Annotated in this window: 34 protein-coding genes (1 of these 34 cut by a window edge); 31 read left to right on the forward strand and 3 right to left on the reverse strand. The window is 45.1% G+C overall.

The annotated features are described in order from the left end of the window. The 12 genes from OCV65_RS08305 to OCV65_RS08360 all read left to right on the forward strand — a co-directional run. Window positions 1-1065, forward strand: partial view of a peptidoglycan D,D-transpeptidase FtsI family protein gene (locus OCV65_RS08305; RefSeq protein ID WP_262581672.1) — the 3' portion only. The gene continues 654 nt to the left of window position 1, outside the view; the window shows 1065 of its 1719 coding nt (coding positions 655-1719); the start codon falls outside the window, past its left edge; it ends in the stop codon at window positions 1063-1065. Window positions 1066-1122: 57 nt separating this feature from the next. Beyond that, the gene (mraY, locus tag OCV65_RS08310; protein ID WP_262581673.1) at window positions 1123-2079 is read left to right on the forward strand and encodes a phospho-N-acetylmuramoyl-pentapeptide-transferase; all 957 of its coding nucleotides are present in this window, start codon (window positions 1123-1125) and stop codon (window positions 2077-2079) included. Window positions 2080-2096: 17 nt separating this feature from the next. After that, a complete protein-coding gene (gene murD / locus OCV65_RS08315; RefSeq protein ID WP_262581674.1) occupies window positions 2097-3449 on the forward strand; it encodes a UDP-N-acetylmuramoyl-L-alanine--D-glutamate ligase in 1353 nt (450 codons plus the stop codon). Between the two features lie 16 nt (window positions 3450-3465). After that, entirely contained in the window at window positions 3466-4542 is a 1077-nt protein-coding gene (locus tag OCV65_RS08320) for an FtsW/RodA/SpoVE family cell cycle protein (RefSeq protein WP_118383304.1), read from the forward strand. A 38-nt stretch (window positions 4543-4580) separates the two neighbouring features. Beyond that, the gene (locus OCV65_RS08325) at window positions 4581-5444 is read left to right on the forward strand and encodes a cell division protein FtsQ/DivIB (protein ID WP_262581675.1); all 864 of its coding nucleotides are present in this window, start codon (window positions 4581-4583) and stop codon (window positions 5442-5444) included. Between the two features lie 162 nt (window positions 5445-5606). Beyond that, window positions 5607-6842 carry a cell division protein FtsZ gene (gene ftsZ / locus OCV65_RS08330; RefSeq protein ID WP_118383306.1) on the forward strand — a complete coding sequence of 412 codons (1236 nt, stop codon included), beginning with the start codon at window positions 5607-5609 and terminating at the stop codon, window positions 6840-6842. Window positions 6843-7103: 261 nt separating this feature from the next. Further along, window positions 7104-7877, forward strand: a complete 774-nt coding sequence (locus OCV65_RS08335) for a sigma-E processing peptidase SpoIIGA (protein WP_262581676.1) — start codon at window positions 7104-7106, stop codon at window positions 7875-7877. 12 nt (window positions 7878-7889) lie between these two features. After that, a complete protein-coding gene (sigE, locus tag OCV65_RS08340; protein WP_118383308.1) occupies window positions 7890-8621 on the forward strand; it encodes an RNA polymerase sporulation sigma factor SigE in 732 nt (243 codons plus the stop codon). 63 nt (window positions 8622-8684) lie between these two features. After that, window positions 8685-10292 (forward strand): MBL fold metallo-hydrolase RNA specificity domain-containing protein, encoded by a 1608-nt coding sequence (locus OCV65_RS08345; RefSeq protein ID WP_262581677.1) that lies wholly within the window; start codon window positions 8685-8687, stop codon window positions 10290-10292. A 120-nt stretch (window positions 10293-10412) separates the two neighbouring features. Then, window positions 10413-11189, forward strand: coding sequence for an RNA polymerase sporulation sigma factor SigG (sigG, locus tag OCV65_RS08350; RefSeq protein ID WP_262581678.1), 777 nt, complete (start codon window positions 10413-10415; stop codon window positions 11187-11189). 57 nt (window positions 11190-11246) lie between these two features. Further along, a complete protein-coding gene (locus OCV65_RS08355) occupies window positions 11247-11897 on the forward strand; it encodes an HAD family hydrolase (RefSeq protein WP_262581679.1) in 651 nt (216 codons plus the stop codon). 21 nt (window positions 11898-11918) lie between these two features. Next, complete coding sequence (locus tag OCV65_RS08360; protein ID WP_118451716.1) at window positions 11919-12182, forward strand: glyoxalase; 264 nt, start codon at window positions 11919-11921, stop codon at window positions 12180-12182. A gap of 52 nt (window positions 12183-12234) precedes the next feature. On the opposite strand, the gene OCV65_RS08365 is transcribed toward OCV65_RS08360, so the two are convergent. Continuing rightward, window positions 12235-12666, reverse strand: coding sequence for an FMN-binding protein (locus tag OCV65_RS08365; protein ID WP_262581680.1), 432 nt, complete (start codon window positions 12664-12666; stop codon window positions 12235-12237). A 117-nt stretch (window positions 12667-12783) separates the two neighbouring features. Between OCV65_RS08365 and pth the strand changes: the two genes are divergently transcribed. The 4 genes from pth (at window position 12784) to OCV65_RS08385 (ending at window position 21546) form a co-directional block, all read left to right on the forward strand. After that, on the forward strand, window positions 12784-13365 hold the full coding sequence (pth, locus tag OCV65_RS08370; RefSeq protein ID WP_118383312.1) for an aminoacyl-tRNA hydrolase: 582 nt from the start codon (window positions 12784-12786) through the stop codon (window positions 13363-13365). 6 nt (window positions 13366-13371) lie between these two features. Then, window positions 13372-16713, forward strand: coding sequence for a transcription-repair coupling factor (gene mfd / locus OCV65_RS08375; protein WP_262581681.1), 3342 nt, complete (start codon window positions 13372-13374; stop codon window positions 16711-16713). A gap of 74 nt (window positions 16714-16787) precedes the next feature. Continuing rightward, window positions 16788-17822, forward strand: coding sequence for a peptidylprolyl isomerase (locus OCV65_RS08380; RefSeq protein ID WP_262581682.1), 1035 nt, complete (start codon window positions 16788-16790; stop codon window positions 17820-17822). A gap of 118 nt (window positions 17823-17940) precedes the next feature. After that, a complete protein-coding gene (locus OCV65_RS08385; protein ID WP_262581683.1) occupies window positions 17941-21546 on the forward strand; it encodes an ABC transporter ATP-binding protein/permease in 3606 nt (1201 codons plus the stop codon). Window positions 21547-21630: 84 nt separating this feature from the next. On the opposite strand, the gene OCV65_RS08390 is transcribed toward OCV65_RS08385, so the two are convergent. Continuing rightward, on the reverse strand, window positions 21631-22077 hold the full coding sequence (locus OCV65_RS08390) for a GatB/YqeY domain-containing protein (RefSeq protein ID WP_118383316.1): 447 nt from the start codon (window positions 22075-22077) through the stop codon (window positions 21631-21633). 114 nt (window positions 22078-22191) lie between these two features. Between OCV65_RS08390 and OCV65_RS08395 the strand changes: the two genes are divergently transcribed. After that, on the forward strand, window positions 22192-22845 hold the full coding sequence (locus tag OCV65_RS08395; protein ID WP_118383317.1) for an HAD family hydrolase: 654 nt from the start codon (window positions 22192-22194) through the stop codon (window positions 22843-22845). 13 nt (window positions 22846-22858) lie between these two features. Here the strand turns inward: OCV65_RS08395 and OCV65_RS08400 are convergent, their stop codons facing one another. Then, window positions 22859-23947, reverse strand: coding sequence for a LacI family DNA-binding transcriptional regulator (locus tag OCV65_RS08400; RefSeq protein ID WP_262581684.1), 1089 nt, complete (start codon window positions 23945-23947; stop codon window positions 22859-22861). Between the two features lie 324 nt (window positions 23948-24271). On the opposite strand from OCV65_RS08400, the gene OCV65_RS08405 reads away from it, so the two are divergent. The 14 genes from OCV65_RS08405 (at window position 24272) to aspS (ending at window position 41819) form a co-directional block, all read left to right on the forward strand. Then, window positions 24272-25318 (forward strand): glycerol-3-phosphate dehydrogenase, encoded by a 1047-nt coding sequence (locus OCV65_RS08405; RefSeq protein WP_262581685.1) that lies wholly within the window; start codon window positions 24272-24274, stop codon window positions 25316-25318. A gap of 145 nt (window positions 25319-25463) precedes the next feature. Then, entirely contained in the window at window positions 25464-26180 is a 717-nt protein-coding gene (locus OCV65_RS08410; RefSeq protein ID WP_262581686.1) for a sulfite exporter TauE/SafE family protein, read from the forward strand. An 85-nt stretch (window positions 26181-26265) separates the two neighbouring features. Further along, window positions 26266-26811: a stage V sporulation protein T gene (gene spoVT / locus OCV65_RS08415; protein ID WP_317258810.1), complete on the forward strand. Its 546-nt coding sequence runs from the start codon at window positions 26266-26268 to the stop codon at window positions 26809-26811. Window positions 26812-26883: 72 nt separating this feature from the next. Then, a complete protein-coding gene (locus tag OCV65_RS08420) occupies window positions 26884-27258 on the forward strand; it encodes a TIGR04086 family membrane protein (protein WP_262581688.1) in 375 nt (124 codons plus the stop codon). A 73-nt stretch (window positions 27259-27331) separates the two neighbouring features. Then, complete coding sequence (gene scfA / locus OCV65_RS08425; protein ID WP_118383321.1) at window positions 27332-27472, forward strand: six-cysteine ranthipeptide SCIFF; 141 nt, start codon at window positions 27332-27334, stop codon at window positions 27470-27472. A gap of 137 nt (window positions 27473-27609) precedes the next feature. Continuing rightward, window positions 27610-29004 (forward strand): thioether cross-link-forming SCIFF peptide maturase, encoded by a 1395-nt coding sequence (scfB, locus tag OCV65_RS08430; protein ID WP_262581689.1) that lies wholly within the window; start codon window positions 27610-27612, stop codon window positions 29002-29004. 19 nt (window positions 29005-29023) lie between these two features. After that, window positions 29024-31168 (forward strand): protein translocase subunit SecD, encoded by a 2145-nt coding sequence (gene secD / locus OCV65_RS08435; protein ID WP_262581690.1) that lies wholly within the window; start codon window positions 29024-29026, stop codon window positions 31166-31168. Window positions 31169-31258: 90 nt separating this feature from the next. After that, window positions 31259-33019, forward strand: coding sequence for a single-stranded-DNA-specific exonuclease RecJ (gene recJ / locus OCV65_RS08440; RefSeq protein ID WP_262581691.1), 1761 nt, complete (start codon window positions 31259-31261; stop codon window positions 33017-33019). A 132-nt stretch (window positions 33020-33151) separates the two neighbouring features. Beyond that, entirely contained in the window at window positions 33152-35476 is a 2325-nt protein-coding gene (locus OCV65_RS08445; RefSeq protein WP_262581698.1) for a RelA/SpoT family protein, read from the forward strand. Window positions 35477-35495: 19 nt separating this feature from the next. Next, entirely contained in the window at window positions 35496-36485 is a 990-nt protein-coding gene (locus OCV65_RS08450) for a Gfo/Idh/MocA family protein (protein ID WP_262581692.1), read from the forward strand. A gap of 36 nt (window positions 36486-36521) precedes the next feature. After that, a complete protein-coding gene (locus OCV65_RS08455; protein ID WP_262581693.1) occupies window positions 36522-37145 on the forward strand; it encodes an MBL fold metallo-hydrolase in 624 nt (207 codons plus the stop codon). Window positions 37146-37230: 85 nt separating this feature from the next. Further along, window positions 37231-38706: a coproporphyrinogen dehydrogenase HemZ gene (hemZ, locus tag OCV65_RS08460; protein ID WP_262581694.1), complete on the forward strand. Its 1476-nt coding sequence runs from the start codon at window positions 37231-37233 to the stop codon at window positions 38704-38706. Continuing rightward, window positions 38691-39962, forward strand: coding sequence for a histidine--tRNA ligase (gene hisS, locus OCV65_RS08465; protein WP_118383324.1), 1272 nt, complete (start codon window positions 38691-38693; stop codon window positions 39960-39962). The genes hemZ and hisS overlap by 16 nt, the downstream gene beginning before the upstream one ends. A 63-nt stretch (window positions 39963-40025) precedes the next feature. Further along, entirely contained in the window at window positions 40026-41819 is a 1794-nt protein-coding gene (gene aspS / locus OCV65_RS08470) for an aspartate--tRNA ligase (protein WP_118383325.1), read from the forward strand. Window positions 41820-42018 lie beyond the last annotated feature (199 nt).

Raw genomic sequence — 42018 nt, forward strand, 5'->3', positions numbered from 1 at the left:
GACTACAATATTCAGATGTATGCGCAGCAGATGGCTGAGAAGGTCAGGGAAGAAAAACAGGCAGATGGCGTATCGATCATCCTGATGAATCCTTCGAACGGGGAATTGTATGCAATGGTAAATGTGCCGGAATTTGATCTGGATGATCCATTTACTTTACCGCAGGGGACAGTGGGACTTACGGAAGAAGAAAAACAGGATGCGCTCAATCAGATGTGGAGGAATCGCAGTATCAATGACACATATGAACCCGGATCTGTATTCAAGGTAGTGACGGCGGCAGCCTGTCTGGAGGAAGGCGTGGTCACTACGCAGGATCAGTTTCATTGTCCGGGATATTATGTGGTGGAAGACCGTAGAATCCGTTGTCATAAAATAGGCGGACATGGATCAGAGACTTTTGTGCAGGGGATCCAGAATTCCTGCAACCCAGTATTTATTAATATTGGTCTGCGGCTTGGCGTGGATCGGTTCTGTGATTATTATGATCAGTTTGGTCTGCTTGGAAATACAGGCGTGGATCTGCCGGGCGAAGCATCTACCATTATGCATCAGCGGAAGAATATCGGGCAGGTGGAGCTTGCAACCATGTCTTTTGGACAGTCCTTTCAGGTGACACCTATCCAGATGGCGACAACATTCAGTTCTATTATTAATGGAGGCAACCGTGTGACACCACATTTCGGGAAACGGGTATTGGATCAGGACGGAACGGTGGCGGAGACATTTTCGGATAAAAAAGGAAAACGGATTTTATCAGAAGAAACATCAGCAACCATGCGTGCACTTCTGGAAAGTGTTGTGTCAGAAGGTGGTGGTAAGAATGCTGCTGTAGAAGGTTATCGTATTGGAGGAAAGACAGCGACTTCCCAGACACTGCCACGTAGTGCGAATAAATACATTTCCTCTTTTGTGGGATTTGCGCCGGCAGATGATCCGCAGATTCTCGGGATGTGTATTATCTATAATCCACAGGGAGTGTATTACGGAGGGACTATAGCGGCTCCTGTAATCGGAAAAATCTTCGAAAATATACTTCCCTATCTTGGCATTGAAAAAGAATAAGAAATGAAGTATACTGTTTTAAGTTAGAAAAAAGCAAAAGAGACGATGAGGTGTGTTATGGATTATAAAATATTTATTCCGGTATTGGTGTCATTCGCGTTAAGTGCAATTATGGGACCAGTGATCATTCCTGTACTGAGGAACCTGAAGATGGGGCAGACAGAGAGAGAGGAAGGAGTAAAAGAGCATTTGAAAAAAGCAGGAACGCCAACTATGGGAGGCGTGATCATCCTGCTCAGTATACTGATTACTTCGTTGTTTTACATCAGAAGTAATCCGCAGATCATTCCGGTACTTTTTGTGACGATCGGTTTTGGCCTGATCGGATTCCTGGATGATTATCTGAAGGTAGTCATGAAGCGTTCGGACGGATTGTTTCCAAAACAGAAGATGGCGTTACAGATTATAGTAACAGCAATCTTTGCATATTATCTGGTGAAAGTGGCAGGCATTTCTTTGAAAATGCTGGTTCCGTTTTCAGGTGGCAGGTATCTGGATCTTGGATGGCTTGCAATTCCGGTACTGTTCTTTGCAGTGATCGGTACAGTCAATGGTGTGAACTTTACGGATGGACTTGACGGATTGGCTTCCAGTGTTACTGTACTTGTGGCTACGTTCTTCACTGTAGTTGCGATTGGTACCAAGAGCGGGATTGAGCCTGTGACCGGAGCAGTTGTAGGTGCGCTGCTTGGATTCCTTCTGTTCAATGTATATCCGGCAAGCGTGTTTATGGGAGATACAGGCTCCCTGGCATTAGGAGGATTTGTGGCTTCCGCGGCGTATATGCTTCAGATGCCGTTATTCATTATTATTGTAGGTCTGATTTATCTGGTAGAGGTACTGTCAGTTATCATTCAGGTCACCTACTTTAAGAAAACCGGTGGAAAGAGAATTTTCAAGATGGCACCGATCCATCATCACTTTGAACTTTGTGGCTGGTCAGAGACCAGAGTTGTGGCTGTATTTTCTATTATTACAGCACTGCTTTGCATGGTTGCGCTGATGGCGATGTAACAGATTAGGAGGATATCATGGATATAGCAGGAAAAAATGTGCTGGTGTTCGGTTCTGGTATCAGTGGAATCGGAGCAGCAGGACTTCTGGAAGAACGAGGAGCGTCTGTGACGCTTTATGATGGCAATGACAAGCTGGATGTGGAGGAGATCCGCGGCAAGATGAAGGATGGCGCGAAGACGGATATCGTGTTGGGAGAGTTCCCGGAAGAGCTTCTTGGTAAACTTGATCTGGTGATCATCAGTCCCGGTGTGCCGACGGATCTTCCGATCGTGAATCGCATGCGGGAATCAGATATTCCGGTAGTAGGCGAGATTGAGCTTGCATATGAGCTTGGCAAAGGAGAAGTACTTGCGATTACCGGTACCAATGGTAAGACTACGACGACAGCACTTCTTGGAGAGATCATGAAGGCTGTATATGACAGCGCATTTGTAGTTGGTAATATCGGAATCCCTTACACCAATGTAGTAGATGAGACCAGAGATGATTCTGTGATCGTAGCGGAGATGAGCAGCTTCCAGTTGGAGAGTATTGTGGACTTCAGACCGAGAGTATCTGCTGTCCTGAATATTACACCGGATCATCTGAACCGTCATCATACGATGGAAGCATACATACAGGCTAAGAAGAATGTGGCGATCAATCAGACAGCAGAAGATACCTGTGTATTGAATTATGAGGACGAAGTACTTCGTGAATTTGGTGAAACATTGCAGACGAAGGTTCTATATTTCAGCAGCAAGCGTAAACTGGATAAAGGAATCTATCTGGATGATGGTAACATCATTTACCGGAATCCGGATGAATGTCTGGTGTGCAATGTAAAGGAGCTTAAACTTCTTGGTGTACACAATTATGAGAATGTAATGGCAGCAGTTGCTATGGCAGCAGCTTATGGTGTACCGATGGACAGCATCCGTAAGACAATTAAAGAATTTGCAGGAGTTGAACACCGTATTGAATTTGTGGCAGAGAAGAATGGTGTGGCATATTACAATGATTCCAAGGGGACGAATCCGGATGCTGCGATCCGTGGAATTCAGGCAATGAACCGTCCAACGTATCTGATCGGTGGTGGTTACGATAAACAGTCCGAGTACAAAGAATGGATTGAGAGTTTTGATGGCAAAGTAAAGAAACTGCTTCTGATCGGACAGACCAGAGAAAAGATTGCCAAAGAGGCAGAAGAGTGTGGATTTACGGATATTATGCTGTTAGATACATTTGAAGATGCGGTGCTTACAGCTGCAAAGCTTGCTGAGCCAGGAGAGGCAGTGCTTTTGTCTCCGGCATGTGCAAGCTGGGGTATGTTTAAGAACTACGAAGAACGCGGAGATAAATTCAAAGAAATTGTAAATTCTCTGTAAGGAGGCTTGGCGCTTCGTGCCGGACTTGAAAAAGAAAAGCTATGATCACACATTGTTGGTGACGCTGTTTCTGATCATGATCATCGGATTGGTGATCCTGTACAGTACCAGTGCCTACAATGGGGAAGTGAAGTTTCATGATTCTTTTTACTATCTGAAGAAGCAGCTGTTTGCGACAGGACTTGGCGTTGTGGCGATGTTTGTGATGGCCGGGACGGACTACCATTTCTGGAAGAAATTCGCGATTCCGGCGTATCTGGGTGCAATCCTTCTGTCGATTGCAGTCGTATTGTTCGGTGATGAATATAACGGTTCCAAAAGATGGTTGTCTTTGGGACCGTTTTCATTTCAACCGTCCGAATATGCCAAGGTGGCAGTTATTCTGTTCCTGGCATATCTTGTGACGAGAAATGTGGAGAAGATGAGCAGTATCTGGACGATGCTTCGGATTATGCTGTGTGTACTGCCGGTAGTTGGTCTGGTGGGGGCCAGTAATCTGAGTACGGCAATTATTATATTGGGGATTGCTGCAGTGCTGATCTTTGTGGCAAGTCCCAGATATGCACAGTTTATCTGGATGGGGGTGCTGGGATGTGGCTTTATGGCTGTGTTTCTGGCACTGGAGAGCTATCGCCTGGAGCGAATCGCAATCTGGCGTAATCCGGAACAGTATGAGAAAGGATATCAGACGCTGCAGGGACTGTATGCGATCGGCTCCGGTGGATTATTCGGCAGAGGACTGGGTGAGAGTATTCAGAAGCTTGGTTTTGTGCCGGAAGCGCAGAATGATATGATATTTTCCATTATATGTGAAGAATTGGGGCTGGTGGGAGCAGGCTTTGTACTGATATTGTTCCTGATTCTGATATGGCGGTTCTTTGTGATCGCGACACATGCAGAAGATCTGTTTGGTGCGCTGATCGGAACAGGAGCCATGGCACATATGATGATACAGGTGATTTTGAATATATCGGTAGTGACCAATACGATTCCTAATACGGGGATCACACTTCCTTTTATCAGTTATGGAGGAACATCAGTAGTGTTTCTGCTGCTTGAGATGGGTCTGGTGCTCAGTGTGTCGGCTGGATAATGGATAAAGAGATGGGAAACTACGCAGGAGGAGTATAAATGGCAAAGAAACGGAGAAGAAGGAGAAAAAAGAATCACAGAGTGTATGCATTAGTAACGCTGGTTCTGGCAATTGCGATCATAGTGATCGGGTTTGGACTTTTGTTCTATGTACAGAAGATTGAAGTAAGCGGTAATGATTATACAGAAAATGAGGTGATCACAGAATCGATGCAGAAGGATACGCTGTCATTCAATTCAGTTTATCTGCTGGTAAAATATCGCTTTCTGAAGCATGATACACCGAAGAGTCTGGATTCTATGAAGGTAAGTCTGAAGAGTCCATGGACAGTAAAAGTAACGGTAAAGGAAAAAACGATTATCGGATATTTAGATGAAGGCAGTGAGTATGCGTACTTTGACAAAGATGGAAAGATTGTGCATAAGAGTACGGAACTCAGAGATGGCGTGCCTGGGATTGAAGGCATAGATGCCAGCAGCACCAAGCTGTATCAGAAAATAAAAGTAAAGAGTAATAAGCTCCTGCAGGCAATTCTTAATGTGGCTGTGGAAGTGAAGAATTATAATTTGAAACCGGATCGGATTGTGTATGAGGATGATGGGATTAATCTATACTTTGGCGATATCTGTGTACAGCTTGGTACAGATATTACGACAGAGAAGATGGCGCAGATCTCACCGATCATCGCAAAACTCGAGGGTAAGAGCGGTGTGCTTCATCTGGAGCATTACGAGAATGATTCCAATGTGATCACGTTCTCTGAGGAAGAGGCAGATGAGTCATCAGAAGATGATACGACATCAGAAGACGATGCAACATTAGAAGACGATACAACATCAGAAGATTCACTGGATGACAGTTATGACACATCAGACTTTCAGGGAACTTATTATGGAGAATAGTTGTGAATATTATGAAAAATCGGTAAATTCCTATTGATATTTTGCCAAAAAGCTTATATTATAATACTATATATGGCAGAGTCTGTGTGCATCTGATGTATCAGACATGGTCGATATGGGATGTATATTTATATAATAAGGATGACGAAGGAGGAGAAACTCTTGCTGGAAATTAAGACAAACGAATCAGAAGCAGCGGCAAAGATAATTGTTGTAGGTGTCGGCGGCGGCGGTAACAACGCTGTGAACCGTATGATCGACGAGCAGATTGCCGGTGTTGAATTTATAGCTGTTAATACAGATAAGCAGGCACTTCAGTTGTGCAAGGCTCCGACACTGATGCAGGTTGGAGATAAGATTACAAAAGGACTTGGCGCTGGTGCCAGACCGGAGATTGGTGAAAAAGCTGCTGAGGAAAGTGCAGAAGAGATTTCGGCAGCACTGAAAGGTGCGGACATGGTATTTGTTACCTGTGGTATGGGTGGCGGTACCGGTACAGGAGCCACACCGGTAATCGCACGTATTGCCAAGGAGCAGGGTGCACTTACTGTTGGTGTTGTAACCAAGCCTTTCCGTTTTGAGTCTAAGACTCGTATGAACAATGCCCTTGCTGGTATTGAGAAGTTAAAAGAAAGTGTAGATACGCTAATTGTCATTCCAAATGACAAGCTGCTTGATATTGTAGACAGACGGACAACCATGCCAGAAGCTTTGAAGAAGGCTGACGAGGTATTGCAGCAGGGTATTCAGGGTATCACAGACCTGATCAATGTACCATCACTGATCAACCTCGACTTCGCTGATGTACAGACTGTTATGACAGATAAGGGCATTGCTCATATCGGTATCGGTCAGGGACGCGGCGATGATAAGGCTCTGGAAGCTGTTAAGCAGGCTGTTGCCAGTCCGCTTCTTGAGACTACGATCGCGGGTGCATCTCATGTTATCATCAATATTTCCGGTGATATCACTCTTATGGATGCAGCAGATGCAGCTGAATATGTTCAGGAACTTGCAGGTGAAGAGGCTAATATTATCTTTGGTGCTATGTACGATGATTCAAGAGCTGATGAAGCTACAATCACAGTTATTGCTACAGGCTTACATAATGTAGGCGGCACAACCTCTAAATTAAAATCCAGACTGGAAGGCGTACAGCGTCAGGGTATGGTTCCACCGGCATCTTCTTATGAGAGACAGTCATATACTGAGAGACCGACTTACGCATCACATGCAGCTAAGCAGGATATGGGAGCTGCACCGACTTCTAACGGTGGTACAACAGCAGTTCCAAGAAGAACAGTAGGCGGTACATCACCGACACTGGATACACCGAAGATCCCGACTGCTAAGGTGAAAGAGCAGTCCATTAAGATTCCGGATTTCTTCAAAAAATAATTAATATTGACACGATTCGAAGAACCGTTGTAACGGCAGATGTTTTATTCTGCAATTACAGCGGTTCTTTTACGTAATAGTCATTATTGCAACAAAAAAAGGAAAGAATCTTGGCAGTAAAAATGTTATGCGTCTGTTCTGTTTTTGACAAAATATTTATCTCTCGTTCTTTATAATAGGTCTTGTTTGATTACCAAATCGATTTAGTATTCAGAAGAAAAAACAGAAAAAAACGAATTATTATTCAAGAGAGGATATCGTGTGTATTATGAGCTGTATATAGACGTATTATTTCTGGAGAATTTCCTGATGGACTACATATTGCTCCTGATCACAAAGCATGTACTGTGTTCTCGCGAGCCTGTCTGGCGGATCTGTCTGGCAGCACTTGCCGGGGCGCTTGCAACCTGCGTAGTGGTCGCTGTCAGGATACCTTATACGTTTATAAAATATGGACTTTTTTATTTGATTATTCCTGGAATTATGCTGATAGTGGGATTGAGGATCCGCAAAGGACCGGAGCTTGCAAGGGGAATGATTACTCTGTATATCGGTGGATTCCTGACAGGGGGGATATTTTCCTTTCTCGGACAGTATGCACAGGTTGGAAGTCTGTTCTTTGCACTTGCGGTAGCGAGCTATTATCTGGCTTCCGGGGCGCTGAAAATGTTATCACTGTTATTTCATTTTGGAGAGATCCACTGTGAAGTACGGCTGGTGTATGGGGAAAGAACGTGTTCGGCAGCGGCTGTGATTGATACAGGAAATCATCTGCGGGATCCGGTGAGTGGGAAGGCAGTCAGTATTATCACAAGGCATATGGCAGAGAAGCTGATGTCTTTGGAAGAATTGAAAAGTCTGCGCAAGATTGAATATCACACCATCGGAAAAGGCAGAGGAATGCTGCCGGTGGTTACCATCGACAGCCTGTGGATCGAAGGAGAAGAGCAGAGCTATGAGAAACCCATGATCGCAGTAAGTGATGACGCCTCTTTTGGAACGAGATATGACATGATATTAAATCCAGATATATAGCAGGAGGGTGTAATGATGAGTATGGCAGCAGGACTTGGATGGAAGATATTTCCACAGGTGAGAACATTTTTATTTCCGGAAACGAAAGAAGTTTTTTATATTGGTGGTGCCGATATCCTTCCGACACCGTTAAATGCAAGAGAGGAAGCGGAAGCTATCTCCGGGATTGGCACCGAACGGGAGGAGGAAGTGAAAAAGAAGCTGATTGAGCATAACCTCAGACTTGTCGTATACATAGCTAAAAAGTTCGATAATACAGGAGTTGGTGTGGAGGATCTGATTTCCATTGGTACGATCGGATTGATCAAGGCGATCAATACCTATGATCCGGAGAAGAAGATCAAGCTTGCAACCTATGCATCCAGATGTATTGAAAATGAGATTTTGATGTATCTCAGGAGAAATAATAAGACCAGGCTGGAAGTGTCCATTGATGAGCCGTTAAATGTGGACTGGGATGGGAATGAATTGCTGTTGTCAGATATACTGGGGACGGAAGAGGATACAATCACCCGGGATCTGGAGCATGAAGCAGAGTGCAGAGTACTTCTGAAAGCGCTTGGAAGACTGAGCAGAAGGGAGCAGATGATCGTCCGGATGCGCTTCGGGATCGGTACCGGAGACGGGGAGGAAAAGACTCAGAAAGAGGTGGCGGATATACTTGGGATCTCCCAGTCTTATATCTCAAGACTGGAGAAGAAAATCATGCAGAGATTGCGCAGAGAAATGGTAAAATATGTGTGAATGTAGTATAATAAACCTAACAATAGAACCGTGACAGATACATAAGAAAAAGGGGATGACGGTATGAAACTTACGTTTATAGGAGCAGCCCATGAAGTGACTGGAAGCTGTCATTTGCTTCAGGCATGTGGCAGGAATATTCTGATTGACTGTGGTATGGAACAGGGACCGGATCTGTATGAGAATCAGGAGCTTCCGGTTAATGCGGGTGACATCGATTACGTATTATTGACCCATGCGCACATCGATCATTCCGGTAAGCTTCCTCTGCTGGCAAAAGAAGGATTCCGGGGTGAGATCATTACGACATTTGCTACAGCAGATCTGTGTGATATTATGCTGCGTGACAGTGCGCACATCCAGGAATTTGAGGCAGAATGGCGCAACCGAAAGGCAAGACGAAGCGGTGCAGAGATCTATGAACCAATGTATACCATGGCGGATGCAGATGCAGCGATCCGTCTGCTGGCTCCGTGTGATTATAATCAGAGGATCACACTGTGTGAAGGCATTGAGGTAAGATTTACCGATGTGGGACATTTGCTAGGATCAGCCTGTATTGAGATCTGGATCAATGAGGATGGCGTGTCTAAAAAGATTGTATTTTCCGGAGATGTAGGCAATCTGAACCAGCCGATCATCAAAGATCCTCAGTGTGTAAAAGAGACAGATTATGTGGTGATCGAATCTACATACGGGGACCGGACACACGGAGATAAGATTCCGGATTATGTAGGCGAATTTACCCGTATTTTGAAAGAGACATTTGACAGGGGCGGTAATGTAGTGATCCCATCCTTTGCCGTAGGAAGGACGCAGGAGATCCTGTATTTTATCCGGGAGATTAAGGAAGAGAACCGGATTCCAGAGTATCCGGATTTTGAAGTTTATGTGGATAGTCCACTGGCGATTGAAGCTACCAGAGTGTTCAATAAGAATGTAAAGTCCTGCTTTGACGAGGATGCTATGAAGCTGATCGAACAGGGTATTAACCCACTGGTATTTCCGGGATTAAAGACGTCTATCACGAGCGATGACTCTAAGGAGATTAATTTTGATGAGAAGCCGAAGGTTATCATCTCAGCTTCCGGCATGTGTGATGCAGGACGTATCAGACATCATCTGAAGCACAATCTCTGGCGTAAAGAATGTACCATTTGCTTTGTAGGATATCAGGCAGTGGGAACTCTTGGACGAAAGCTTGTAGAAGGTGCAGAGTGCGTTAAGATCTTTGGCGAGAGTATTATGGTCAATGCGAAGATTGAATGCCTGCAGGGGATCAGTGGTCACGCAGATATGAACGGACTTCTGGCATGGCTGCATGGTTTTGAGAAGAAGCCAGAGAGGATCATGGTTGTACATGGTGAGGATCATGTGACAGACAGCTTTGCAGAGCTTGCATCCAAAGAGATCGGATGCCCAGCATTTGCACCGTATTCCGGTGGTTGTGTGGATCTGGCGACGAATACAGTGATTACGGCAGGTACACCGGTACCGAAGAAGGCTGCTGAGAAGCCGGCAAGAGCACGTGCCAATGCTGCATTTGAACGTGTGGTTGCAGCTGCTAAAAGACTGCTGCAGGTGGTTCTTAAGAATGAAGGACTGGCGAACAAAGATCTGGCCAAATTCGAGACACAGATTCAGAATCTGGCAGACAAATGGGATCGTTAATGTCAAGGACTAAAAATTTTTTTATTTTCCTCAAGGGAGAATAACACCTGACCATATGGAGAGAATTTCTACTAGATAGAGCTGTGGATACAGCCAATATACATCTGGTGGAGGTTCGTAATGGCACAGGGAAAAGTGGAAATATGTGGAGTGAATACAGCAAAGCTTCCTATCCTGAGTAATCAGGAGAAGGAAGCTTTGTTTGCGCGTATCAAGGCAGGGGATGAAGAGGCGAAAGAACAGTATATTAAGGGAAATCTGAGATTGGTGTTAAGTGTTATCAAACGGTTCGGTAATAGCAATGAAAACCCGGATGATCTGTTTCAGATCGGATGTATCGGTCTGATCAAGGCAATCAATAATTTTAATACGGAGCTGGATGTGAAATTCAGCACTTATGCTGTCCCGATGATAATAGGGGAAATCCGAAGATACATGCGGGACAACAACAGCATACGGGTGAGCAGATCGTTACGGGATACGGCATATAAGGCAATCTATGCCAGGGAAACCTATGTGAAGCGTAATCAGAAGGAGCCTACGGTGGAAGAAATCGCGCAGGAGATAGGTATCTCAGGTGAGGATATTGTCTATGCGCTGGATGCCATACAGGCACCGATGAGTCTGCAGGAGCCGGTCTATAATGACGGTGGGGATCCACTGTACGTGATGGATCAGATCAGTGACCGCAAGAACAAAGAAGAAAAATGGGTGGAGAATCTGTCACTGGAGGCAGCATTGGATCGCCTTGGAAAGCGGGAACGGTATATCATAGAGCTTCGATTTTTTGAAGGAAAGACACAGATGGAAGTGGCAGATATGATCTGCATTTCCCAGGCGCAGGTAAGCCGCCTGGAGAAATGTGCCCTCAAAAGTATGCGTCAGTATCTGAGTTAATTAGCGGTTGCTTTTTCATTCCTTTCATACTATGATAGATACAGAAAGGAGCGGATTATGAAAGCATGCATTTTTGACCTTGACGGAACATTGACAGACACACTTGATTCACTGGTATATTCAGTGAACCTGACTTTGCAGGAGATGGGACTTACTGAGATCAGCAGAGACCAGTGCCGAAGATTTGTAGGGAATGGAGCACGGAAGCTGATAGAAGAGGCATTGAATGCAGCAGGCGATAAAGGAGCGACACGGATTGAAGAGGGAATGCAGGTATATGGCAGAGTCTTCGGGGAGAACTGTACGTACCATGTAGCACCTTATGCAGGAATCCCGGAAGCATTGGAAGAGCTGAAGGACAGAGGAATAAGGCTTGCAGTGTTGTCGAATAAGCCGCATCAACAGACCCTAGATGTGGTAGAGACCTTTTTCGGAAAAGAGTTGTTTGATTATGTACAGGGACAGATGGATGGAATTCCGCGCAAACCGGATCCGGCTGGTATCCATTACATTCTTAAGAATATGCAGATTCCTGAATCAGAGTGCCTGTATGTGGGAGATTCTGAGGTGGACATTGTCACAGGACGTGCGGCAGGAGTTAAGAGCGTTGGCGTAGAATGGGGCTTCCGTGACAGGAAGACACTTGAGGCTGCAGGAGCAGAGCATATTATCACTACACCGGATCAGTTATTACAATTCGTATCATAGTCGTGAGGGAGGATAAGAGATATGTATGAATACGATGAAGAATGTCTGCAGGCGTTTCTGGAACAACAGGGCAAGCTCTTTGATGAGCCGGTAGCTGATACGCTGGAAGAAGCAGAGGCATTTCTGGAAGATTGCATGGCAGCAGTTGTGAACAATATCGAAGAAGTTAAGGAATTTCTGGAAGAAGAGGGCATGGATGTAGATGGCATGTCAATGGAAGAGATTGAGGAAGCCGCAGAAGTATTTGCACTGCCGAGCGGACAGTATCTGATTGTAGAAGGATAGAAGAATCTGAGATAAAAATTGAAAAAGAAGAATAAGAACTGAGAAGCCGCAGCTAATTAGCCGCGGCTTTTTTCAATGCCTCATCGACAGCATTTATGATTGCCTGAGAGGTATAATGAGTCTCTTCTGTGTACTGGATATCATCGAGAGACTGGTTGGCGACGATCTGGTCGGCAATCTCCTCAACTGCCGGTTGAAGTAATGGATACATGGCAGAGACTGTCTCATTCAGATTGGAGAAATGAATGGATGTGATCTCGGTTTCTGAGACGGTTACTTCCAGCGAAAGCGTGGTATCTCCAACCGTCAGATCTGAAGTATAGACGCCTGGATTATATTTGGCTGTTTTGTTATGACTGCCCCGTACTTTAGGCAGAAACATGAAAATAAGCAGCAGGATCAGTACTATGGCTAAGACAGCAAAGATCGCTGTATAAATGATCTCTTTCATGTGTAAGACAACGATTCTGGTTTTGGAACTCATAATGGCCTCCTTATCAGTGGTCCTGGTATTATTTCTATAAATGTATGCAGGGAGGAAGGGATTTATGCGTGACAAATGGGAGCTTCTCTTGTAGAATAAGGAACGGAGGTAAGAACGATGTATATTATTGCAGGACTTGGTAATCCTACGAAACAGTACGAAGGTACAAGACATAATGTAGGATTTGATGTGATAGACCGCATTGCGGATGAATATAATATTTCTGTAGAGACACGGAAAGGAAAAGCACTGACGGGCACCGGGATCATTGCGGGACGCAAGGTCCTTCTGGCAAAGCCGCAGACTTATATGAATCTCAGCGGAGAGAGTCTCCGGGCACTGACAGATTTTTATAAGATCGATGTAGAGACAGAACTTCTTGTAATCTATGATGATATCAGTCTGGATGTGGGACAGCTCCGGATCCGTAAGAAAGGAAGTGCCGGAGGTCATAACGGAATCAAAAGCATTATCAGCCATTTGGGTACGAATGTATTTCCAAGGATCAAAGTAGGTGTCGGTGAGAAACCGTCCGGCTATGATCTGGCAGATTATGTGCTGGGACATTTTTCTAAGGATGACAGAGCAAAGATGCAGGAAGGCTATACCAGAGCCATGCACGCAGCAGAGATGCTTGTGGCGGGTGATGTAGAGCAGGCCATGAACGAATATAATAAAAAAGCAAAACAGGAGGCGTAGAGGCAGATGCAGGCGCTGATAGGGCCGTTGCAGGAACTAGCTGAATTTGAAGCAATTCAGAAAGAAAAACAGAAAGAAGCCGGAGTACTGCAGATATCCGGCTGTGTAAATTCTCAGAAAACGCATATGATGTACGCACTGGGCGATGGCTGTAAATACAGAGTCATCGCTTGTTCCAGTGAGTCAAAAGCAAGACAGGTATATGAGGAATATCATATGCTGGATTCAGAGACTTATTTTTATCCGGCAAAGGATTTCCTTTTTTATCAGGCAGATATCCGCAGCAAGGAACTTCAGGAATCCCGCATGACAGTAGTACAGGCAATTCTGGAGGAAAAACCGTTGACTGTAGTGGTGTCTTTTGATGCATTTATGGATGCACTTCCAGTGAAAGGTGCTATGAAAGACCGGGTGATCCGGATTGAAAACGGACAGACACTGGACTTTGATGAGATCCGGAAAGCGTTGACGGAGAATGGCTATGACAGGGAAGAACAGGTCGACGGACCGGGACAGTTTGCGATTCGCGGTGGTATCCTGGATATTTATCCGTTGACTGGGGAGCTTCCTGTGCGTATTGAGCTGTGGGGAGATGAAGTGGATTCTATTCGAAGCTTCGATACAGACAGTCAGCGTTCCGTGCAGAATCTGGATGAGGCAGTGATCTATCCGGCAGATGAGCTTCCGGGAAGACCGGTAAAACGAGTGTCATTTCTGGAATATTTTCCACCGGAAGATACGTTGGTATTTTTGGATGAACCGGCCAGACTGGTGGAAAAGGGCGAGGCGGTAGAACAGGAATTTGTAGAAGCGCAGGCAAAGCGCGTGGAAAGCGGTTATGAAGTATCGGATGATGAGATGGAGCTGTATGAGACGGCAGAGATCGTAAAGCGGATGAATACCTATTACTGTATTGGATTGTCTGCGCTGGATACTCATGGTAATGGTTTCAGATTCCGGAATAAATTCAGCATTAATACGAAGAGTGTGAATCCGTATAATAACAGTTTTGAGACGCTGACGAGAGATCTGAAGCGTCTGAAGCGGAATGATTACAGAGTGATATTGTTGTCAGGTTCCAGAACCAGGGCGAAGCGTCTGGCGGAGGATCTGCGAGATTATAATCTGAGCAGTTATTACAGTGAAGAGCAGGACAGAGAAGTGCAGCCTGGTGAGATTATGACAGCTTATGGTCATGTGGCAGAGGGCTATGAGTATCCGATGCTGAAGTTTACGGTGATCTCGGAAACGGACATTTTCGGTAAAGTGCGTAAGAAACGCAAGCGTAAAAAATACGAAGGTCGCAAGATCCGTGACTTTACGGAACTGAAGGTGGGCGACTATGTGGTACATGAGAATCACGGTGTCGGCATTTACCAGGGGATTGAGAAAATTGAATCGGATAAGATTGCCAAGGATTATATGAAGATTTCATATGCAGCAGGCGGTAATCTGTACATTCCGGCAACGCAGCTGGATCTGATCCAGAAATACGCCAGCGCCGATGCCAGGAAGCCAAAGCTGAACCGTCTTGGCACGCAGGACTGGACCAGAACGAGAAAACGCGTCAAAAGTGCGGTACAATTAATCGCAAAAGATCTGGTGAAGTTGTATGCGGCAAGACAGGAGCAGGAAGGTTTCGTATATGGCGAGGATACCGTATGGCAGCGGGAATTTGAAGAGATGTTTCCGTTTGAGGAGACAGAAGATCAGATGCTTGCCATTGATGCGGTAAAACAGGATATGGAGAGCACTAAGATCATGGACCGTCTGATCTGTGGGGATGTGGGCTATGGCAAGACGGAAGTTGCAATCCGTGCGGCATTTAAGGCAGTGCAGGAGAATAAGCAGGTCGTATATCTGGTGCCGACGACGATTCTTGCCCAGCAGCATTACAATACCTTTGCCCAGCGTATGAAGGAATTTCCGGTGCGGGTGGATCTGATGTGCAGATTCCGGACGGCAGCCCAGCAGAAGAAGACTATCGAGGATACGAAAAAAGGCTTGGTAGATATTATTATCGGTACCCACCGGGTGCTCAGTGATGATCTGGAATTCAAAGATCTGGGGCTTTTGATCATTGACGAGGAACAGCGTTTTGGTGTCCAGCATAAGGAGAAGATCAAGAAGCTGAAGGAAAATGTAGATGTGCTGGCGCTTACGGCAACACCAATCCCGCGTACCCTTCATATGAGCCTGATCGGAATCCGTGATATGAGTGTGCTGGAAGAGGCACCGGAAGAGCGTATGCCGATTCAGACGTATGTAATGGAATATAATGACGAGATGGTGCGGGAAGCTATCCAGAGGGAGTGCGCCCGCCAGGGACAGGTTTATTATGTCTATAATCGGGTGGATAATATTGCGGAAGTCAGTGCGCATATTCAGAAGCTGGTACCGGAAGCTGTGGTAGCCTATGCCCATGGGCAGATGCGGGAGCATCAGCTTGAGAAGATCATGCTGGACTTTATCAATGGCGAGATTGACGTGCTGGTATCGACCACGATCATTGAGACAGGACTGGATATTTCCAATGCCAATACTATGATCATCCACGATGCAGACCGGCTGGGACTGTCGCAGTTGTATCAGCTCCGTGGACGTGTGGGACGATCTAACCGTATGGCATATGCGTTTTTAATGTATCAGAGAAATAAATTACTGCGGGAAGAAGCAGAGAAGCGTCTGGCAGCGATCCGTGAATTTACGGATCTTGGGTCTGGATTTAAGATCGCCATGAGGGATCTGGAGATCCGGGGCGCAGGTAACCTGCTGGGAGCAGAGCAGCATGGACATATGGAAGCGGTTGGATATGATATGTACTGCAAAATGTTGAACGAGGCAGTGCGTACGCTGAAAGGTGAAGCGGAGGATGAGGGCTTTACGACTACAATGGATCTGAATGTAGATGCATTTATTCCGGATTCATATATTCCGAATGAGTATCAGAAGTTGGATATCTACAAACGGATCGCGGCGATTGAGAATGAAGAAGAGATGGAAGATATGACGGAAGAGCTGATCGACCGTTATGGTGATATTCCTCGAAAGGTTATGAAGCTTCTGGAAGTGGCAACGCTGAAGGCATTGGCGCATAGTGTTTATGTGACAGCAGTGGAGCAGAAAGGTGAGCAGTATATATTTACCATGTACGAGAAAGCGAAGGTGCGTCCGGAGAAGATACCGGAGCTGATCCAGCAGTACAAAGGGGATCTGACCTTTAAACCAGAGGAGCCGCCGGTGTTTATTTATGAAGAAAAGAAGAAGAACCGGAAGGCGAAGGCTGTGGATGCTCTGGTAGTTGTGAAAAATGTCTTAAATGCCATGAAAGCATTGCTTGATACTTAAAATAATGCTAAAATTAATAGATGTTGTGGGTGATATAATGAAGCATCCACATGAGAAGCAGGAGGAAATGCAATATGAAAAAAAGACTGGCAATGCTTGTACTGGCAGGTGCGATGGTAACGTCATCACTGACAGGATGCGGGCTGAAAGATAGTGCCACTGTGGCGACGGTAGCAGGAGATGAGATTCCGGCAGGACTTGCGAATTTCTATGCAAGAATGACACAGGCACAGTATGAGAGTATGTATTCCAGCTATCTGGGAGATAATATGTGGACGACGGAAGCATCCGAAGGCAAGACTTATGAGAAGCTTGTAAAGGATGAGGTGTTGAAGGATCTGGAGAATATGTATCTCTTGGAAGATCATATGGATGATTATAAGATCAGTCTTTCTGATGATGAGAAGAAAGCGATTAAAGATGCTGCCAAGGAATTCAGCAAGGATAACGACAAAGACGATAAGGAAAAGGTATCCGGAGATACTGAGTATGTAGAGCGTTATCTGACACTGGCTACGATCAAGCAGAAGATGACGGATGCCATCGAAGCAGAGGCAGATACGAACGTAACAGATGATGAGGCGAAGCAGAAAGCCATGCAGTATGTACTGTTCTCGGTTAACACGACAGATGCCAATGGTGTTTATCAGTCACTCAGCGATGAAGAAAAAGCCAATGTAAAGGCGAATGCAGAGGCATTTGCGGAAGGTGCGAAAGAGACAAGTGATTTTGAAGGCTTTGCACAGACACAGGGATATACGGTATCGGAAGCAAGCTTTGACGGAGAGGGATCTGCATCCGTACCAGAGGCACTTGCGAAGGCAGCAGATGCACTGGATGAAGGCGGCGTGACAGACTGCATCGAGACGGATAATGGCTATTATGTAGCAAAGGTTACCAGCCTGTTTGATCAGGAAGCGACCGAAGAAAAGAAACAGACGATCATTTCCCAGAGAAAACAGGACAAGTATGATGAAGTGATTAAGGGCTGGAGAAAGAAAGGCGACATCAGTGTGAAGAAGAGTGTGTGGAAGAAAGTAGATTTTAATGATCTGAAGGTTACTCTGCATACAGAAGACAGCGAGGAAAGCACGGATTCAGCCAACTAAAAGCTAATAAAGACATGACCTCTGAGTCGCTAATGCCAGATGGCAGACGGTTCGGAGGTCTTTTTAATAATATCAGGGGCATTATATTAAAGCGCTAAAACGTTAAAGGAGGAAATACATGCTTCAGATACAACATATCTGTAAAGAGTATCGGACGGGGAATCTGGTACAGAAGGCACTGGATGATGTAAGTCTGAATCTGCGGGATAATGAGTTCGTGGCAATCTTAGGTCCCAGCGGTTCCGGTAAGACGACGCTGTTGAATGTGATCGGTGGACTGGACCGGTACGACAGCGGTGACCTAATCATCAATGGAATATCCACGAAGAAATACAAGGACAGAGACTGGGATTCTTATCGGAATCATACCATCGGATTCGTATTCCAGAGTTATAATCTGATTCCGCATCAGACGGTATTTGCCAATGTGGAACTGGCGTTGACCATTTCGGGTATCGGTAAGAATGAGCGCAGAAAGCGTGCAGTGGATGCGTTGGAGAAGGTGGGACTTGGCAATCAGCTCCACAAGAGGCCGAGTCAGATGTCCGGTGGACAGATGCAGCGAGTGGCGATCGCGAGAGCGCTGGTTAATGACCCGGATATCCTTCTTGCAGATGAGCCGACCGGAGCACTGGACAGTGATACCAGCGTACAGGTGATGGATCTTTTAAGGGATGTGGCGAAGGACAAGTTAGTAGTCATGGTTACCCATAATCCGGAACTTGCAGAACAGTACGCTACCCGAATTGTGAACTTAAAAGATGGAAAGATCTGTTCCGATACGGATGAATATATGCTAAATGAACCGGCTATGAAAGAACCGGAGCATAAGAATATGGGCAAGTCATCCATGTCATTTCTGACAGCACTGTCCCTGAGTTTTCACAATCTGTGGACGAAAAAAGCGCGTACGTTGCTGACATCATTTGCAGGATCTATCGGTATTATCGGCATTGCACTGATCCTTGCACTGTCCAATGGTGTTAATGGCTATATTAAATCCGTGGAAGAGGATACATTATCTGAATACCCGTTGCAGATCCAGAGTACGGGATTTGACATATCATCTATGATGGTAGGAAATGCAGCGGCGGCATCGGATAAGGATAACAGTGGTAAGAAGTCGGATGGTAAAGTCAAGGTCATGGAGATGGTGACGAATATGTTTTCCCAGATGAATTCCAATGATCTGAAATCTCTGAAACAATATCTGGACAGTGACGAGTCCGGGATTGAAAAGTATACGACTGCAGTAGAGTATACGTATGGAGTGACACCGCAGATCTACAGACAGGATGCAGACAGTGTGCGTCAGGTGAATCCGGATCAGTCATTTGCGGCACTTGGACTTGGATCGACCGCGGGAACGAACAGTATGATGTCTTCGATGATGAGCACCAATGTGTTCTATGAGATGCCGGAGAATGCGAGGCTCTATAAGAATCAATATGAAGTGAAGGCAGGACGCTGGCCGGAGAATTATCATGAATGTGTGCTAGTGCTTACTTCCAACGGAAGTATCAGTGACTTTATGCTGTATACATTGGGACTCAGAGACCAGATGGAACTGGATGATATGATTCGGGAGTTTGCAAATGAGGAAGATATCCAGACACCGACAGATCTGGGAGAATATACCTATGATGATATTCTGGGTAAGAAGTTCAAACTGGTGAACAGCGCAGACTATTATGAATATGATAGTCAGTATAATGTCTGGAAGGATAAGACGGACAATGAAGAATACATGAAGAATCTGGTGAATCAGGGCGAGGATCTGGAGATTGTAGGAATTGTACAGCCGGGTGAGGATGCCAAGGCATCGGCACTGACACCGGGTATTAATTATCCGGCATCTCTGGTGCGTCATGTGGCAGAGAATGCAGCGGACAGTGAGATCGTAAAGACGCAGTTAGCTGATTCCGGTACGAATGTATTTACCGGAGAGACCTTTGGAGAAGACGGTGACAGTGGATTCGATATGAATTCTCTGTTTACCGTCGATGAATCAGCACTGCAGAAAGCATTTGGCATGGATGGAAGTTCATTGAATGGATTGAGTGATGCGTTGGCACTTCCGTCGTCTATGAATCTGCAGGATACATTTACACTGGATGGCGGTTCTATGAATCTGTCTGGCATGGTGGATCTCAGCCAGATTAATCTGGATGTATCGGATATGCCGGAGTTTAATCTTGGAGATATGCTGTCACATCTTGATATCACGATGAAGCCTGGCGGTATGGAGAAGATGATCCAGATTCTGAATGAAGGATACAGTGAATATGTGAAGGACCATCCGGAGGCGGATTACTATACGCTGGGTGAGCATTTTTCGGAGTATCTGACAACGGATGATGCGAAGAATATTATCCGCAAATATCTTGGATCCATCCTGCAGCAGAATGGGGATGTGGTGATCACAACAGCACAGATGCAAAATCTGATCACCCGTGTCATGACTGGGATGCAGAGCTATGTACAGGGAAAGGCAGAGACAAGTGCTGACTACTTTGGAGAATATCTGCAGGAGTATCTGCAGACCTCTGAAGCGAAGCAGATCATGACAAACTGGGCGAATGAGGTGTTCGGTGCAGCTACGTTTGATATATCGGATGCAGACCTTCAGGGAATGGCGAAGGAACTTGCACAGGGATATTCGGCATATGCGAATGCTTACGGTTATCCGGATCCGGCGCAGATGGGACAGCATTTTATGAAATACCTGCAGACGGAAGACGGACAGAAACGATTGATGCAGGGGATGTCAGAAGCCATCGATATGGACAGTCTGCAAAGCCAGCTTACAGCTGCTATGAATGATTATATGAAGCAGGTGATGGGTGCTTATACAGGTGCGTTGTCAGAAGCACTACAGACACAGATCACATCGGCAATGCAGCAGATTATGACTCAGCTTGCAGCCGGACTTCAGACCGGTATGCAACAGACGATGGCGCAGATCGGAAGTAATCTGCAGAACGCGTTAGGAGGTGCGATGCAGATTGATGCGGATGCATTTGCAGATGCATTCCAGTTCCATATGACGGAACAGGATCTGTCAGAGCTTATGATGTCCATGAGTAATACCCAGAGCGCGAACTACGACAGCAACTTAGAGAAGCTTGGCTATGTGGACTTTGATGAACCGGGACAGATTTCCATTTACCCGAAAGACTTTGATAATAAAGAAAAAGTGGTAAAACTTCTGGATGATTATAACCAGAGAATGGAAAAAGAAGGAAAGGATGAACAGGTGATTTCCTATACAGATGTGGTGGGAACACTCATGTCGTCTGTGACTGATATTGTAGATACGATCAGCTATGTGCTGATCGCATTTGTGGCGATTTCGCTGGTGGTTTCTTCCATTATGATCGGTGTCATTACGTACATCAGCGTGCTGGAGCGTAAGAAAGAGATCGGTATCCTCCGGGCGATTGGAGCATCTAAGAGGAATATCTCACAGGTATTTAATGCAGAGACCTTTATCATCGGTCTGTGTGCAGGACTGATCGGTATCGGCCTTTCGTTATTGTTTCTAATACCGGGCAATATGATCATTCACCATGTGGCAGATAATACCAGTGTCAATGCGGTGCTGCCTCCGGTGCCGGCTGTGATCCTGATCATCCTTAGTGTAGTGCTGACGCTGATCGGCGGACTGATTCCGTCGAAGAAAGCGGCGAAGAGTGATCCGGTAACAGCGCTTCGGACAGAGTAGGAAAATATAGTAGGATAATAAAAATCCGCCTGCGGGAATCCGGGCACATATCAGTGCGTAGATTCCCGTAAGCGGATTTGTTTATTACTGCATATGTTTCATCAGTAACTGATTGACCAGTTTGCCGTCGGCTTTGCCCTTTACCTTAGGCATCAGAGTCTTCATGATGCGGCCTTTGTCCTTGCCGGTAGGAGCATCAATGCCAAGCTCGGCAAGTGTTGCCTGAATGACAGCTTCGATCTCGTCTTCATCCATCATCTTAGGAGCATAGGCTTCCAGAACAGCCAGTCTCTTCTTGCATTCCTCAATAATGTCGGTGCGGTCAGCAGGAGTCAGTTCCAGAGTTTCTTTTGTCTGTTTGATCTCTTTCATGATAACCTGAGTCTCTTCTTCCGGAGTCAGGTCAGCACGTTTGTCAATGGCTTTATTTTTCAGTGCTGCAAGCAGAAGGGATAAGGTGTCTTTCTTTTCCTTTTCTCCGGCTTTCATTGCCTTGACCATATCGGCTCTTACTTCATCAATTTTACTCATGTGCTTGTCCTCCTTGTTTACAAATATGTTTATATATTAACAGATGTGCAGAAGGATTGCAATTGCGGAACCGACCATGTATGATAAAAGTAATTGAACGATGGGGAGGAAAATATGAGAAAAGCAGTATTATTTGATATGGATGGCGTGATCACGGATACGGAACGTTTTTATGTGGATGGCATGCTGGATTTGTTGAAGAGAAATGGGATTCATCTGGAGCCAACAGATCTGCAGGAGTTCTTTGGCAGTCCATTACTTCATAATTGTACGGTGTTGCAGGCGCGTTATCATCTGGCGAAGACACCGCAGGAGTGTATGGACGAAGTGGTTACCTACAGAGATCAGCAGATTCAGATAGGTGGTCTGCAGCCGATGGACGGCGTGCTGGAATTGATCCGTGAATTGCACGATGCGGATGTAAAAATGGCTGTGGCATCCAGTTCGACGATGGATAATATTGTTCATAATATGGAGACATTGGGGATTAAAGGATGTTTTAAGGCGTTGGTCAGCGGTGCGGAATGTGAACATGGGAAACCGGCGCCGGATGTGTATTTGAAAGCGGCAAAAGAGATAAGCATGAAACCAGAGGAGTGTGTGGTGATTGAGGACGCATATAATGGCGTAATCGCAGCAAAGACAGCGGGTATGTATTGTCACGCATATGTGCCACCGCAGGCATACCGACAGGATGTCAGTCTGGCAGATGATGTGATTACATCCTATCGGGATGTGACGGTGGAAGATATATTGGCGAATAATTAATAGATGAATATAATCAGCGCAGATTCTTACGGCATTTGCCGGTAGAATTACGTACGATCAGCTGGGGTTCATATTCCAGGCGGACAGTATAAGAAGGCTGTCTGCCGGAATGATCCTGGCTGTGTTTTTTATGGATAAGATCAACGGCTTCATGACCCTTTTGAACAGTGGCATGTTCAATCGTAGTCAGGGAGATCTGCTTCATGGAAGCGAGCGGAATATTGTCGAATCCGCAGACGGAATAATCGAATGGAATTTTATATCCCAGTTTTGTGATCGCATCCATAATACCCAATGCAGTCATATCATTATTACCGATAAATGCGGTGGAGGCAGTACCATTTTGCAGTGCTTCGATGGTTCGGTCATAGCCGTTCTGATATTCGGCCCGATCGCCCGGATATTTTGCGAATTCCTTTCTTGATGTAGAAAGAATTTCCAGATGATCTTCCGGGAGTCCGTGTTCTTCCAGACATTGTCTGATACCTGCCAGTCTGCGGATTCGGCCAACTTCCTGACCATGTACAGGAGTTGTGACATATGCGAAATGTGTATGACCAAGTGAAAGAAGATGCTCAGCAATCATCATGGCTGGCTTCTTGCTGTCCAATACGACGGCATCAAAATGATAGCTACCCGGTTTGTCACCTATGGAAATGACTGGAACTTTGCCCGCCAGTTCATTCAGTTTAGGAATCTGAGCCATCGGATAGAGAACGATGATACCGGCTAACTGGTTTCTTGCCAGCAGATCAAGATAGATATGTTCAATCCGGGCATCACGGAGCGTAGTCACAGTCAGAACAGTATATTTATGTTGATTCGCCTGTTCAATGATCGAATGGAGCAGCATGGAATAATATCCGCCGGACAGATTCGGACAGATGGCAATGATGGTATTTGCCAGCGCCTTGCTCTTGCGGCTGACATCAGGAACCTGTTCGGCATAGCCCATCTGTTCAGCCATAGCGCGGACTTTATCTACGGTATCCTGTGAAAATGATACCCGCGGCTTTTCGCTGAGGATCATGGACACGGTAGACTGGGAAACACCCAATGCTTCTGCAATATCTCTGGTCGTGACTTTCTTTCTTTTTCCCATAAATGTATGTACCTCCGGCCTATGATTAATCAAACAATTTTGATTAATAAACAGCTATTAATCAAAGTGACTTTTGATTATTAATATTATATGTTTGATTAATTATGGAGTCAAGAACAGTACTATAAATCAAAGGGAAAATGAATCTTGAGAAAAAGAGCAGTGAGAAAGCAGAGAAAAATGCTAATTAATCAAAACGAATGATTAGTAGTAAATATAAGAAAATGACGGAAAACTGCCGCCTGGAGCATTTGACAGAGAGAAAAAAACGTGATTTAATCACAGCGTAATAAGAACGGAACGAAATTGAAGAGGAGATTAAACATGAGCGTAATTACATTTGTATGTGCAGGACAGATGGCATCAGCACTGACATTCCCGGTATTTGAAAACGGACACGAGGTACGTCTGGTTGGCTCGCCGTTGGATCGCGAAATCATCAACGGACTGAGAAAAGACAATTATCATATCACATTAAAAAGAACACTTCATGATGGTATTAAGTATTATCAGATTGAGGAATTTGAAGAAGCACTGGAAGGCGCGGATTTGATCATTGGCGGTGTCAGCAGTTTTGGACTGGACTGGTTCTGCGATGAGATTCTGCCGGTGCTTCCGGAAGAAGTGCCGCTTCTTACTGTGACCAAAGGAATGGTAGACCGGGAAGACGGGACGATGGTACCTTATCCATACATTTTTGAAGAGCGTCAGCCGGAAGGAAAACATCTGAACTTTAATGCGATCGGAGGTCCTTGTACCAGCTATGAACTGGCAGATCATGATAACAGTCATGTGGCATTTTGCGGTAAAGATCCGAAGACATTAAAATATATCCGTTCATTGATGGCAACAGATTATTACCATATCAGTATTTCTACCGATGTGGTAGGGGTAGAGTGTGCGGTTGCGCTGAAGAATGCTTATGCTCTGGGAGTTACTCTGGCGGTAGGACTGGCTGAAAAGAAAGATGGTAAGATCGGTGCACAGCACTACAATTCACAGGCAGCTCTGTTTGGTCAGAGTATGAAAGAAATGGGTAAACTCCTGAATCTTGTCGGCGGAAAGCCGGAACATCTGGTACACGGTGTGGGAGACCTGTATGTGACGGTATTCGGCGGAAGAACAAGAATGATCGGAACTCTGCTTGGACGAGGACTGACTTTTGAGCAGGCAATGGAAGATTTGAAAGGTGTGACACTGGAATCTATCGTGATCGCTACCAGAACGGCAAGAGCAGTGAAGAAGCTTGCGGAGAGAGGTAAAGTAGATCTGAAGGAATATCCACTTCTGATGCATATCGATGCAATTCTCAATCAGGGCGCAGAAGTGGATATCCCGTGGGATGCATTTACATGGGATGATCTGGATTAGAATAATACAAAATCCTTATATTAATCAGAAGTGCGGCTGACTTTTGGGCCGGCCGCTTGTCAACGCTATGCTTCTATGATATTCTGGAGCCGTTCCTTTGTTCAAAGTTTATTGTTTTAGAGTTTTATGATGATGGAGTGAGCGAATGACAATGTGGGTAATCGCAACGTTTGTTGCATTTTTTGTGAAAGGTGTCTGTGGATTTGCGAACACACTGGTATTTACATCGATTCTTAGCTATGGGACAGCGAATGTAAATATATCACCGACGGAGCTTCTGATCGGATATCCGATGAATCTGCTGATGACATGGAATAATCGAAAGGAATTAAAGACAAAAGTCTGGCTGCCGTTATCTTTACTCGTATTGTTTGGCAGTATTCCGGGAGCTTTTATTTTGAAGAACGTAGATGCGGGCATTATAAAAGTATTTTTCGGGATTGTAGTGTCTGTGCTGGGAGTTCAGATGTTTCTGCAGGAATATCAGCATAAGACATCCAAACCATCAAAAATAACAATGCTGATCATGGGAATAGTTGGCGGAATGCTTTGTGGACTTTTTGGAGTTGGAGCCATGCTGGGTGTATGCGTGACGCGTATGACAGATACGATGACTGAATTCAAGGGCAATGTGAGTATGGTGTTTGCAGTGGAAAATACGATCCGCCTGATTACATATGCTGTGTTGGGACTTTTTACGATGTCGGCAATCCGCACGGCCATGATTCTGATCGTAATTGCACTGATCGGTATGTTTGCGGGTATGCAGTGCAGTAAATTCATGAAAGATACTACAGTTAAAAAGATAGTTATTATACTACTGATTTTATCGGGAATATCACTGATTATTCAAAATATATAATTTATACATAATCCTCCTGGATTTCCACATACTATCCATACATTACAATATGGAAAAATATGTAGAAAACAGGAGGATTAATTATATGAAAGCCACAGGAATTGTTCGCCGGATCGATGATCTGGGGCGGGTGGTGATACCGAAGGAGATACGAAGGACGCTCCGCATTCGAGAGGGCGATCCGTTAGAGATATTTACAGACCGGGAAGGGGAAGTGATCCTGAAGAAATATTCGCCGATCGGAGAGCTGGCGAATTTCGCCGGGCAGTATGCAGAGAGCATTGCACAGGCATTGGGGTGTCTTGTGTGTATCTGTGATACCGATCAGGTGATTACAGCATCGGGAAATGGCAGGAAGGAACTGCAGGATAAGTATATCAGCAGTGCATTGCGGAAGGTCATGGATGGAAGAAAGACGGTGCTTGCTTCCGAAGGAAGTCAGGACTATGTAAGGATTGTGGCAGAACAGGAGGCAGTGTATGCAGAAGAGGTGATTGCACCGATTATTTGCGTAGGGGACAGCATAGGAGCAGTGGTACTCCTGAATCAGGATAGTAAGAAAGAATTTGGAGAGCCGGAAAAGAAGGCTGCATTATGCGCGGCAGGATTTCTGGGGCGTCAGATGGAATAGATTATTTTGCGAATATATTTCCAAAGCCTGTCATAAGGATAAGTAGACTGGATGAATGACAGGAGGGGTACGATGAAAACAAACGGAGCAGTATCGGGAAAGATTGGCTGGTTGTTGAAATCACTGTTGGCGGCATATGCACTGACCGGGATTCTGCTGCTTGGCCTGGCGATGATTCTGTATAAATTAAATGTGGAAGAGAGTGTGGTGTCTGCCGGGATTATCGGAATCTATGTGACATCTACATTTTTCGGAGGATTGATTATTGGAAAGATGGCGAAGGTGAGGAGATTTTTCTGGGGACTGCTCCTGGGAGTTAGCTATTTCCTGTTACTTTTAATCATTACACTGGGTGTGTATCGGACACTCGATGGAGCGGTGGCAGGCTTTGCCAGTACATTTTTCCTGTGTGCCGGAGGAGGAATGTTTGGAGGTATGATATCCTAAGAAAAAGATTGCGAAACTCATGTCAAAATGTTATAATGACGTAAGTTAAGCAAAAGTAAGGAGGGATACGGTCATGAAACATGTAAAATCATTGAACAAACCCATGAACAGCAACCTGGAGAAAAAGGGATGCGGTGAGTGTCAGACATCTTGCCAGTCAGCATGTAAGACATCCTGCACAGTAGGAAATCAGACTTGCGAGCAGAGCAAATAGTTCTGAAATAATATGAATACTCGGGACAGCGGTCTTTTGGGTCGCTGTTTCTTGTTGTATAGGAATCTTTATTTCCCATGATGGAATAAATGAGATAAATAAAAAAGAAATATAATTATAATAGAAGGGGGTACGATATGATTCATCAGTACCGTAATAATGGATACAATATCGTGATGGATGTCTATAGTGGAGCAGTTCACGTGGTAGATGATGTCTGTTATGATGTGATCGCTGAGGTGAACCGGGCAGAGGAAGAACCGACAGCAGAAAGCCTGAAGACTCCAGAGGTGAAGGCAGGACTTCTTGCGAAGCTTGGTAGTCGCTATGAGGCGGCAGATATTGAAGATGCCCTGTCAGACGTGATTGAACTGACAGAAGGCAATCAGTTATTTATGAAAGATATATACGAAGGTATGGTTGAGGTTGTTAAGGAACGTAAGACCGTGGTAAAGGCATTGTGTATGCACATTGCCCACGACTGTAACCTGGCGTGCAGATACTGCTTTGCAGAGGAAGGCGAATATCATGGACGAAGAGCCATGATGAGTTATGAAGTAGGTAAGAAAGCGTTGGATTTTCTGATCGCTAATTCCGGCAGCAGACGGAATCTGGAAGTGGATTTCTTTGGCGGAGAGCCGTTGATGAACTGGCAGGTAGTTAAGGATCTGGTAGCATACGGAAGAGAACAGGAAAAGAAGTTCAACAAGCATTTCCGATTTACTGTTACGACCAATGGTGTTCTGCTGAATGACGAGATCCAGGACTTTATTAATAAGGAAATGGATAATGTAGTACTGTCACTGGACGGCAGAAAAGAGATCAATGACAAGATGCGTCCATTTCGTAACGGTAAGGGAAGCTATGATCTGATCGTGCCGAAGTTCCAGAAGCTTGCAGACAGCAGAAATCAGGAGCGTTATTACATAAGAGGTACATTTACCCGCAACAACCTGGATTTTTCCAATGATATCCTGCATTATGCTGACCTTGGATTCAAGCAGATGTCCATTGAGCCGGTGGTTGGAGAAGAGACAGATCCATATGCGATCCGTGAGGAAGATCTGCCACAGATCTTTGAAGAATACGACAAGCTGGCAAAGGTTATGATTGAACGTGAAAAAGAAGGAAAAGGTTTCAACTTCTTCCATTTTATGATAGACTTAGAAGGTGGACCTTGCATTTACAAACGTTTGTCCGGATGTGGTTCCGGTACGGAATATTTATCTGTAACTCCATGGGGAGATTTGTATCCATGTCATCAGTTTGTAGGACAGGATGAATTCCTGATGGGTAATGTGGACGAAGGTATTACGAAGCCTGAGATCGCAGATGAATTCAGAAGCTGTAGTGTATATTCCAAAGATAAATGCAGGAACTGTTTCGCTAAGTTTTATTGCAGCGGTGGCTGCATGGCTAACGCATATAATTTCCATGGCACGATCCATGATGCATATGACATTGGATGTGAGATGCAGCGGAAACGTGTGGAATGTGCGATCATGATGAAAGCTGCACTTGCGGAGCAATAAAGAGAAAGGAATATAAGACATGAACAAAAAGAAAGGCATTATCAGTCTCATTCTCACAGCTGTTCTAATCGGACTGCTGGGATTCACGACAATCGTAGGATTCGGCGATGCCCATATCGGAGCTTCTAAGAATATCAAACTTGGTCTGGATCTGGCAGGTGGTGTAAGTATCACTTATCAGGTTAAGAATGACAATCCTACGAGTGAAGAAATGAGCGATACGATCTACAAGCTGCAGAGGCGTGTAGAACAGTACAGTACCGAGGCATCTGTATATCAGGAGGGAGACGACCGAATCAATATCGAGATTCCGGGTGTAACAGATGCAAATAAGATTCTTGATGAGCTTGGCAAGCCGGGGTCTTTGGAATTCCAGGATCCGAATGGCGAGACAGTAATTACCGGATCTGATGTCAAGACAGCGACTGTTAAGACGGGTCAGGACGATCTGAATAACAAAGAGTATTCAGTAGAGTTAACATTGAACGATGACGGAACAAAGAAGTTTGCAGATGCTACAACGGAGTTTGTGGGTCAGCAGATTTCAATTATATATGATGGTGAGACTATTAGTGCACCTAGCGTAAAACAGGCTATTACCGGCGGACAGGCATATATCACCGGTAACTTTACATACGAAGAAGCGGAGAATCTTGCCTCTACGATCCGTATCGGAGGTTTGAAGCTGGAATTGGAAGAGCTTCGTTCTAACGTAGTAGGTGCTCAGCTTGGAGCGCAGGCAATCAGCACCAGTGTAAAGGCCGGTATCGCAGGACTGGTACTGGTATTTTTGCTGATGTGCTTCCTGTATCTTCTGCCTGGACTTGCATCCAGTCTGGCATTGGTTATTTATACAGGACTGGTACTGGTTATCCTGAATGCCTTTGATATTACACTGACCTTACCGGGTCTTGCAGGTATTATTCTTGGTATTGGTATGGCAGTAGACGCCAATGTTATCATCTTCGCCCGTGTGAAGGAAGAGATGAGCAAAGGCAGAAGCGTGCGCAATTCTTTGAAAGAAGGTTTCCACAAGGCAATGTCAGCCATTGTGGATGGTAATGTAACTACCCTGATCGCAGCAGCAGTACTGTGGCTGAAGGGCTCCGGTAGTGTTAAGGGATTTGCCCAGACACTGGCAATCGGTATCATCGTGTCTATGTTTACGGCACTGGTGATCACGCGTATGATCGTATATGCGTTCTATGCAGTCGGCATCCACAGTGAGAAGTTGTATTACAGACCGAAGAAAGAACGCAAGCCATTCGACTTCGTGGCAAAGAGAAAAGTATTCTATCCGATCGCGGCAGCAGTAATCATTGCAGGATTTGTTGTAATGGGAGTAGGTTCTGCATCAGGAAGAGGTGCATTTGCATACAGCCTTGAGTTTGAAGGCGGTACTTCTACAACGGTAGAATTCGACAAAGACTACAGCATTGACGAGTTGGACGAAAAGGTTGTTCCTGTAGTAGAAGAGATTACAGGAGATAAGAACGTACAGACACAGAAAGTTGCCGGAGGCAATCAGGTTATCATTAAGACCAAGACTCTGGATCTGGATACTCGTGAGAAGCTGAATCAGGCGATGGCTGATAACTTTGGCGTAGATGCTTCTACGATCACAGCTGAGAATATCAGTTCTACTACAAGTAAAGAGATGCGTCAGGATGCCGTTATTGCGGTTATCGTTGCTACTATCTGTATGCTGATCTACATCTGGTTACGATTTAAGGATATCCGTTTTGCCGGAAGTGCGGTACTGGCATTGATCCATGACGTACTGGTGGTTATCGCATTCTATGCGGTATCCAGAATTTCTGTGGGTAATACCTTTATCGCATGTATGTTGACAATCGTTGGTTACTCTATCAACGCAACCATCGTTATCTTCGACCGTATCCGTGAGCAGTTGAAGACAAAGACGAAGAATGCAGACCTGAAAGAGATCGTTAATGATAGTATTACACAGACACTTACCAGAAGTATCTATACATCACTGACAACCTTTATCATGGTATTCTGTCTGTTTATTATAGGTGTAAGTTCTATGAGAGAATTTGCATTACCACTGATGGTAGGTATTCTGGCAGGAGCATATTCTTCTGTATGTATCACCGGTACACTGTGGTATACATTGAAGGGCAAATCAAAGAAAAAGAAATAAAAGTAATTGTTAGAAGTGACGGTTACAGACAGCCATGCCGGTTCAGGCGTGGCTGTCTTTGTATAATGAAAGTATGAAATGGAGAATATTATGGAACGCTGGGTATTGCTCAGAAAAGGCGCAGACTATCAGGCAATCGGGAAAAAATTTCATATTGCGCCGAGAATCGCATGCCTGATCCGCAATCGGGAAGTGATCGGAGATGAAGCCATTGATCAGTATCTGAATGGCACGATTGCAGATCTGCATGATGGTATGCTGATGAAAGGTATGGATCAGGCGGTGGATATTCTGATGGAAAAGATTCGGGAAGGTGCAAGGATACGTGTGATCGGAGATTATGATATCGATGGCGTGAATGCAACCTATATTCTGCTGGAGGCACTGGAAGGACTGCGCGGAGAGGTAGATATGGATATTCCGGATCGGATTACGGATGGATATGGTCTGAACCGCAATCTCATTGACCGGGCATTTGACGATGGTATTGATACGATCATTACCTGCGATAATGGAATTGCGGCGGAATCAGAGATTGCATATGCAAAAGAAATGGGAATGACTGTGATCGTTACGGATCATCATGAAGTGCCGTATACAGATGAAGGAGAAGAGCGGATTTATCATTTACCGCCAGCAGATGCAGTGGTCGATCCAAAGCAGCCGGGATGTGAATATCCATTTAAAGGACTTTGTGGAGCCGCGGTAGCGTATAAATGCATGGAATGTCTGTATGAAGCCATGGGAGAGGACTCGACAGACCTGGATTATCTGCTGGAACCAGTTGGCATTGCAACCATTGGAGATGTGATGGATCTGACAGATGAGAACAGAATCTTTGTAAAACAGGCACTGGAAATGATGGGACACAGCTCTAATCCAGGACTTCGTGCACTGATGCAGTGTACGGGGGTACCGATAGATCAGGTGCGTGCATATCATGTCGGGTTTGTGCTTGGCCCATGTATCAATGCGGGAGGCAGACTGGATACGGCAAAACGTGCACTGGCACTTCTCAGAGCAAAAAATGAACGGGATGCCATGGTACTTGCCGGCGACTTGAAGGCATTGAATGACAGTAGAAAGGAACTGACCGAGTGGGCAGTAGAAGAAGCTGTCCATATAGTGGAGGAAAAAGGATATCTGGATGATCGTGTATTAGTGATTTATTTACCGGATTGTCATGAAAGCATTGCCGGAATTGTAGCAGGAAGGATCAGAGAGCGGTATTACCGTCCGGTATATGTGCTGACCGACAGCGAGGATGGCGTTAAAGGATCAGGCAGATCGATTGAAGCATATCATATGTTTGAAGAACTGATTAAGTGCAGTGATCTGCTGACAAAGTTTGGCGGACACAGACAGGCAGCAGGACTTTCAATGGAGCCGGGAAAGGTAGACGCATTTCGCAGAAGATTAAATGAGAACTGCACGCTCACAGAAAAAGATCTGCAAGAGAAGGTCTCAATAGATATGGAACTTCCATTTTCCAACATTACAGAACAGTTTATCGAAGAGCTGGAACTGTTAGAACCATTTGGAAAAGGCAATACCAAGCCGGTATTTGCAGTGCGGAATGCAGAACTCTTATCTGCCAGAATAATTGGCAAAGAGCGTAATATGCTGAAGTTTCAGATTCGGGATGACAGCCGTGTGACGATGGAAGCATTATACTTCGGAGATGCGTCTGTATTTATGGAAACAGTGACTGCCAGATATGGAAGAGACTGCGCAGAACGGCTGCTTGCAGGTAAATCATCCGGTATTCGGATGTCATTTACTTTTTATCCGGGCATTAATGAATACATGGGTAACCGAAATGTGCAAATTATCATTACCCATTATATGTAATTATAATTACCTATAAATAGGTATAATATGTAAAAGAGTTTGAAAACATTGTATCCAAATGCTATACTATAACATAGTATATTCGATACTGAAAGGAAGGAGGGCATTGATATGGCAGATGTGAAGAAACAGATGGAGCCGAGCAGCAGTATCAGACCGGAAGTTATTACAGAGAACCAGGCAATTGGTCTGGAAGTTGTAGATGGTCATGCAGTGAAAGCACCTGCAGATTATCAAGACCCTGAGGAATTATATCAGATTCTGATTAACAAAGTGAAAACGTATCATCCATCAGAAGATGTGTCCATGATAGAGAAAGCATATAAGATTGCAAAGGAAGCTCACAAAGGACAATTCCGTAAATCTGGGGAAGCATACATTATTCATCCTCTGTGGGTAGCCATTATACTGGCGAATCTGGAACTGGATAAGGAGACAATCGTAGCCGGAATACTCCATGATGTGGTAGAGGATACGGTTATGACAGATGAAGAGATACGGAAAGAATTTGGAGATGAGGTAGCACTTTTGGTAGATGGTGTTACCAAGCTGGGACAGTTGTCTTATTCTACAGATAAACTGGAAGTACAGGCAGAGAACCTGAGAAAGATGTTCCTGGCTATGGCAAAAGATATCCGTGTTGTCATTATTAAGTTGGCTGACCGCCTGCACAATATGCGGACACTGCAGTTTATGCGCCCGGAGAAGCAGAAAGAAAAAGCAAGAGAGACGATGGATATTTATGCACCAATCGCGCAGAGGCTTGGTATCTCCAGGATTAAGACGGAGTTAGACGATCTGTCTTTGAAATATCTGAAGCCAGAGGTGTTTTATGATCTGGTAGATCAGATCAATGCACGTAAGACAGAACGAGAAGAATTTATCCAACAGATTGTTGAGGAAGTATCCAATCATATTAAGAATGCGAATATTGATGCGGATGTTTACGGAAGGGTAAAGCATTTCTTCAGTATCTATAAGAAAATGGTGAATCAGGATAAAACAGTTGACCAGATTTATGACCTGTTTGCTGTACGTATTGTAGTAGATTCCGTCAAGGACTGTTATGCGGCGCTGGGTGTGATCCACGAGATGTATACACCGATTCCGGGCAGATTTAAGGATTATATCGCTATGCCAAAGGCGAATATGTACCAATCTCTGCATACGACACTGATGAGTTCTGCGGGACAGCCATTTGAGGTGCAGATCCGCACTCATGAGATGCATAAGACAGCAGAATATGGTATTGCAGCACATTGGAAATACAAAGAGTCCAATGATGGCAAGAAGAGTGTGGAAGTTCAGGAAGAAGAGAAGCTGAACTGGCTCAGACAGATCCTGGAGTGGCAGAGGGATATGTCTGATAACAAGGAGTTCCTTTCTATGCTGAAAGGAGACCTGGATCTGTTTAAAGAAGATGTATATTGCTTTACGCCAAACGGAGAAGTAAAGCGTCTGCCGAATGGTTCTACTCCGATTGATTTTGCCTATGCGATCCACAGCGCGGTAGGTAATAAGATGGTCGGTGCCAGAGTGAACGGTAAGCTTGTAACTATTGATTACAAGATTCAGAACGGAGACAGAATCGAGATCCTGACTTCGCAGAATTCCAAAGGACCAAGCCGTGACTGGTTGAACATCGTGGCGAGTTCACAGGCGAAGTCTAAGATCAATCAGTGGTTTAAAAAGCAGTTTAAAGAAGAGAATATTATACGCGGTAAGGAACTGATGGCAGTTTACTGCCGGTCTAAGAGTATTGAAATTACGAATATTACCAAGCCGAAGTATCAGGAGATTGTGCAGAGAAAATACGGATTCAAAGATTGGGAGTCTGTACTTGCGGCGGTTGGACATGGCGGCTTAAAAGAAGGTCAGGTAGTGAACCGACTTGTGGAGGAATACAGCAAGGAGCACAAGAAAGAGATTACCAATGAGGCTGTTCTTGAAAAGGTAGCAGAAGCGACCAAGAATAAGGTGCACATTGCGAAGTCTAAGAGTGGTATCGTGGTCAAAGGTATTGATGATGTGGCTGTTCGTTTCTCACGTTGCTGTAATCCGGTGCCGGGTGACGAGATCGTGGGATTTGTAACCCGCGGAAGAGGACTTTCTATTCACCGTACAGATTGCGTGAATGTATTAAATCTGACGGATGCTGAGAGAGCCCGTCTGATCAATGCAGAATGGGAAAGCACCGTTACCGGCAAAGAAGGCGGTCAGTATCTGACAGATATCAAGATGTACGCTGAGGACAGACAGGGACTTTTGATGGAGATGTCCCGTGTATTTACGGAAGAGAAGATAGATGTTAAGACCATGAATGTGCGTACAAGTAAGAAGAATACAGCCACGATTGAAGTTGGATTTATCGTACACGGCAGAGAGGAACTGGAGCGTGTAGTTAAGAAACTGCAACAGCTGTCAGGTGTGATCGATATTGAACGTACGGCTGGCTAATCCAGCGGGAGGATAATGTATGAATTTTGGGATTATTGGAACGAATTTTATTTCTGACTGGTTTGTAAATGCAGGAAGGCGTTGCGAAGGATTCTATGTGCAGGCAGTGTATTCCCGCACCATGGAGAAGGGAAGAACTTTCGCAGATAAACATGGAATTCCGGATTGCTATGATTCACTGGAAGCACTTGCATCAGCAGATAATGTGGATGCAGTGTATATTGCAAGCCCAACAGCCTGTCATGCTGCACAGAGTATCCAGATGCTGAATGCGGGGAAACATGTACTCTGTGAGAAACCGGTAGCGTCTAACGAGAAGGAGCTCCGGGCAATGCTTGCAGCAGCAAAGGAACATGGCGTGGTCTTTATGGAGGCAATGAAGCTGGTGATCAATCCGGCATTTGATGCTATTATGGAGAATTTGCCAAAGCTTGGTAAGATCCGAAGAGTAACATTTCAGATGTGCCAGTATTCCAGCAGATATGATAAGTTTAAGAATGGAATCATTGAAAATGCATTCCGTCCGGAATTATCCAACGGAAGCCTGATGGATATCGGTGTCTACTGTGTACATCCGATGGTAAAGATCCTTGGAAAACCAGACCGTGTGATGGCATCCTGTGTGAAACTGCATAACGGTGTGGATGGCATGGGGACGATTCTTGCATCCTATGATGAACAGGGAGCACAGGCAGAACTGATCTATTCTAAGATCACAGATTCGCCGGTTCCAAGCCAGATTCAGGGAGAAGATGGCACGATGTATATGGAAAGCCTGCCTATCCTAACGAAGGTATGGATCAGATACCGGGATAAGAGCAGGGAAGATATTTCATTTGAACTGAAAGATCCTGGTAATAATATGAATTATGAGATTGCAGAATTTATGCGCATTGCGGAAGCGAATGAATCCGCTGAAACACATAACCAATATTCGGTATGGGAGATGCAGGTTATGGATGAAGCGCGCCGTCAGATGGGAATTGTATTTCCGGCTGACAAAGTATAAGAGTGTATAGGTATAATATAGGCAGAGGGATAGAATATGACAGTAAAACAATTTCTGGCAGGTCCGATTGGGACAAACTGTTATTTATTGATCAATGAAAAAACAAAAGAAGCGGTTATCGTAGATCCGGCGTCCTGTCCGGATTATATGATGAATTATATCAAGACGGAAGAGATTAAATTGAAAGCAGTTCTGCTTACACATGCGCATTTTGACCATATTATGGGAATTGATGATGTTCTTAACAAATATGGTAAGATGCCGGTATATGTGCATGAGGCAGATAAGCCGATGCTGGAGGATCCACAGCAGAATATGACGATGTCCTGTGGCTTTCCTTATGCTTACAAAGGGGCACAGGCAGTGCAGGATGGTCAGGTGTTGTCACTGATCGGTTATGAATTCAAAGTTCTTCATACACCGGGACATACACCGGGAGGATGCTGTTATTATATTGCATCGGAGCATGTGCTGATCAGTGGAGATACGCTGTTCCAGCAGTCCATCGGAAGAACGGATTTCCCTGGCGGAAGCATGAGTGATCTTGTCCGTGCAGTGAAAGAGAAGCTGATGGTACTTCCGGAGGATACCGTGGTATATCCAGGACATATGGGAACGACCACAATCGCAGATGAAAAGAGAATGAATCCATTTTTGTAGTGAATGGATCATTTAGTATAGTAAGAAGAGAAAGAGCCGGGCATCTGATGTGATTTCAGATGCCTGTTCAAGTAAAGGAACTATTATGATAAAGATAGAAGCAAAAGAAGAACGGTATCTGTACAATGTGTATCATATGGTCAAAGCCTTTTATGCATCGGAAGAGATTGAACAGTGCTGCAAGAAGAATCAGAAGGAAGATCTGAAACTGACGGAGACAGACGGAACATCACAGATTTTTACAATAGATACAGACCATACCCATTGTGTGAACGATATCCGGCGAGAGCTTGACAGAAAGGTATATCAGTATCTGGCTCATCGAACAGGTAAAGAACTTGCGTGGGGAATGCTGACCGGAGTCCGACCTGCTAAGCTTGCTACAAAGGCGGTAGAGCAAGGTGTAGAGAAAACAGAGTTTATAAAGCAATTCCGGGAAGAATATCTGGTGTCAGCGGAAAAGGCAGGACTTGCATATGACATTGCAGTGCGGGAGCGGGATGTATTATCAGAACTCGATTATAAGGATGGCTACAGTCTGTATGTAGGCATTCCGTTCTGTCCAAGTGTGTGTAGTTACTGTTCGTTCAGTTCTGGACCGATAGATAAATGGCGAGATCAGATTCCGGCGTATCTGGATGCGCTTTGCAAAGAACTTACATATATCGGAAAAGTATCCTCAGAGAAGAAACTGAATACTATTTACATCGGAGGCGGTACACCTACCAGCCTGGATGCAGAGCAGCTGGATCAGATTCTGACCTGTATTGATCAGTCATTTTCCAGAGAGCATCTGCTGGAATATACGGTGGAAGCCGGAAGACCAGACAGTATTACGGAAAAGAAACTTCAGGTGATAAAACGGCATGGAGTTACACGTATTTCTATTAATCCACAGACTATGCAGCAGAAGACGTTGGATCGGATTGGAAGAAAGCACAGTGTGCAGGAAGTAAAAGACATTTACCGGATGGCGCGGAAACATGGATTTGACAATATCAATATGGATCTGATCGCCGGGCTCCCAGGAGAGGGTCTGGAAGATATGAAGGATACGCTTGCGCAGATCCAGGAGCTTGCACCGGACAGCCTGACCGTGCATTCACTTGCAATCAAGCGTGCGGCGCAGATGGGGCAGGAGAAGAGTACTCTTGGCTATGTGCGGGATCTGGAGGAACAGACGGAGCATCCGGAAAGAATGGCAGAGACATTATCAGCGATGATCGAATGTGCGCATGAGACGGCCTATGAGATGGAACTAGTGCCATATTATCTGTACCGGCAGAAGAATATTGCGGGTAATTTTGAAAATGTTGGTTATGCAAAGGTTGACAAAGCCGGAATATACAATATACTTATTATGGAAGAAAAACAGTCGATTATTGCGGCAGGTGCAGGTGCATCAACCAAGATCGTACTGCCAGTGCCTGTTCCTGTACCAGGTAGCAGGAATGGAAAAACCACGACATTGATTCGTGTGGAAAATGTAAAAAGCATTCGGGATTACATTGCCCGGATTGATGAAATGATAGAGCGAAAAGGAGAATGGTTATGGCATTAAAGAAGAAACCAGTCACCGGTATGAAGGACATGATGCCGGACGAGATGGAGATCCGTGATTACGTGATCCACCTGATCAAAGAGACTTATAAGACATATGGATTTACCTCGATGGAGACACCATGTGTAGAGCATATTGAGAACCTGTGCAGCAAGCAGGGGGGAGATAATGAGAAACTGATCTTTAAGATCCTGAAGCGTGGCGAGAAGCTGAAGCTTGAGACTGCAAAGGATGAGGCAGATCTGGTAGACGGAGGACTTCGTTATGATCTGACTGTACCGCTTGCAAGATACTATGCAAATCATGCTAACGATCTGCCGTCACCGTTCAAGGCATTGCAGATCGGTAATGTATGGCGTGCAGACCGTCCGCAGAGAGGACGTTTCCGTCAGTTCATGCAGTGTGATATTGACATTCTCGGTGAGGCATCGAACCTCGCAGAGATCGAGCTGATCCTTGCAACGACAGCAATGCTTGGTAAGCTTGATTTTACGAATTTTACAGTTAAGATCAATGACCGTAATATCCTGAAAGCCATGGCGGCTTACTGTGGATTTAAGGAAGAAGATTATGATGAAGTATTTATTATCTTGGATAAGATGGACAAGATCGGTAAAGATGGCGTAGCAGAAGAACTCTGTGAGATGGGTTATGACAGATCAGCGGTTGATCAGTATCTTGGATTGTTTGATGAGATCACACCGGATGTATCCGGTATCCGTTATCTGAAAGAGAAGCTTGGCGATTGCCTGAAAGATGAGACGGCAGACGGTATGGGACAGATTATTTCCAGCGTAGAAGCCGCAAAGGAATGTGACTTCAAGTTACAGTTTGATCCGACACTGGTGCGTGGACAGTCATACTACACAGGAACCATTTTCGAGGTGACGATGGATGACTTCGGCGGCTCTGTTGCCGGAGGCGGAAGATACGATAAGATGATCGGTAAATTTACCGGACAGGACACACCGGCATGTGGATTCTCTATCGGATTCGAGCGTATTGTCATGCTGCTTCTGGAAAATGGATATCAGATTCCGTCTAAGCGTGCAAAAAAAGCATATCTGCTGGAGAAGAAGATGCCGCAGGAAGGCATCCTGAAAGTGCTGAATCTTGCCAAAGCAGATCGTGCGGCAGGCAAGCAGGTGTTGATTGTGAATATGAAAAAGAATAAAAAGTTCCAGAAGGAACAGCTGGCAGCAGACGGTTACGAAGAAATCGTGGACTGCTACCGTGATTCCATAATGGAGCTGTAAGATTGATAGCTATACAATCAATATAGAAGTTAATATAGAAGAGAACAATCGAGGAGGATTATCATGGCTGAGTCAATGAAAGGACTTAAGAGAACGCACAGATGTGCGGAGCTGTCAGCAGCTAATATCGGCGAGACAGTTACAATTATGGGATGGGTGCAGAAGAACAGAAATAAAGGTGGACTGGTGTTTGTGGACGTGAGAGATCGTTCCGGTATCATCCAGATCGTGTGTGAGGAAGGAAAGACGGATGCCGCAGTAATCGAAAAGGCGACAAAGCTGCGTTCTGAATATGTAGTAGCTGTAGTTGGTACGGTTGCAAAACGTTCCGGTGCAGTGAATGAGAACCTGGCAACAGGAGAGATCGAAGTACTGCCGACAGAACTTCGGATTCTGGCAGAGGCTGAGACACCTCCGTTCCACATTGAAGAGAATTCTAAGACAAAAGAAGAAATCCGTCTGAAGTACCGTTATCTGGATCTGAGAAGACCGGATATGCAGAGAAACCTGATGATGAGAAGTAAAGTAGCGACCCTCACCCGTCAGTTCTTAGCAGAAGAAGGATTCCTTGAGATTGAAACTCCGGTACTGATTGGAAGTACACCGGAAGGAGCCAGAGATTATCTGGTGCCAAGCCGTATCCATCAGGGACATTTTTATGCGCTGCCACAGTCACCACAGCTGTTTAAACAGCTTCTGATGTGCTCAGGCTGTGACCGTTATTTCCAGCTTGCCAAATGTTTCCGCGACGAAGACCTTCGTGCGGACAGACAGCCGGAATTTACACAGATCGATATGGAGCTGTCTTTCGTAGATGTTGACGATGTAATTGAAGTCAATGAGAGACTGCTTGCCAAACTGTTCAAAGAAGTGCTTGGCGTAGAGGTATCTCTGCCAATTCAGCGTATGACATGGCAGGAAGCGATGGATCGCTTCGGTTCTGACAAGCCGGATATCCGTTTTGGTATGGAACTGAATGACGTTACAGACGTTGTACGTGACTGCGAGTTTGTCGTATTTAAGAATGCGATTGAAAATGGCGGAACTGTTCGCGGTATCAATGCCAAAGGACAGGGTGGTATGCCGAGAAAGAAAATCGATAAGCTGGTTGCATTTGCCAAAGATTATGGTGCAAAGGGATTGGCATACATTGCAATTCAGGAAGATGGTACAGTCAAGTCATCATTTGCCAAATTTATGACAGACGAGCAGATGAAAGCCCTGATTGATGCGATGGGAGGAGAAAACGGAGACCTGCTTCTCTTTGCGGCAGATAAGAATAAAGTCGTATGGGCAGTACTTGGCGCACTGCGTCTGGAACTGGCTGCACAGATGGATCTGTTAGATAAGAATGAATACAAATTCCTGTGGGTAACAGAGTTCCCACTGCTTGAGTGGAATGATGAGCAGAACCGTTTCACAGCAATGCATCATCCATTTACCATGCCGATGGAAGAAGACCTGCAGTACATCGACAGTGATCCGGGACGCGTTCGTGCGAAAGCATACGATATCGTGCTGAATGGTAACGAGATTGGCGGAGGAAGTGTGCGTATCTTCAATCCTGAGATCCAGAGCAAGATGTTCGAGGTACTTGGATTTACACCGGAACAGGCACAGGAACAGTTCGGATTCCTGCTGACAGCATTCAAGTACGGAGTACCGCCGCACGCAGGACTTGCGTATGGTCTGGATCGTCTGGTAATGCTGATGGCAAAAGAAGACAGCATCCGTGACGTGATCGCATTCCCGAAGGTAAAGGATGCATCCGACCTGATGACAGAAGCTCCGACAAGAGTTGCACAGGAGCAGTTGGATGAACTGGGGCTTGCAATTACCGCAGAGACAGAAGAATAAGAAAATCATGAGATACCCGTTTGGAGAAGATCTGAACGGGTATTTTTTGCAGGACGAGTAGGGGCAACATACTCGAATCTTTTATTGGTGTAAAGAAATTGTTAGTTGAATAAAGAAAATAAAAATGAGAGTAATCACTTTCTAAGGTATAATGGTTTCGACGAAAAAAACATATATCAAAGGAGGATTACTCTCATGG

Source organism: Dorea ammoniilytica (genome assembly GCF_025567415.1).
Lineage (GTDB): Bacteria > Bacillota > Clostridia > Lachnospirales > Lachnospiraceae > Claveliimonas > Claveliimonas ammoniilytica.

What these genes read in the sequence shown, in the direction of transcription:
- mraY (WP_262581673.1), top strand. Translation starts at nt 1,123, where the DNA reads ATGGATTATAAAATATTTATTCCGGTATTGGTGTCATTCGCGTTAAGT.
- murD (WP_262581674.1), top strand. Translation starts at nt 2,097, where the DNA reads ATGGATATAGCAGGAAAAAATGTGCTGGTGTTCGGTTCTGGTATCAGT.
- OCV65_RS08325 (WP_262581675.1), top strand. Translation starts at nt 4,581, where the DNA reads ATGGCAAAGAAACGGAGAAGAAGGAGAAAAAAGAATCACAGAGTGTAT.
- sigE (WP_118383308.1), top strand. Translation starts at nt 7,890, where the DNA reads ATGATGAGTATGGCAGCAGGACTTGGATGGAAGATATTTCCACAGGTG.
- OCV65_RS08345 (WP_262581677.1), top strand. Translation starts at nt 8,685, where the DNA reads ATGAAACTTACGTTTATAGGAGCAGCCCATGAAGTGACTGGAAGCTGT.
- sigG (WP_262581678.1), top strand. Translation starts at nt 10,413, where the DNA reads ATGGCACAGGGAAAAGTGGAAATATGTGGAGTGAATACAGCAAAGCTT.
- OCV65_RS08355 (WP_262581679.1), top strand. Translation starts at nt 11,247, where the DNA reads ATGAAAGCATGCATTTTTGACCTTGACGGAACATTGACAGACACACTT.
- OCV65_RS08360 (WP_118451716.1), top strand. Translation starts at nt 11,919, where the DNA reads ATGTATGAATACGATGAAGAATGTCTGCAGGCGTTTCTGGAACAACAG.
- OCV65_RS08365 (WP_262581680.1), bottom strand. Translation starts at nt 12,666, where the DNA reads ATGAGTTCCAAAACCAGAATCGTTGTCTTACACATGAAAGAGATCATT.
- pth (WP_118383312.1), top strand. Translation starts at nt 12,784, where the DNA reads ATGTATATTATTGCAGGACTTGGTAATCCTACGAAACAGTACGAAGGT.
- mfd (WP_262581681.1), top strand. Translation starts at nt 13,372, where the DNA reads ATGCAGGCGCTGATAGGGCCGTTGCAGGAACTAGCTGAATTTGAAGCA.
- OCV65_RS08380 (WP_262581682.1), top strand. Translation starts at nt 16,788, where the DNA reads ATGAAAAAAAGACTGGCAATGCTTGTACTGGCAGGTGCGATGGTAACG.
- OCV65_RS08385 (WP_262581683.1), top strand. Translation starts at nt 17,941, where the DNA reads ATGCTTCAGATACAACATATCTGTAAAGAGTATCGGACGGGGAATCTG.
- OCV65_RS08390 (WP_118383316.1), bottom strand. Translation starts at nt 22,077, where the DNA reads ATGAGTAAAATTGATGAAGTAAGAGCCGATATGGTCAAGGCAATGAAA.
- OCV65_RS08395 (WP_118383317.1), top strand. Translation starts at nt 22,192, where the DNA reads ATGAGAAAAGCAGTATTATTTGATATGGATGGCGTGATCACGGATACG.
- OCV65_RS08400 (WP_262581684.1), bottom strand. Translation starts at nt 23,947, where the DNA reads ATGGGAAAAAGAAAGAAAGTCACGACCAGAGATATTGCAGAAGCATTG.
- OCV65_RS08405 (WP_262581685.1), top strand. Translation starts at nt 24,272, where the DNA reads ATGAGCGTAATTACATTTGTATGTGCAGGACAGATGGCATCAGCACTG.
- OCV65_RS08410 (WP_262581686.1), top strand. Translation starts at nt 25,464, where the DNA reads ATGACAATGTGGGTAATCGCAACGTTTGTTGCATTTTTTGTGAAAGGT.
- spoVT (WP_317258810.1), top strand. Translation starts at nt 26,266, where the DNA reads ATGAAAGCCACAGGAATTGTTCGCCGGATCGATGATCTGGGGCGGGTG.
- OCV65_RS08420 (WP_262581688.1), top strand. Translation starts at nt 26,884, where the DNA reads ATGAAAACAAACGGAGCAGTATCGGGAAAGATTGGCTGGTTGTTGAAA.
- scfA (WP_118383321.1), top strand. Translation starts at nt 27,332, where the DNA reads ATGAAACATGTAAAATCATTGAACAAACCCATGAACAGCAACCTGGAG.
- scfB (WP_262581689.1), top strand. Translation starts at nt 27,610, where the DNA reads ATGATTCATCAGTACCGTAATAATGGATACAATATCGTGATGGATGTC.
- secD (WP_262581690.1), top strand. Translation starts at nt 29,024, where the DNA reads ATGAACAAAAAGAAAGGCATTATCAGTCTCATTCTCACAGCTGTTCTA.
- recJ (WP_262581691.1), top strand. Translation starts at nt 31,259, where the DNA reads ATGGAACGCTGGGTATTGCTCAGAAAAGGCGCAGACTATCAGGCAATC.
- OCV65_RS08445 (WP_262581698.1), top strand. Translation starts at nt 33,152, where the DNA reads ATGGAGCCGAGCAGCAGTATCAGACCGGAAGTTATTACAGAGAACCAG.
- OCV65_RS08450 (WP_262581692.1), top strand. Translation starts at nt 35,496, where the DNA reads ATGAATTTTGGGATTATTGGAACGAATTTTATTTCTGACTGGTTTGTA.
- OCV65_RS08455 (WP_262581693.1), top strand. Translation starts at nt 36,522, where the DNA reads ATGACAGTAAAACAATTTCTGGCAGGTCCGATTGGGACAAACTGTTAT.
- hemZ (WP_262581694.1), top strand. Translation starts at nt 37,231, where the DNA reads ATGATAAAGATAGAAGCAAAAGAAGAACGGTATCTGTACAATGTGTAT.
- hisS (WP_118383324.1), top strand. Translation starts at nt 38,691, where the DNA reads ATGGTTATGGCATTAAAGAAGAAACCAGTCACCGGTATGAAGGACATG.
- aspS (WP_118383325.1), top strand. Translation starts at nt 40,026, where the DNA reads ATGGCTGAGTCAATGAAAGGACTTAAGAGAACGCACAGATGTGCGGAG.